Consider the following 57,671-nt stretch of genomic DNA (forward strand, 5'->3'; position numbering starts at 1 on the left):
GTCGCCGACTGCGACGGACACGCAGAGCTGGATCTTCTTGTCGGATTCGGTGTCGGTCTCACCGGTCTTGATGTTCTTGGTGCAGCCGGACTTCTTCACCGAGGTGCAGGTGAAGCAGATACCCATTCGGCAGCCGTTGGCCGGGGAGAGTCCCGCTGCCTCGGCCTGCTCTAGCAGCGTCTCGCCGTCGTTCTCCGAGGACACATCGCTGCCCGAGAACGTGGTGGTTCCGGTGACGTCGTCGCTGACGGTGGCGAACGAGGGCGTGAATTCCTCGAGGTGCAGCCGCTCGCCCAGGCCTGCGTCGTCGAAGAAGGACGTCACGCCCTTCATCAGTCCGGGAGGTCCGCACAGGAAGGTGTCGGCCTCGGCGAACCACGGGGCAACCGCATCGAGATGTTCCTGGCCGAAGAACCCGTACAGGTCGCCGCCGGTCTTCTGCTCCGTGTAGGCGAAGACGATGTTCACGTTCTCGTGCTCGGCGGCGATCTTCTCGAGATCCTTCTTGTACGCCACGTCGTTCTCGGTGAACGCGTAGTGCAGGAAGGTCAGGTCGCTGCTGTACCCCTCGTCCAGCAGCGACCTGAGCATGGACAGCACCGGCGTGATGCCGCTGCCACCGCTGATCAGCAACGTCTTTGCCGGGCGTGGTCGGGGAAGCTCGAACGTACCGTCGGCCTGCGAAAGGCTCACCACCAGTCCGACGTGTGCGTTCTTGTGCAGGTACTGCGACACCAATCCCTCGGGATGCGCCTTGATCGTCAGTTCGATCCGGCCGTCGTTGCGGTACTGCGAACAGGCCGGCGAGTAGCAGCGGGTGTGGCGAACGCCGTCGATGACGACTCCGACCTGAACGAATTGCCCGGCCTCGAAGCCCTTCCACTGGCGCGTGGGACGGATGGTGAGGGTCAACGAGTCTTCGGTGGACCGGTGTATCTCGGTCACTTCGCCGCGCAGGTCTCGAACGGTCGTCATGGGGTCGACGAGTTCGAGGTAGCGATCCAGCGCATGGGGTGTGGCCATGGCCTCGAACAGGGAAAGAAGCGAGAACTTGCGCGAACCCGAGGTCCGCGACGACCGTTCTTGAAGCGTCATTCCATCCTCCCTAACCGGATCGAAACCTACGACCCATTCAGTGAACGATTGTGCACTAACATGAGTGTGACAGAGCGACACCGGTACCTGTCAACGTTTATGTGACGGCCATTACAGACCCGAACGACAGTTCACCGGTGACGGGGAAGGAACCGGAAGGGGGATCACAGAATGCGCGCCCATAAACTGGACGTCGTGACAGAACCGGGGACCCGCGCCGAGCGCAAGGAGCGCACGCGTCAGGCCTTGATCGAGGGCACCCTCGATCTGCTGCGTGAGCGTTCGTTCGCCAGCGTCAGCCTGCGCGAGGTCGCCCGATCCGCCGGCATCGTCCCCACGGCGTTCTACCGCCACTTCGCGTCCATGGAGGACCTCGGCGTCGCTCTCGTCGAGGACAGCATGCGCATGCTGCGACAGATGCTGCGCGACGCCCGACGCACCCCGAGCGCCAGGACGGCCACGGAGTCCTTCGGCATCCTGGTTCGCCAGGTTCGTTCCCACGAAGAACAGTTTCGATTTCTCAGCCGCGAACGGTACGGCGGCGTCACCGAAGTGCGCCGCGCCTTCGCCACCGAGCTACGACTGTTCGTCAGCGAACTGACCATCGACCTCTCCCGTATGCCCGGCCTCGAGCAGTGGGACGTCGCCGACCTCGAGATGACCGCCGATCTGCTCGTCTCGACGATGCTCACCGCCGTGGTCGGTCTGTTGGAAATAGACAGACCGGGTAGTCAGAACGAGAAGGATCTGATCGACCGAACCGAGAAGCAGATCCGCATGATCATGCTCGGGATGAGCCGTTGGGAACCACGACGGGCTTGACCGTTCGAGAACGAGACGGCCGCGAAGGGATATTCATGACCGAGGTAAGTGTCGGCGAGTACGTGTTCGAGGTTGCGATGTCGGGACCGCCGGACGGTATTCCCGTCGTTGCGCTGCACGGCTTTCCACAGACCAACGCGTCGTGGTCGCGGGTGACCCCCGGATTGACGGCCGCGGGCTGCCGCGTCCTGGCCCCCAACCAGCGGGGCTACTCCCCCGGTGCCCGCCCGGTCGGCGTCGAGCACTACCGCATCGAGCGTCTCACCGAGGACGTCCTCGGTCTGCTCGACGCCTTCGACCTGACCTCGGCGCACCTGGTGGGTCACGACTGGGGCGCTGTGGTCGCTTGGCATGTCGCCGCCGAGCATCCCGACCGCGTGCGAAGCCTCACTGCCGCATCGGTTCCGCACTCTGCGGCGTTCAACTGGGCCATTCGCGAAGACCCGGATCAGCAACAGCGGTCGCAGTACTTCGGCTTGCTTCGCGAACCCGAGAAGGCCGAGCGAGTACTGACCGAGAACGGCGCACAGCGGTTGCGCGCCATGTTCGGTGCCGAAAGCCTCGACGACGAATACGTTCGGCATCTCGTCGTGCCCGGGGCGCTGACGGCCGCATCGAGTTGGTACGCAGCGATGACCAAGGAGTTCGCGAACCTGCCGTCGGTGACGGTTCCCACCACCTACGTCTGGAGCAATGGCGACACCGCTATCGGTCGAGCGGGAGCGGAGCGCTGCGTCGAGTTCGTCGACGCGCCGTACCGATTCGTCGAACTCGACGGCATTTCGCACTGGATCCCTGAGGAAGCACCAGGGGAACTGACCGCCGAGATTCTGGCCCGAATCGAGTCCGTCTAGACCTGTTGTGGTGCCCGCACCTTCAGCAGCGCCAGCAGCCCGGCCGCAAGGACGATGATCAACCCGGCGATACCCGCGCGGTCGGCGTCGAACAGCCACACGAACAGACCGAACAGCGACGGCGCGAGAAACGATGCCGCCCGACCCGTCGTCGCGAACAATCCGAAGAACTGACCTTCTCGTCCGGGTGGAGCGAGCCGGGCGAGGAACGTACGCGCGGAGGACTGGGCAGGTCCGACGAACAGGCACAGGATCAGCCCGAAGATCCAGAACATCGTCGGTCCCGACACGAACAGCAGCACGGTCCCGGCGGCGATCATGGACGTGAGCGAGAAGACGATGACCTTCTTCGGCCCGATTCTGTCGTCGAACCGTCCGGCGACGATGGCCCCGAGGCCGGCGATGACGTTGGCGGCGACGCCGAACAGCAGGACGTCGCCCGCACCGATGCCGTAGACGCTGACGGCGAGTACCGCTCCGAAGGTGAACACACCCGCCAGGCCGTCGCGGAACAATGCACTGGCTATCAGGTAGTGGACGGCGCGGCGGTCCGCGCTCCACAACTCGCGTACATCGCGAAAGAGAACGCGATAGGACTCCGCGAAGCCTGCCTCGGCAGCCTTGGGATCGGCGACGGCTCGTGGTACTTCGGGAACAGCAAGCAGCACTGGAATGGCCGAGACGGCGAACCACACGGCCGCGAGCAGCGCCACGAGCCTGATGTTCAGGCCGCCGTCGGTGCTCAGGCCCAGAACACCTCGGGTGTCACCGTCGCCGACTATGAATCCGACATAGCACAGCAGCAGCAGTACGATTCCGCCGAAATAGCCCATGGCCCAACCGAACCCGGATACTCGTCCGATGTTCGCCGGAGTGGAGACCTGCCGCAGCATCGAGTTGTACGGGATGCTGGCCAGCTCGAACATGATGGATCCGAGACCGAGCAGCAGCAGACCCAACCACAGATAGTGGTAGTCGTCTCGGACGAAGAACAGGCCGGCCATGGCGACGACCGTCAGCGCGGTCAACACCCCGAGCAGCCACTTGCGTTTGCCGCGCGCATCGAAATACTGCCCGCAGACCGGTGCGAGGAGCGCGATGACGACGCTGGACACGGCAATCGTCCAGCTGAACCAGGTCGTGGCCGAGATCGAACCGGGCAGGTCGTCGCCGACGGCGTCGGTGAGATACACCGAGAACACGAACGTGAGGATCACGGCGTTGAACGCGGCCGAGCCCCAGTCCCAGAACCCCCAGGCGGTGACCTGCTTACGCGTTGTGGCGACTCCGACGACGGCGGCCTCCGGCTGGGTTCCCATGGTTGCCAACAGTAGACCGCGGCTGCCCTCGTGTGCAGTGCACCTAGTTGCATAGTCACCACGTTGCATACATACTCTCGATTGTGGCTTTGGAACACGCGATTCTGGTTTCCCTCACCGAGCTCAGCGGCTCGGGATACGAGCTCGCCCGCAGGTTCGACAAGTCCATCGGATTCTTCTGGAGCGCGACGCACCAGCAGATCTATCGGACGCTGACGCGGATGGACGGGGCCGGATGGATCACCGGCGAGGCTGTCGTGCAGGACGGTCGGCCGGACAAGACGATCTATTCGGTGAGCGCTGCGGGCCGCGCCGAGCTCGATCGCTGGATCGCCGCGCCGACCGATCCCTCGCAGCTACGCGAGGAACTCGCCGTCAAGATTCGCGGTGCCGCCAACGGTGACATCGACGCTCTCAAGGTCGAAGTCGCCCGCCACCGCGATGTCCATGCCACCCGCCTCGACGTCTACCGATTGATCGAGAAGCAGGATTTTCCGGCCCCCGCTGCCCTCACCGGCACCGCGTTGCACCAATACCTGGTGCTGCGTGGCGGAATTCGCGTCGAAGAAGGATTCACCGAGTGGTGCACCGAGGTATTGGAGAAGCTGTGAAGACCGAGCAGACCGTTGGCCCGTACCCGATTCTGTTGTCGCCGTTGAACGTCGGCGCAACAAACCTGAAGAACCGCGTGATCATGGGCTCGATTCATACCGGCCTCGAAGACCGCGCCCGCGATACCGGCCGCTTGGCGGCCTACTTCGCCGAGCGTGCCCGCGGCGGAGTCGCCCTCATCATCACCGGCGGCTATGCCCCCAATCGCACCGGTTGGCTGTTGCCGTTCGGAGCCAAGCTGACCAATCGCATCGAAGCCCGTCGGCACCGACGAATCACCGCTGCCGTGCACCGGGAAGGTGGCAAGATCGCGCTGCAGATCCTCCACGCCGGCCGCTACTCGTATCAACCGTTCAGTGTGTCGGCATCCTCGATCAAGGCCCCCATCAACCCCTTTCGGCCTCGACGACTCACATCGCGGGGCGTCCGCTGGCAGATCCGCAACTTCGTACGTTGTGCTCGGCTCGCGCAGAGCGCCGGCTACGACGGGGTCGAAATCATGGGCGGCGAGGGCTACTTCATCAACCAGTTCCTCTCCGAGCGCACCAACAAACGACGCGACGAGTGGGGCGGTTCGGCGGAGAACCGGCGGCGCATGGCCGTGGAGATCGTGCGACAGACGAGGGCAGCGGTCGGCCCCGACTTCATCGTCGTGTTCCGGCTGTCGATGGCCGACCTCGTAGAAGAAGGCCAGAGCTGGAACGACATCGTCGCGCTGGCACAGGACGTCGAGGCAGCGGGGGCGAACATCATCAACACCGACATCGGCTGGCACGAGTCGCGGGTGCCGACCATCGTCACCTCGGTTCCGCGAGCAGCATTCGCGGACATCACCGGCAAGCTCGAGAAGCACGTGGCCATTCCCGTCGCCGCGTCCAATCGCATCAACATGCCCGAGATCGCCGAGAACATCCTCGCCCGCGGCGATGCGCAGTTGATAGCGATGGCCAGGCCGATGCTGGCCGATCCGTTCTGGGTCGAGAAGGCGGCCACCGACTCGGCGGACCGGATCAACACCTGCATCGCGTGCAATCAGGCCTGCCTCGACCACGCCTTCGTCCACAAGAAGGTCTCGTGCCTGGTCAATCCTCGTGCCGGACGTGAGATCGATCTACAGCTGCTGCCGACGAAGAAGACCAAGAAGGTCGCGGTCGTCGGAGCCGGGCCCGCAGGCCTCGCCGCCGCACTCAATCTCGCGGAGCGCGGACACGCCGTGAGCCTGTTCGAGGCGAGAAGCGAGATCGGCGGGCAGTTCGGTATCGCACGGTTGATCCCAGGCAAGGAGGAGTTCGCCGAAACGATCCGGTACTTCTCGAGCGCGCTTCGTAGCGCGGACGTCGCGGTGCACCTCGACACCAGGGTCACCGCCGCAGAGCTGATTGCGGGCGAGTTCGACGAGGTGGTGCTGGCCACCGGCGTCACTCCCCGGATTCCGAGCATTCCCGGCATCGAACACCCGTCGGTGCTGTCGTACGCGGAGCTGGTGCGCGACGGTAAGCCCGTCGGCGATCGAGTCGCGGTCATCGGTGCCGGCGGTATCGGTATCGATATCTCCGAGTTCCTCACCACCGACGCCTCCCCCACGTTGGATCTGAAGGAATGGAAGCAGGAGTGGGGCGTCACCGAGCCCGAGGCCGCACCCGGGGCGTTGACCACTCCCGTGCCGGCACCGTCCCCGCGGGAGGTGTATCTGCTGCAGCGAAAGGCCGGACGCATCGGCGCAGGGTTGGCGAAGACAACCGGGTGGGTGCATCGTGCCGCCCTCAAAGCGAAAGGTGTGCATCAGCTTTCGGGCGTGAACTACGAGAAGATCGATGACGCAGGGTTGCACATCTCCTTCGGGGAGAAGCGCGAACGTCCGCGTCTGCTCGAGGTCGACACCATCGTGATCTGTGCGGGCCAGGAATCGGTCCGCGACCTGGTCGACGATCTGAAGGCCGCGGGTACCACCACGCACATCATCGGCGGTGCAGACGTCGCGGCCGAGTTGGACGCCAAACGGGCGATCGAGCAAGGCACCCGGCTCGCGGCCACGATCTGATCTGTCCGCTAGCCTGTCTCACCGTGAGCCTGCCGAAGCCCAGCCCAGATGCCCGCGCCGTCGTCACCGGAGCCTCTTCCGGAATCGGTGAAGCCCTGGCCACCGAACTCGCCGCCCGCGGACATTCACTGATCGTGATGGCTCGACGCGGCGAGCTGCTCGAGGCGTTGGCTGCGAAACTCACGGCCGAGCACGGCGTTGCCGTCGAGGTACGTCAGTCGGACCTGTCGAATCGCGAGCAGCGACAGGCACTGGTCACCGAGTTGTCCGAGCGCGAGATCTCCATCCTGTGCAACAACGCAGGCATCGCAACGTTCGGACCGGTGGCCGGTCTGGACCCGGCGTACGAGCGCGATCAGGTCGAATTGAATGCCGTTGCGGTACACGACCTCACGTTGGCCGTCATGCCCGGCATGATCGGCCGCGGAGCCGGCGGCATCCTCATCACCGGTTCGGCTGCAGGCAACATGGCCATCCCCAACAATGCGACGTACGCGGCAACCAAGGCCTTCGTCAACACGTTCTCGGAGTCGTTGCGCGGTGAGCTCGCGGGCACCGGCGTCAACGTCACGCTGCTCGCTCCGGGCCCGGTCCGCACCGAGACACCCGACCCGGCCGAGGCCTCGATCGTCGACAAGATGGTTCCCGACTTTCTGTGGATCGACAGCGCCTACACCGCGAAGCTGTCCCTCGACGGCCTCGCGAAGAACAAGATGCGCGTCGTACCGGGCCTGCTGAGCAAGGGTATGTCCATCGCCGGGCAGTACAGCCCACGCAGCATCTCCGCACCGATCATCGGCAGCTTCTACAAGAAGCTCGGCAGCTAGCGCCTGCGACGGCGACCGGTTCCGAAGATGCTGCGCGAGATTTCTCGCCCGGCAGCCGAGGCGGCCGATCGCAGGAAGCTCTTGACGGCCGGGTTGCCCATGATGCGCTCCGCGGCCGACGGGCCTTCCGGCTCGCTCGGGGGTAGATCCGGCAGATCCGCAGGCAGGGGCGGGATGTCGAACTTCTCGGCCGGAGCGGGCACGTTCGCGACGCGAGCGTTCATCCGCTCGTAGGCCGACTCCCTGTCGACCGTCTCCCGGTACTTCGCAGACAGTGCGCTCGACGACGCGGCCGCTGCGATGGCGTCGTTGCCGATGGTGTCCATCAGGGAACGGGGCGGGCGAATCTTGGTCCAGGCCACGGGCGTCGGGGCACCCTTCTCCGAAAGCACCGTCACGATGGCCTCACCGGTGCCCAACGACGTCAGTGCCTTCTCGAGGTCGTACGCGTCGGTCTTGGGATATGTGCGCACCGTCTTGTTCAACGCCTTCTGATCGTCGGGCGTGAACGCGCGCAGGGCGTGCTGAATCCTTGCACCCAACTGGGAGAGAACGTCGTTGGGGACGTCGGTGGGCAGCTGCGTGCAGAAGAAGACGCCGACCCCCTTCGAGCGGATGAGCTTGACCGTCTGCTCCACCTGCTGCAGAAACGCTTTCGACGCGTCGGCGAACAGCAGATGCGCCTCGTCGAAGATGAAGACGAGCTTGGGCTTGTCCACATCGCCCACCTCGGGCAGCGTCTGGAACAGGTCGGCCAGCACCCACATCAGGAACGTGGAGAACATCACCGGCCGCGACGCCTGCGCTCCGAGCTCGAACAGTGTGATGACACCTCTGCCGTCCGCCCCGACGCGCAGTAGGTCCTCGGTCTCGAGCTCGGGCTCGCCGAAGAAGGTGTCGCCGCCGTCTGCTTCGAGGTTGACCAGCGCACGCAGAATGACGCCTGCTGTCGCTGAAGAGACTCCGCCGATGCCCTTCAGGTCGGCCTTACCCTCGTCACTGGTCAGGTGCATGATCACCGACCTCAGATCCTTCAGGTCGAGCAGGGCGAGCCCCTGGGAATCGGCCCAGTGAAAGATCAAGCCGAGGGTGGATTCTTGAGTGTTGTTCAGCCCCAACACCTTACTGAGCAGAATCGGTCCGAACGCGGTGATGGTGGCACGGACCGGTACTCCGATTCCGTCGGTGCCGAGGGAGAGGAACTCCACCGGATGGCCGGCAGGAGCCCAGTCCGGAATACCGGTGTCCGCTGCTCGGCTGCGTATCTTCTCGTTGTCTTCACCTGGCTTCGACAGGCCCGACAGGTCGCCTTTGACGTCAGCCATGACTACAGGAACCCCTGCGGCGCAGAGCTGTTCGGCAATGCCCTGCAGTGTCTTCGTCTTTCCGGTTCCGGTGGCTCCGGCAACGAGACCGTGTCTGTTCAATGTGGCCAACGGAATTCGGATACGGGCAGACGGATCGGTGACGCCGTCCAGCACAACAGTTCCCAATTCCAACGCGGCACCCTCCGAGGTGTACCCGGCAGCGATCTCGGCAGCCTTGCCGGTCGACGTCGGCGTCACCCCCTGTTCCGCAGCAAGCGCCTCGGCTTCGGCGGCATCGGCCGCGGCCAGCGCCTCGGCGGCCACCCGTGCCGCTTCGACGGCCGCGGCCTTGGCAGCCTTCGCCTTCTCTGCCGGACTGAGCGTGGGTGCCGGCTGCGTCGGGTCGACTGTCATGTCCGCGTCCTCCATGAACTGTGCTGATGCTGAACTGGCTCGATCGCCACCGCAAACCCTAGCTGCATCGCAGCTCGCACTAAGGTGGAGCGAGTGCAGGACAAACTCGTGTGGATCGATTGTGAAATGACCGGCTTGGACCTGAGCAAGGACAAGCTGATCGAAATTGCGGCGCTGGTGACCGACAGTGAGCTCAACATCCTCGGAGAGGGTGTAGACATCGTCATCCACGCCGACGACGATGCGTTGGCGAACATGCCTGCCGTCGTCACCGACATGCACGCCAAATCGGGCTTGACCGACGAAGTGCGCGCATCGACGGTGACGCTGGAGGAAGCCGAGCAGCGCGTACTGGCGTACATCAAGGAGCACGTCCCGGTGGCCGGGACCGTTCCGCTCGCGGGAAACTCCATCGGGACCGATCGTGGATTCATCTCTCGCGACATGACCGCGCTCGACACCTACCTCCACTACCGAATGATCGACGTCAGCTCGATCAAGGAACTTTCCCGACGGTGGTACCCGCGGATCTACTACGGACAGCCGGCCAAGGGCCTTGCGCACCGCGCCCTGGCGGATATCAAGGAGTCGATCAAAGAACTGCAGTACTACCGCCGGACGGCCTTCGTGGCTCCGCCGGGGCCGTCTACCAGCGACATCGCGGCCGTTGTTCAGGATCTCGACACGCAACCGGGGGCGGATTAGCAACCGCGGATTCAACCCGCTAGTATTGTCGACGCTGCTGATGGAGAGCCCGAAATGGTTCTGCGGACGCGTGCAATGGTGGGCGTAGTTCAGCTGGTAGAGCACCAGGTTGTGATCCTGGATGTCGCGGGTTCGAGTCCCGTCGCTCACCCCAATACGAACAAGGCCGGTCTCCTCGCGAGACCGGCCTTTTTCGTGCGCGCGTTGCGCGGCCTCAGAGTGCCTCGATTCCCCAGACACCCCCTCCGACCTCGAATTACGTTGTTGTAATTCAACTTTCAGGTTTCCTGTGGGGTTAATGTGACGTACGGTTACCAATGGCACTTTTGGGGAAGAAAAGTACCAATGTGATTCATGTGTTTTTTGCTACGTGAGTTCAGCGTGCCCCGAAGCGTCACCGAAACATGTTCTTACGTCCTGCTCGCACCCATCCGACGGTGCGCGTCGGGCGCAGACGAGGAGGCTTTTCGTGGGTCGCAGAATGCACAGAGTCATAGCGGGTTCGATCTTGTCGGCAGCACTGTGCATCGGCACAACCGGCTTGTTCAGCCCAGCGGTGGCCACCGCTCAACCCACGATCGAACTCCCCCAGATCCCGTTACCGCAGCCCGACGCGCAGCAACGGGCTGCGATTCTCGCCGCCGTGCTCGACGCCACCGGCGTCCTCATCAACCAGGTCGCAGCAATAGTCCTCGACAGCGATGTGCTCGCGGCACCCGAAGCACCGTCCACAGCGGACCTGCCCGAGATCGAACTACCGATCGCCCCGCCGACCGTCGGCCTCGGCGGAGCAGTGCTCCCGATCGATGCAGGCAAGTACCGCATCAGCTCGGGCTACGGCGGACGCAACAACCCCACCGGCAACGGATCCCAGTACCACCAGGGCGTCGACTTCGCGGCAGACAGCGGTACTCCCATCTACGCGGTGACCGGCGGAACTGTGGTTCAGGCCGGGGATGCAGGCGATGGATACGGCAAGCTCGTTCGAGTCAAGAGCGGCAACACCGAGACTTACTACGGCCATCAGTCCAGTACTGCGGTCGCGGTCGGCGACGAAGTGGCACCGGGCGACGTCCTGGGCGCAGTCGGCAACACCGGAAATTCGACCGGACCGCACCTGCACTTCGAAGTACGCAACAACGGTTCGAGCATCGAACCGGTGGCGTACCTGAAGACACTCGGTATCGATCCCTCGCTGTACCAGACTCGCGACCGAAGCTGACCGGAAGAATCGAGACCGATCAGACCGTGGTGGCGTTCCCCGCCTTCCACTCGTCCCAGGGGACATTCCAGTCGCCGAGGCCGTCGGTACCCGACAGCGTTCCGCCGACGGTGTTCTTCACGACGACGATATCGCCGCGCTTGGTGTTGTCGTAGACCCACTTCGCGTTGGTGGGACTCAGGTTCAGGCAACCGTGTGAAGCGTTGGAATAGCCCTGCTGCCCCACCGACCACGGTGCGGAGTGGAAGAAGATGCCGCTGTAGGACATTCGCGTCGCCCAGTCGACCGGAGTGCGGTATCCGCTCGACGAGTTCACCGGAACACCGTAGGTCGAGGAATCCATCACCAGGTGCTCGAAGCGGTCGCCGATGATGTAGACGCCGTTGTCGGTGGGTGTGCTGTCCTTGCCCATCGATGTCGGCATGGTGATGACGTCCTGGCCGTTGACGTTGAACGTCACCTGCTTGGTGTTGTCGTCGGCGGTGGCGATGACGGCGTCACCGATCGTGAACGACGTCGTGGCGTTCTCCTGACCGAAGATGTCGTCACCGAGATCGCGCCCGTACACGTTCACCGCAACGTCGACCGTGGTGCCCGGCGCCCAGTAGTTCTGCGGCCGCCAGCGAACTTCGGAGTTGTTGACCCAGTAGAACGCGCCCTCGACGGCAGGCGTCGTGGTGACGGTGATGGCGTTCTGCGCGGCGACCTTGTCGGTGATCGGTTCGTCGAACTGAACCGCGACCGGCTGACCGATTCCGACGATGGCACCGGGGTTCGGCAGCACGTACGGCTTGGTGAAGTTGCCGGGTTGACTGGTGGTGAAGCTCGACACCGTGCTCGACACTCCCCCGAGTCCGTACGCGTCGGCCTGGACGCGATACTCGCGGTCGTAGCCGAGCGGTTCGGTGTTGGTCCACGACAATCCGTCGGGCGAAATCGCGCCCGAGACGGGTTCTCCCTCGGGGTTGAGCATCGTCACCGAAGACAGCTTGCCGTCGGCGACCGAGACGGTCACCGGGTCGGCCGGCGAGAATCCGACGGCACCGTCGAGGACGCTCGAGGTCAGCTTCGGCTTCATCAGCTCGGTCATCGGATTGGAATCGATCGGCACCGACGGTTCGGAGATGTCCGACGCAGAACTACATCCCGACAGGACTGCTACCGAAGCAACCACTCCCACCGCGGCCAGTACGAATCCGCGATACACCCTCATGACACACACCACTTCCCACTTCGAACCCGACCCGGACAATTGTGCCAGCGGAGAATCTGCACACCCCACTCGACAGCCCGTTCGATGAGTAACGTTCGAGTACCAATCGCATACCAGGAAGTTCGTGTTACCTCACGTCCGTTTTTCATCAGCTCCCAGGCGGACTCACCGCACTTCGCAGGGCACGGTGAGGACAACGTCATATCCGGCTAACTGACGTGTAATGACGGCGCACCCTCGGCCGGGCACTGTGGAATCCATGGTCACCACGGTGAAGACACTCTGCGCGTACTGCGGCGTGGGATGCGGAATGGTGCTCGAGGTCGGCGGACCGTCCACGTCCGCCGTTACGACTTCGACCAGGCCTGTCGTCACCAAATCCGTCGGCGACAAGTCTCACCCGGCAAACTTCGGCCGGCTGTGCACCAAGGGGACCACCACCGCGGACATGCTCGCCGGGCCCGGACGGCTCGAGAAGGCCCGGATTCGGCAGCGCCGCGGTGGGGAACCGGAGAGCACGGACACCTCGGTGGCGATCGACGACACCGCTCGGCGGCTGCGCGCCATCATCGACGAACACGGCCCCGATGCGCTCGCACTGTACGTCTCGGGTCAGATGTCGATCGAGGCCCAGTACCTGTCGAACAAACTGGCCAAGGGATTCATCGGCACCAACCAGATCGAGTCCAATTCCCGACTGTGCATGGCGAGCGCGGGAACCGGATACAAGCAATCGCTGGGGGCCGACGGTCCGCCCGGGTCGTACCAGGACTTCGACCACGCCGACGTGTTCTTCGTCATCGGTTCCAACATGGCCGACTGTCACCCCATTCTGTTTCTGCGGATGATGGACCGCGTCAAAGCAGGCGCGAAGCTGATCGTCGTCGATCCGCGTCGCACTGCCACGGCGGACAAAGCCCACCTGCATCTGCAACTCGAGCCGGGTTCGGATCTGGCGTTGCTCAACGGTCTGCTCGCGCTCATCGCCGAGAACGGCGACATCGACCCCGAGTTCATCGCCGAGTTCACCGACGGGTGGGACGCGATGCCGGAGTTCCTCGGCGACTACACCCCGGAGAAGGTGTGCACCGCAACCGGTCTCGACGAGCAGGACCTGCGAGCCGCGGCCGCGATGATCGGCGGTGCAGAGAACTGGATGAGTTGCTGGACCATGGGCCTGAACCAGTCGACGCACGGAACCTGGAACACCAACGCGCTGTGCAACCTCCATCTGGCGACCGGCGCCATCTGCAAGACCGGCAGCGGCCCCTTCTCGCTGACCGGGCAACCGAACGCTATGGGCGGACGGGAAATGGGATACATGGGCCCCGGGCTGCCGGGACAGCGAGCGGTGGTCAACGACGCCGACCGAGAGTTCGTCGAGGATCGATGGCGCATTCCTCGCGGAACGCTGCGCACGGACGTCGGCGGCGGAACCATCGAGATGTTCTCCAAGCTCGCTGCCGGTGAGATCAAGGCCTGCTGGATCATCTGCACCAATCCCGTTGCCTCGGTGGCCAACAGAACGACGGTGATCGACGGACTCGAGCGCGCCGAGCTGGTCATCACCCAGGATGCGTTCGCCGATACCGAAACCAACGACTACGCCGACGTGATGCTGCCCGCCGCACTGTGGACGGAATCGCACGGAGTGATGGTCAATTCCGAGCGCAACCTCACGCTGTTCCAACCGGCGCTGGAGGCACCGGGCGGCGCGCTACCGGACTGGAAGATCATCGCCGACATGGCCTGCGCGCTGGGGTATGCCGAAGCCTTCACCTATGCGAGCGCCGAGGAGGTGTTCGAGGAGATCAAGCTTTTCTGGAATCCGAACACCGGCTACGACATTCGCGGGGTCACCTACGACCGGTTGCGTGAGAGTCCGATCCAGTGGCCGTGCCCACCCGATGCGACAACCACCCGGCACCCGATCCGCTACCTCAACGACGGGGTCAGCCAGACGCAACGGGTATCGGCGGACGGTTCGATCCCCGCGCTGTCCTTCCCCACCCCGAGCGGCCGGGCCCAGTTCTTCGCCAGGCCCGCCATGCTGCCTGCGGAGATGCCCGACGACGACTACCCGTTCCTGCTCAACACCGGTCGACTGCCCCACCAGTGGCACACCATGACCAAGACCGGCAAGGTCGCCAAGCTGAACAAGCTCGATTCCGGCCCGTTCGTCGAGGTGCACCCACTCGACGCCGATCGACTCGGCGTCCTCGACGGCGACAGCGTCGAAGTCGCATCCCGCCGAGGCCGAGCCGTCCTTCCCGCGGTCGTCACCGATCGAGTGCTTCCTGGCAGCTGTTTCGCACCCTTCCACTGGAGCGAAAAATTCGGCGAGTACCTGGCCATCAATGCCGTCACCAACGACGCCATCGATCCGTACTCCCAGCAACCCGAGTTCAAGGCGTGTGCGGTGACGCTCACGAAAGTTGCTGCAGCCCAGTCTCGGTCCCGCGCGGGCGACGACAGCACAAACGATCCGGTCGATGCACTCGCCACGATCGTCGGCCGCCCTGCGCGTCCTTCGGAACCACTGACCACCATCGAACAACGTTACGTCGCAGGCCTTCTCGAGGGTCTGGGCAGTGCGGCGGGTCGCAACGCCGCCGGAACACCCACCCTGCCGTCGCAGACTCCCCTGTCGCCCGAGACCCACGCTTGGCTCGACGGCGTGCTCGCGGGCCTGTTCTCGCGTAGGCCCGACATCGACGTCACCACTGCCGGCATCTCGGCAGCGGCCGTTCCGGGGGGACGCCCGGTACTGCTGCTCTGGGCCTCGCAAACCGGGACCGCCGAGGAGTACGCCCTGTCCTGCCTCTCCCATCTCCGGGAAGCAGGCCTGACGATCATCGAACACTCGATGGATACGTTCACCGTCGATCGATTGCCGGCCGACGCCGATGTGCTGATCGTCAGCAGTACCACGGGTGACGGCGAAGCACCCGACAACGGTGCGACGTTCTGGGACAGTCTCGTCGCCGAGACCACGGCGAAGCTCCCGGGAATCCGCTATGCCGTACTGGCTTTCGGCGACTCCAGCTACGCAGACTTCTGTGGCCACGGTCGCAGGATCGACGAGCGCCTCACCGAGTTGGGTGCCCTGCGACTTCTCGATCGGGTCGACTGCGAACCCGACTACGAGAACGAGGCGGCGGCGTGGCTCGATGCCGTGGTCGATCGACTCGCGCGCGGTGACGGCACCACCCCCGCCGAAGCACGGGTGGAGTCCGTCGAACGCTCGGCTCCGCGGACCCGAGCCCAGCCGGAGCGGTACAGCAAGAAGTCGCCGTTGGTGACCACTCTCGTACGCAATCGCCTGCTGACCGCACGCGGGTCCGTCAAGGATGTCCGCCAGTTCGGATTCCATCTGCCCGACGGGACCCTCGAGTACGAGGTCGGCGACGCGCTCGGAGTGTGGCCGCGCAACAGCGATGCCTTGGTCGACGAGTGGCTCGAGGCCACCGGCCTGGACCATGACGCCTCTGTCGACCTCTCCGGATACGGCTCGATGTCGTTGCGCACGGCGCTGAGCCGTCACCTCGAAATCGCCCGTGCCACCACGGATCTGCTGAAGTTCGTCCACCGACGTACCGCGGACGACGACCTGGAGGCGATGCTGCACCCCGACAACAAGCACGCGCTGGCCGACTGGATGTGGGGTCGCCAGTCCACCGATGTGCTTGCTGCACATCCGGTTCGAGCCTCGGTGGAGGACTGGTTGGGAGTTCTCAAGCCGTTGCAGCCGCGGCTGTACTCGATTTCGTCGAGCCCGAAGGAGAACCCGAACGAGGTACAGGTGACGGTCTCCGCGGTCCGCTACAACGTGCACGGAGTTCCCCGGCGCGGCGTGTGCTCGACGTACCTGGCCGACCATGCGTCGAATGAGGAGGTGGGGATATTCGTGCAGAAGACCTCGCACTTCAGGCCGCCCGACGATCCCGACACCCCGATGATCATGGTGGGCCCGGGTACCGGCGTCGCCCCGTTTCGCGCCTTCCTGCACGAGCGGCGCGCACTCGGGCACACCGGCCACAATTGGCTGTTCTTCGGTGAACAGCACGCCGACACGGACTTCTACTATCGGGACGAGCTGACGGCGATGCTGAGCGACGGTTCGCTGAACCGCCTGGACGTCGCCTTCTCACGCGATCAGAAGGACAAGGTCTACGTCCAGGACCGGATGCGTGAGCACGGGGCGGAGCTGTGGAACTGGATTCACCGCGGTGCCCACTTCTACGTGTGCGGCGATGCGTCCAGAATGGCCAAGGACGTCGATGCCGCACTGAAAGGCGTGGTGGCACAACACGGCAAGCTCGCGCCCAGTAGTGCCGAGGCCTATGTGAAAGCCCTTGCTGCCGAGAAGCGGTACGTTCGCGACGTCTACTGAGTCGGTGGGACCGTGCGGGTCAGGAATTCGATCTGGTCTGCCACCACCCGCTCGAACGCGTCGCCCAGGTAGATCTCGAAATGACCGGCGTCGTAGGTCTTGATCTCTGCATGCGGTGCCGTCCGTGCGTAGCGCAGGGTGGCCTTGGCAGGCGCGACCGAGTCGGTCTCGCAGACGACGAACAGGATGGGGCAGCGAACGTCCTTCGCCCGACGCCCGGGCCGGTGCCGCACGATGTGCAGCGCGACTCTGGCGGCGACTCGGTTGTGGAACGTCTCGTCGGCGTCCGGCGCGAGCGCCAGATAGCCGTCGTAGCTGTCGGGTGAGGTCATCAGCGCGGTCGTCCCTGGTCGCCCGGCCGTGTTCACCATCAGCGGCGGTCGTCCGATCACCGATCCCGCCAGGTCACCCAGTGCCCGGCCGGACAGCTTCACCGACGTCCAGGTGTTCGACGCGAGTCCCGACGCAATCCCGTCGGTGAACGGGCACTGCGAGATCACGGCCGCGACCTGCTGGTCTCGGGCGGCAGCGACGATGACGTGACCACCGCCGAAAGACGAGCCCCACAACACGATTCGGGAGTTGTCCACATCCGTACGCGAGCGGGCGTGGGCGATGGCCGATGCCCAGTCCTGCAGCTGTGCTGTGATGTCGAGCAGCTGTCGGGGCTCGCCTCCACTGGCCCCGAAGTAGCGATAGTCGAACACCAGGCAGGCATACCCTGCAGCCCGGAAGCGCTCTGCATAGGCGTCGAGCCGCATTTCCCGAGTTCCGCCGAGGCCATGTCCCATGACGATCACCGGAGCGGGACCGGAACCTGTCGGGAGATAGAGCCACGCCGCGCAGGCGTCTCCGTGAGAATCGAACGTGACATCGATGCGATCTGGGCTCGAGCCCCCCGGCTGCGAATTCATGCGCAGACAGTAGCCCATCCCGGCCGACGGTGGAACAGGTCGACTACCGACCGGAATGCTCCGCGGCATAGGCGTCGACGCGTCCATAGGCGATCTTGGGCGTCCAGTCTCGGCGTACCAACCCGAAGTTCTGTTCGGTGTCTGCGGTGTTCGAGCCGGCGTCGCGGAGGCTGTAGACGTAGGCCGGCCCCAGCCAGTCGCTGCCGAGGACAGCATCGAGCACGATCCCTATGCTGTCCGACTGCACCTGTTCGCTGACACTGTTGGGGGCCGTGCCGGTGGGGGCTCCGAACTCGGTGATCCAAATCTGTTTGCCGCTGTCACCGCCGGCAACCATGGTGTCTCGCATGGACCACATCTTCATGGCGGTGTTCCACGACGCCGTGTCCGGGTCGTTGGGTAGGTACGGCCACGTATACGGGTGAACGTTGAAGGCGTCGAAGTACCTGTTCGATCCTTGCGCGTACATCTTCGACAGGAACGTCGTACCCGCGATGTTGCCGTTCGCGTCCTCGGCGGGGGCCATCCCGCCGGCGAGCACGGTGGAATCGGGTTGCACCTGCTTGATCACCGTATAGGTCGCTCTGAGCAGCGCCGAGTACGCCGCCACATCGGGAACGGGCTTGAAGAACGTCACGATGTTCGGCTCGTTCCACACCTCCCAGATCTTGATTCGGCTCTTATACCGCTGAACCACGGTCTTGGCGAACGCCGCAAAGGTGGATGGGTTCGCAGGTCGTGAGTGCGAATCGTCGACGGCACCGGCCACTCGTGCCCATCTCGGGGTGTACGCGATGATGCCGTGCACGCACATCCCTTGTGCGACAACGGCATCGATCACTTGGTCGGTGCGGCTCCAATCGAATCTGCCCCGTGTCGACTCGATGGCAGACCAATCGATGTCGAGACGCACCGCGAAAGATCCGGCGTCACGGGCAAGAGTGAGCTCCCGATCCAGATCCGCAGGAGACAGCGCACCGATCGTCGCTCCGGGTGAGACTCCGATCCGCATGGCATCCGATTGCCGCGAACATCCTGGATCTCCTGCGGGTGCCTGCTGCGTTCGCAGAGCAGATGCAGTTGCGGGTACCGCCCCGGCCGCGAACGACAACAGCACGACCAACAGTGCTGCACTCGCTCGTCGCGTCGGATTCATTCTCATCGGCAGATGCTAGCAACGACCGGGAACGCGATATCGGTGTATCGCCATTACCCCGTTGTTTCCTGCTTTGTCTCACCGAACCCGAATAACTCACGACAGGCGCGAGAATGCAAAATGCACCGCCCGAGCGTCGGTACGAGAACTCGGCCTGTACTACCATCTGCACAATGACGACAGGATTTCCCGGTTTCGACGACCGCCTGAACGAGCTGCTCGCCAGGCAGGCGGAGAAATCCGGTCTTTCCACCGACGAATTCGTTCGCGGTGCGGTGGTCGACCGGCTCGTACGGGAACTGTCCGAGGATCAGGAATCCGAAGTGGGCGCATTGCTTCGCGCTCTGCAGGAGGGTTCGGAGAAAGGCGTCGGCCCCGCCGAGGTCACGCGAGCGTTCGGCACCCCGATCGACGATCCCGACAGGCTGGCCGCCGTCGCTCGAACTGGACTGATGGACACCGGATCCGACGCGGGATACGACCGGATCGTCACCATGGTGGCCGATGCACTGAACGCCCCGTCGGCTGCGTTCTCTCTTCTCGACGACAAGCGTCAGTACTTCAAGAGCGCCCTCGGGCTTCCCGCGGAACTCGGCGGCGCGCAGGAGGTGCCCCTCGACGGGTCCATCTGCCGCTATGCGATCGATCTCGGTCAACCCTTGGTGGTCGAGGACGCTCGACTCAACGACATCCTCAAGGATCACCCCTCCGTACAGGGCAACCTTCTCGTCTCATACCTCGGAGTTCCGCTCACCGACGACGCCGGGCACTCCGTGGGCACCCTGTGTGTATGGGATCAGCAGCCGCGCCAGTGGACGACCGGCCACGTACAGATACTGCAAGATCTGGCGTGGATAATTCGCGAGCGTGTTTTCGAATAAGAGGGCTTTTACCCGACGAAAATAAGCATTTTCAACCCACAACCGACTTCAGGTCTTTTTCGATATGTCGACCGGGTAGTCCCTTTCGTGCCGGTATACATTGAATGGGATTTATAGGACCAACCGATCCGAACTAGTCACCGGAAGTAGCTGTGCCGAAGACACTGGATTCACCGCGCACTCGCCCGCAGGCTGCCGAGGCCGACACCGTTGCCGCCCGTCGCCCCCTTGTCGATCGTCTTCGAGTCGATCCCCTCAACACCGTGATCACCGTCGCGGTGGATGTGCTTGCTGCAGCCGTCGCGTTGATCGGAGCCTTGCTCTGGTATTCGGGCAGTCTCACCGATACCGGCTGGCTCCCATGGCTGTTCCTGCCGCTGCTGATCGTAATCCTTGCCGGCAAGTCGATGTACCGACGCGGCCTTCGGCGTAACTTCCTCGACGAGATCGGTCCGGCCGAAACTGCTGTCGCCTTCGCGTCGCTCGCGCTGTTGGTCGCAATGTTTCTGGCCGACACAGACTATCGGCCCAGCACAGTCGTACTACGCCTGTGGTTGCTGGCCTGCATCACGGTCGCGCTCGCCCGCTTGATCCGCGTCGTCGTCCAGCGCACGCTTCGCACCAAGTTCGGATCTGCCGCGCCGACCATCGTGCTGGGCAACGATCCCATTGCGCACCAACTGGTTTCGAGGACACGCCAGTTCCCCGAGTACGGTCTCGCACCGGTCGGCTACATCGGTGCGGCACCGGTCGCAGACGTCTCCCCGGCCGGCGAGGTGCCCGATCTCCCGCACCTGGGGCTCCCGAGCGGTTTCGAGGCAGTTGCACGGAGAACCGGAGCGGAGGAGCTGATAGTCGCATTCGCACCGACCGAGGACCGAGAGCTGCTCGGTGCCATCAGGACTGCCCACCGACTCGGAATGCGCGTGTGGGTGGTACCCAGGCTGTACGACGCCGTGGGCGTCAACACTCGCGTCGAGCACATCGGCGGTCTGCCGTTGATGGTGCTTCCGCACGTGAACCCCAAGGGGTGGCAATTCGCCCTCAAGGGACTTCTCGATCGAGTCCTGACCGCATTCGGACTCCTCCTGCTCTCCCCCGTCTTCCTGACGCTGATGCTGCTCGTACGCCTGAGCTCCCCCGGCCCGATCTTCTTCAAGCAGGAGCGAATCGGCCGCGACGGACTGCCGTTCGATTGCCTGAAGTTCCGCTCCATGCGACCGCCGCGGGCGTCCGACGCCGAATTCGAGCGCAAGGCCGGTGACGCACCCGGCGGTGTCGAAGGTGTGGATCGACGAACGCGCATCGGAAAGATCATGCGCCAGACCTCGATGGACGAACTTCCACAGTTGCTCAACGTACTTCGCGGCGACATGAGTTTGGTCGGTCCGCGCCCCGAGCGTCCCGAGTACGTCGACCTGTTCGAGATGCAGATCCGTCGGTACGGAGAGAGACACCGCGTCAAGGCCGGTGTGACGGGATGGGCTCAGGTTCACGGCCTTCGCGGCCAGACGTCCATCGCGGACCGCGCCGAATGGGACAACTACTACATCGAGAACTGGTCCGTGTGGCTCGATGTCAAGATCCTGTTCCTCACAGTCCTGGCCGTGCTGAAGCGCGCCGAGGACTGATCGTGATCTACGCCGAACGCGGCCACGTTCGGGTCACCCCGTGATCACGTACGTAGCACTCGCTTTCGGTGCGGCGGTGGTGCTTGCGCTGGGCTGCGCGGTGGCGTCGGCGATCTACCGCCGCCCGCAGCGCGGAGTGCTGTTGCTCGCTGCACTCGTTCCGCTGCACGGCCTTCTGGTTCTGGTGCCTCTGCCCGGCGTGGTGTCCGGCTGGAAGGAAGGCCTCGTCGTGTTCACGGTTCTGTGTGCGTGGCTACGCCGACCCCGGCACGTCCGTGGCTCGACACCTCGGGTGTTCGTGCCGTGGTGGCCCGCGGCCGTCGTCTACGTCGTGTTCGGCACCGTGTCGGCCTTCGCCACGTTCGGGATCGTCGGTGTGTTCGGCATCAAGGTGACCTTCTTCTACATCCTGCTGGTGGTCGTCATGTGGCTTGCGCCCTTCGACGCCGAGGACCGCGACCACCTCGTCTCCGTTCTCATGGGTATGGGTGTGTTCACCTCGGTGGTGGGCATTGCGCAACTCGTGGCAGGACCCGCAGCACTGGTGGCGCTGGGGTACGAATACGACACGCAGGTCCGGACCTCGGGTGGATTGCTCCGTACGTTCAGCACGTTCAACTTGCCGTTCCCGTTCGGGCTGTACGTGATGTTGGCGTTGCTCGTCGGTGGTGCGGTCGCGCTGGCCGACCCACGCCGTCGTCGAAACATGTTGTTCCTGTGCGCGACTCCGATGATGGTGGTCGCCATGTCCAGCTCGATCGTGCGAGGAGCAATTCTGGGGCTCGCGGTCGGAGCCATCTACTTGATCGCTGTGCGCTTCCGCTACCTCGCCGCGCCGCTCGCGCTTGCTGCGGTCGCGGTTGCGGTTGCCATTCCCTTCGTACCCAAGGTCACCTCGGTCTTCTTCTCGTCGAGCAGCCTGGGCCAACGCGGCGACGGCTGGGCCAACATCATTGCCAGTATCCTGATCCATCCGTTCGGGACGGGCCTGGGATCGAGTGGTTCGGCGGCGGACCGTATCTCCACCGCCGAGGGTGCCGCGTTCACGGAATCGGGACTCTCGACCAACTACCAGCCCGACAACTATTACGTGAAGGCCCTGCTCGAACTGGGGCCGATCGGGCTCTGGGCGGTGGTGGCACTGCTGGTGACGTCGTTGCTGTGGTGCACGCGCCTCGCACGTGCACTGCGAGGTGACGACGGCGCGCTTGCCCTCGGCGTCGGCGCGTCGATCGTCGCAGCCATGTTCGCCAGTCTCGTCTCCACATATTTCGAGATCTTTCCGATCGATGTCTATTTCTGGCTCTTGTTAGGAGTGGTGGGATGCGCAGCAGCGCAACACGAATCGTCTTCGGGGCGCTCGCCCTCCGGCCGGGCGGAAGCGGAGTACAGACCTACATTCGCGAGCTCCTGAACGAACTACCGGACTGTCTGACCGATGCCGATCTCGCCGCGGTGGTGCAGCGCGACGCCGTCGGCGAGCTCCCGCCCTCGGTTCGCGCTGTGAAGCGGCCGGTCGCCGGCGGTGCTGTTCGCGCGCTGCTCGGTGCCCTCCCCGTCGGAGACTGCGACGTGGTGCACGGCCTCGATGTCGACCTCCCACTGTTCACCAAGGCCTTCACCGTTGCGACAGTGCACGACCTTTCGGTGATCGACATGCCGTCGGCCTCCAGCAGATTTCGCGCACTGGGTGAACAGAGACTGGTGCGGCGTGCCCTCCGCCGTGCCGATCTGCTCATCGCGGTCTCGCAGTTCACCGCCGATCGAATCAAGGCTGTCAGCGGGCGCGACGCCACCGTGGTCGGACTGGCACCGGCAGCGTGGGCGACCGTGCCGACCGCAGGCCGAATAGACGGTGTTCGGTCCAAGTACGACTTACCGGAACGTTTCGTGATGCAGGTCGGAACGGTGGAGCCGCGCAAGAACGTTCAGCTGGTGGCCGACGCGGCCGAGAGTCTCGGCATCCCTTGCCTGCTGGCCGGAGCCGGCTCGACCGGCCGCGACGCGCCACACAACTCCCGGGGTCTCGGGTACGTCGATGTCGAGGATCTGCCCGCTCTCTATGCTGCCGCGACCGTCACCGCTTACGCCTCTCGCTACGAGGGCTATGGGCTACCACCGGTCGAGGCCATGGCCTCGGGCGGTGCGGTGGTCGCCAGTGCCGTCGGTGCACTCCCGGACGTCGTAGGCGACGGTGCCGTACTCGTCGGATCGGAGAACGTGGACGACTGGGTGCAGGCGATGAAACCCATGGTGTTCGACGCGGACGCGCGCGCGGCTCTCGTCGCCTCGGCGGCCGTTGCCACCCGTGAGATCAGCTGGCGTCGAACAGCGGAGCTCACCGCCGAGGCGTATCGCGCTGCGGGCGTGACCTGATGGCCGAGGAGCTCGCGCTGGACGGCACCGAGCAGCCCCCGGACTACCGCGCTGTCGCAGCGGATCCGAAGGCCGCGGCCAAAGCGACGATTGCCGTTCTGATCAGCAGAGTCGTCATCGCGGCGCTGGGCTGGGTGGGCAGCGTCATCGTCGCGAGATCCCTCGGACCCGATGACTGGGGCCAGTTCAGCTTCGTCTTCGCACTGCTCGGCTTGATGTCCGTCGTGACCGATCTCGGAGTCGGACGCGTCGTGCTGGCGAAGTTGATGGACGACGACCCCGACGAGATCGGTCGAACTGCGTCGTCGTTTCTGGCTCTGCGTACCGTACTCGGATTGGTGGGGTACGTGCTGGCCGTGGCATACGTTCTCCTGCTGCAGTATCCGAGCGAGGTGGTCCTGGCGACGGTGGTGGGCGGACTGGTGGTCGTGTTCGCGACGCCGGGGCACGCCTTGAGCGTGCTCTTCCAGAGCCGTCACCGTCTGGTACTCGTGGCCGTTGCCGAAAGCGCCGGTCAGGCAATCCAATTGGCGTTGACCGTGCTAGCTGCCGTGCTGGCCCCCACCCTGTTGATCTTCGTCCTCCCCGCCGTGGCCAACGAAGTGTTCAAGCTGATCACCAAGGGTTTCGGCATCGGCAACCGTTCCATCGGCCTGCGACCGTCGAAGCACATCGAAATTCGCCGCTGGGGGCCCTACCTGAAGGAGGCCGTGCCACTCGCGATCGGCTTCGCCCTCACCATTGCCATGCTCAAGATCGACATGTTGATGCTCAGCCTGCTCGACACCTTCGAGGCCGTGGGACTGTATTCCATCGGCTACAAGTTCTCGGACATGATCGACACCTTCGTGTTGGCTGCGGTGGCCCCGATCAGCACCCTGCTCGTCGCGTCGTGGCCCCATGACACCACAGCATTTCGCGCACGCTCACGTTCGGCCGCACTGCTGTTCGCGCTCTTCGGTGCAATGGCTGTCGCGGCGTTCGTACCTTCGGCGGAGCCGTTGATCGGCCTGCTCTACGGCGACAGCTTCGTCGACGGAGCTCATGCAGCCCGTCTGCTGGTGATCGGCGCAGCGCTCATGTCGTTGGTGATGCTGGGTATCTTCCTGCTCGCCTCGGCCGGAATGCAGCGTCACTACCCCTTGGTGGCGATGGTCGGTCTGGTCCTGAACATCGGGTTGAACCTCGTTCTGATCCCGCGGATGTCGTACGACGGAGCTGCAGTGTCCACCGTCGTGACGATCGGAACCACCCTCGTCCTGTTGTGGATCGTGATCGCGAGGAGCATGCCCGTCTCCAGACTGTTTCCGCTGCAATCCATTTCGGTGATCTTCGTCATCACCGCGGGCACGACGGTCGGCGGCTGGTTCCTGGTGCAGCACTATCCCGGCGTGTGGCTGCTCGTGTCCGTTGCGGCGGCCCTGACGGTCGCGGCCTTGCTGTATGCGTTCGTCGCGATCGGACTCGTCGAGTCACCGTTTCCGGGATCAGCCGAGAAAGGACGACACCGTGCACGCACCCAGTGAGGACTACGGAACGAACGGACATATCGCCCGATTCGAGCCCCACCCGGCGGAGTCGAAGTTCGGTTTCGCAATCATTACGGACCGATGCACATGTTATTCCAATGTTGTTGACATACAGTTCCATTCACGAACGGCACGGCTACGCGAACAGCGCGCTCACCCCGCTATCATCGAGACCGTTGGCTCCACTGAACACCGAAGCGGTACGTCCGCTCGCATCGACGACGGAAAGGTACGCGGTTGATGTCCGTCCACGATGCCGTCCACCGGGGCGACGTGCCCCCACCGATCGACCTCGCGGGCCACATGCGTGAACTGGGCCGAGCTCTTCTCCCTGCCGTGATCATTGCCGCCCTGGTCGGTGCGGGCGTGTTCTACCTCAGAAGCGAACTCACCGAGAAGCAGTACGCCGCGTCGATCGTCACCGAGATCGAACCTGTCCAAACCCTCGTTCCCGGTGACGCGTTCATCGAACAGATGCGCGCACCGTTCATCGAATTGGCCACCGATCGCGTAGTGCTCGATCAAGTTCTCTCACAGGTCGACGCCGGGATGGACGCCGCGGAACTCGCCTCGAGCGTAGAGCTCTCACCCGGTACCTCACCGGCGCTCTTGACCGTGACGGTGACGACCCGATCTCCCGAATTGGCAGCAGATCTGGCCGAAACGCTGGTGTCGACCATGGCCACTACCTCCTCTGCCAATGCGATCCGTGACTCGCAGGAGCGAACGGACGAGGGACAGTCCGCCATCGACGCGCAACAGTCGCGGGTGGACGCTCTCCCCGCCGACGATCCGAGTCGGCCTGCCGCTCTGTCCGAGCTCGCCGAACTACGCACCCGGCAGAGCGAACTCGAGGCCACTGCGAGCGGAGATCGACTGGTGGTGCTGTCGAACCCCGAGCAGAGCACCACTCCGGTCTCACCGAAACCGGTCTCGGAGGCACTGGTCGCAGCACTCGCCGCTCTGATCGTCGCGGCCGAACTAATCGTGCTGCTCCGAGGCCGATTCGGCCGCAGGCCCTCTCGCTCCTGGGCCCGCCGAGTCTCGCGCAAATACGGTGCACACTTCGACCCCGCGACCGGCGACACGATGCCACCCGCTGTTGCGTCACGAATCGCCGCCCTCGAACGCGGCGACCGACCCGCGTCCAGGGGTGCACGACACGCTGCTCCCAAAGGCGAGAGCGTCGTTCTGCTGTTGGTCGGGGAAGGTGCGGACTTCGAGTCGACTCGCGGGCCGGGCCCGACAGCCGGACATCACAGAGCCACCGCCGAATTCGGCCTGTCGGAACAGTGGTGGCACTACACCGACGTCGGCGACGTCGAGACCGTCGTGGTGCTGGTGTCGAAACGTGGACGGGACAAGAAAGCCGCAACCACGGCGCTGCGGCGGCTGAACGACTTCGACATTCCCGTACACCTGGTACTGCAGAACAAGAACTCGACCCGACGAGTGGAACAGACCGCGCAGACGATCGCGCCGGAAGGCCAACGCGATGCCAGCTGACAGAATTGCCGTCGTACACGAAAGATTCACCGAGATCGCCGGTTCCGAGCATGTCGTCGAACAACTCGCACTGCACTGGCCCGCGGCCGAGGTGTTCGCGCCCATCGCCAGGCAGTCCGGGGTTCCGGCGGGAATCAGCCATGGGCCGCACACGTCCGGCCTCGATCGGGTGTACAAGGCGTTGGGCCAACGGTCGTACGCGCCCGTTCTTCCGATGATGCCGTTGGCCTTTCGCCGCATGCCGCTCCGCGGTTTCGATGCTGTTGTGGTGAGCCACCACGCATTCGCGACCCAGGCCGTGTTCGCCACGGACTCCCCGGTGATCGCCTACGTGCACAGCCCCGCACGGTGGGCCTGGGACCCCGAACTCCGCGCAGGCGAAGGCGGCGGCCGAGCCGGAGCGGCCATACTGACGGCGCTGTCCGCCGTTGCCCGTCGGTGCGAAATCGCTGCCGCACCGAAACTGACCACGGTGGTGGCCAACTCGTCTGCAGTCGCACGTCGGATCGACGACTGGTGGGGTCGAGACGACGCCGTGGTGGTCCATCCTCCCGTCGACACCGAGGGCTTCACTCCGGATCCGTCCGTCGAGCGGGAGAACTTCTTCCTGCTCGCGGGGCGTCTGGTTCCCTACAAGCGGCCGGACATCGCGGTACGCGCTGCCGCCGAGGCCGACGTTCCCCTCGTGGTCGCAGGAGACGGTCGTGCCATGAACGCCTGCCGGGAACTGGCCGGACCGAAAACGACCTTCCTCGGACGGGTTTCACACGAGAAGCTCCTCGAACTGCACAGAACGACGCGTGCATTGCTGATGCCGGGAGTAGAGGACTTCGGCATCGTCCCCGTCGAGTCGATGGCGACCGGGACACCGGTCATCGCCTTGGGAGACGGTGGCGCCATGGACTCCGTGGTTCCCGGTAGGACCGGCCTGCATGTGAGCCCTGGCTCGGACGAAGAAGTCGTCGCCGGGTTCGCCGAGGCCATGCGCTCGTTGGATCCCGCCGACTACGATCGCGTCGCCATTCGCACGTGGGCGGAGGGCTTCTCACGAGCCAACTTCCGCAGTCGAATGCAGGAGATCGTCGATGCCGTCCGCTGAGCGCAGGTACCGCTCGACTGCGCTGGACCGCGTCTTCGCCGACACCCGGATAGTGACCGCGGTCGGTCCCGTTCGTGGCCTCGACATCGAGCGCACGCGACACACCCTCACCGCCGCCGAACACGTCGATGCGTCACCGCACATCGCGCTGGAACCACGCTCGGATGCTCGACGATGGCGATACCGCACCGGCATCGCCGGCGATAATGTCACCTCCGATACCGGTCCCACCGACGATCTGGGACAGATGCTCACCGACATTCGATCGAGGAACGGCGCGCGCGGTCCACTCGACGTGGTCGTGTTCGACGAGCATCTCGCCATCGACTACTCGCACGGAATCGGTGACGGTCAGATCGGCGTGATGATGTTGGCGGCGTTCTGCGACGATGCCGACGGGTCTCTGGTTCCCGGACTCGCCGCAGGCTTACCTCCGAGCACGACATGGAAAGCCCTGTGGCGTCACTATTCTCGAAGTCCGAAGACATTGGCGGACTTCTGGACACTGCGCTCGCGCCATCGGACCGAACGGGACACCTCCGGTCCACGTCGCCGGATCGAGAACTGGGAAGCCGGAAAAGTCAGCCGAGCCGGGTACATGAGCAGAGCCCGAGTCGACGAGCTCAAGCACTGGACGGCCGAGAACCTGCCCGGAGCGACCGCCGCGTCGGTATCCATTGCCCTCTGGAGCGCCGCGCTACGAGCAGAATCCGTCGACGTCGACGATCACATCATGGTGTTGTTCAACAGCAGACGCTACCTCGACCCGGCCCAGCAGAGTGCGCACGGAAATTTCGCCGTGGGCATTCCACTTCACCTCCCAGCCGACACGACACCCGTCGCAATCACCACAACGATGCGTGAGGTGATCGAATCCGGTTGGCCCATCGCAGTACTGGGCATGTCGCAACTTCGCGATGTGGCGTCACGCATTCGGTCTTCGGCACAGTCGCAGGAAAAGAATTCGGTCGTCGAGGTACCCGAGACCTTGCGGTTGGCCGTGAGCGACCTCGGGAGAGTGCGGGTGTTCGACCACCTCGACTGGGTCGACGACGGCAGGCCCCCGCAAATGGCCGCGTCGCTCGAACCGGACGGTCCGGACGGCTGCACGATGCTCATCGCCGAAATCGCCGGTGGGCGTACCTATACGGCCTCGTTCTGCAGCAAGATGGTCGAGGTCGCCGTCATGGATGCAGCGCTACGCAGAATGTGTGAAGACCCAGTGGCACTCCTCCGCGATGCGCACTGATCCGCCGGAACCACCTTTGCCGCACAGACGGGCCGACACATGACCGACGAGTCGACAGTTCTCTTCCTTGCACACACCGGCCAGGTGTCGGGTGCCGAGAAGGTGCTGCTGGATTTGATCGACGAGGCCACCCGTCGCGGCCATGCCACCGTGATCGCCTGCCCTGCAGGCCCATTGGCAGATCGTCTACCCGACACGACGCGGCACGTCCGCATCGACGAGCTCGGATTGGGTGGACAACGTGGTGCCGCTCGCGGTGTCGCGGCGATCCGGATGATCGCTCATTGGGTCGGTGCGGCACGCGCGGTGCGCACGATTGCCCGCGCACCGGGCACCGCCACTGTCGTCAACTCACTGTTCGCGCTCCCTGTGGCACGGTTTGCGCGACCCGCCCGCGGGGCGTCGTGGCTCGTACACGACACGATGACGTCTCTCAAGCAGCGCGTGGTGGTCCGGTTCGCCCGCCCGGCCGTTCGCGTCGCAGTCTCGGTGTCCGAGGCCACCGCAGTACCTCTTCGTAGAGCCGGCCTCCCTGTGGTGGTGTCACACAACGGAGTGCCGTGGCCGGTTCCGCGGTTCGGCGGTGCGCTGCACTCTCCGCCGGTCGTGGGGATGCTGGCGTTGTTGACGCCGTGGAAGGGACATCGCGTTCTGCTCGACGCCGTCGCCACACTTCCCGATGTCCGGGTCGAACTGGCCGGGGGTAGCTTCCCCGGCGATCGCGACTACGTCGACGAACTCCATGCGCGCGCCGCCGAACCGGATCTCGCCGGCCGTGTCGAGTTTCTCGGGCACATCGACGCCGAGTCCGCTCTACGCAGATGGGACATCGTCGTCTCGGCAAGTACGTCTCCGGAAGCCGGCCCGTTGTCGGTCCTGGAAGCGATGTCGCACGGGCTGCCGGTGATAGGAACCGACCACGGCGGTACACACGAGTTTCTCGCCGACGGTGCCGGGGTTCTGGTCGAGCCGGGTAACTCCGCGGCGCTCGCCGCTGCTGTGTCGGCCGTCATCGACGACGACGACCGACGACGCCTACTCGGCGAGACTGCCAGATACCGGGTGGCCAGCCGACACGACATCGGCGACACGCTGCCGGAGCTGCTGCATCGATTGACCAGCTGAGCGCACCCCACCGGCGGCTCCAACTCGGTGATATTCGAACATCGACGAGCACGGCTGTGTTTCAATCGTGTCCCGACTGGAACGAGGGGGCACTGTGACTCGCGCACTGACGAGGTCGAACGAGCATTACCAATGGGGCATGGGCGTGATGACGTCACTCGCTGTCACCACCCTCGTCAAGCGAATCGTCTCGGCCGCCGCTCTGGCCATGGCCGTCGTGGTCACCCTCGAGCTCGCGTTCGGTTACGGCGCGACCACACCCATCCCCTCGATCGTCCAGTGGACCTGCATGATCGCCGCCTACATCATGGGCGCGTTCTGGTGGTTCGGTCCGTGGCCGACGCTGGGGCAAGCGTTCGCCTTCGTCATCATCGCCGATCTGGCGATTTTCGGTGCCACCATCACCGCGAACTTCGCGCCGGAAGTCACCCTCGGCAAGTGCACTTTTCTCATCCCGATGGGAATGCTGGCCGGATTCTTCTTCGACAAGTGGCGACTGGCTGCTCACATCGCCGCGTGCCTGCTGGGAACGTCCATCGTCGCGGTGTACATAGTGCTGGAGCGGGACGTCGACACCTTCGTCGCGGTGGTTCTGTGGGCCCCGATCGTCGTGACACTGACCGGTTTCGTGTTGATGTTGCAACTGACGACACAGTCGATTCGAACGGAATTCGAGTAGTACCCAACAGGTTCCGTCAGAACGTCAGCAGGACTTTGCTCGACCGGGACGCATCGGCGACGAGTGCGAACGCATCGAGCGCCTGCACGACTGGGTAGTCCGCTGTGATGACGGGTGCAACATCGAGCGAACCGTCGGCGGACGAACAGGAGATTCACCGTGCGCACATTTCCCCTCCCCCACATCGGGACGGACGTCTCGAGCATCGTGCTGGGGTTCATGCGCATCACCGATCTCGACGACGACCGGATACGGCGGTTGGTGTACACCGCCCTCGACGTCGGCGTCACGGTGTTCGACCATGCGGACATCTACGGCGGAGCCCCGCATACGTGCGAGAAGCGATTCGGTGACGCAGTGACACTGACCCCGTCGCAGCGCGAGAGCATCGCCATTCAGAGCAAGGTCGGTATTCGCGAGGGCTGGTTCGACTTCTCCGAGGATCACATCGTCACGACGGTCGAAGGGTCACTCCGCGCACTCGGTATCGATCACCTGGACACACTTCTTCTGCACCGCCCGGACACCCTTGTCGAACCGGAGGAAGTCGCGGCGGCCTTCGACCGGTTGCACGCGTCGGGCAAGGTGCTGGGCTTCGGCGTTTCCAATCACACTCCTGGCCAGATCGAATTGCTGAAAACTGCTGTCACTCAACCTGTTCTCTTCGATCAAGTACAGCTGAGCATCGTGCATTCGCCCTTGATCGCGGCCGGCCTGACCGCCAACATGAGCACCGAGGACCAATCGATCGACCGCGACAACGGGTTGCTGGACTACGCGAGAACGCACGGCATCACCCTGCAGGCGTGGTCGCCGTTCCAGAGCGGTACGTCCTCCGGCGTCTTCGTCGGTGACCGCGAGAATTACGCCGACCTCAATGTCGCGTTGGACGAGATCGCCGATGCACACGGCACCACCCCGTCCGCGGTGGCGACGGCGTGGATCACCCGACACCCGGCGAACATCCAGGTAGTGCTCGGCACCACGAATCCCGATCGTGTGGCCGACGCCGCCCGCGGTTCGGAGATCCGCCTGACCAGGCAGGAGTGGTACCGACTGTTCCGGACTGCCGGCCACACACTGCCGTGAACGATGCTCAGGCGCGTCACATCTGCCGTTACCTCATCGTTATCGACTAGCTATCACTCCGTGATGAACAGGCCTCGATACGGTGACGTTGCGCTGTCAGGATTACCGCACGGCATGCAACGGAACCTGTAGCCCTCGGGTTCTACCCAGTGCATGTCGGTCGTTAGGCCATCCGAACTGAGAGGTTCGCATCGTGACTGTCACCGACCACCTCGATTCCCGCTTCGCACCCGTCGGGCGCGGCAACGCTCACTACTCGATGTCCACCGAGCTCTACTCACCTCACCTGACCGTCGTCCGCGTCACGGGTGATCTCGATCTGAGGTCTCGCTCCGTTCTCGCGCAGGTGCTCGACGACGCCCTGGCCACGAAAACGGTTGTGCTGCTTGACTTGTCGGATGTCACCTTCATGTACTCGGGCGCTGGGTACGTGGTTCTCGACGCAGCCGCGCACAGTGCAGGACGTCTCGAGGTCTTCGCGCCGACGCGGCCCGCTCGTCGCGTGCTAGAGGCCTTGGGCGCGGCCACCATCGTGGCGGATCCGCGCGCTGCCTGACCGCTAGAGGTTTACGGGCCGCCCGATTCGGAAAACCCCGGATGGACAGCGACTCCCGACGGCAAGTTCTGCCGCGAGCCGCCTCCACTGGACCGAAGCGGCTCGTTCGACTTGCCGCGTGGAGCATCTCACGCACACCGAGGCAAGGATCGACAATGTCCGACCAGTTCAGCAAAGCCGACCCGACCACCGCTTTTCCACTGCCAGATCGGGCCGAGCAGGGTCGCCTCGTCCACCCGGGCCTGACACGCGACATGGTCACTGCACCCGATCACGGCGAGAATTCATACCGCGGATCGGATCGACTGCACGGCCGCAAGGCATTGATCACCGGCGGCGATTCGGGCATCGGCCGTGCTGTTGCACTTGCGTTCGCCCGCGAGGGTGCCGACGTCGTCATCGCACACCTCGAATCCGAAGGTCCCGACGCGCAGGCCACCGTCGACCTCATCGAGGGAGCAGGCCGCGCGGGTAGAGCCATCGCCTGCGATCTCACCGACGAGTCACAGTGCGTGAAGCTGGTCGACACCGCATCCGAGGTACTCGGCGGTCTCGACATCGTCGTCAACAACGCCGCATTCCAGATGGCTCAGATGGGCGGGATCGCCGACATCACCACCGAGCAGTTCGATCGGGTGCTCAAGACCAACCTGTACGCCTTGTTCTGGATCTCGAAACGCGCCGCCGAAATCATGGACGCAGGATCGACGATCATCAACACGACTTCGATTCAGGCGTCGAATCCGTCTCCGGAATTGATGGACTACGCGACCACCAAAGCGGGAATCGTCGCCTTCACCAAGGGCCTCGCCGGCGATCTTGCAGAGCGCGGCATTCGCGTCAATGCTGTTGCACCCGGCCCGATCTGGACGCCGCTCATTCCCGCGACGATGCCAGCCGAGAAGTACGAGAAGTTCGGTGAGACCGTTCCGCTCGGACGAGCCGGCCAGCCGGCGGAGTTGGCTCCGTCCTATGTGTTCCTGGCATCGAACGAATCGAGCTACATCACCGGCGAGACCATCGCCGTCACCGGCGGAACGCCATTCAACTGATCGTGTCGCCGTTCTCCGATCCGCGCCACGCGAGAAGCACGCCGTCTCCTTCGGGGCGTCGCCACGGCAGAAACAGCGCGACGGTCAGCGCACATGCCATAGCGGCCCCGACGGTGACGAACGACGCGAGCTGAAAGCCTTCGAGTGAGGCCGCCTTCATCGCGTAGACGAGGTCGGCCTTCTGCGACGCGAAGATCGGATTGGTGGGCGCTTTCACGATCTCGATGACGCTGACGACAGTTTCGCGAGCAAACGCTTTTTGGTACGGCTCCATGATCGCGTCGGGTATCGCGTCGATCTTCGGACCGACCTGCGCGGTGTAGATCGACGCGACGATCGATCCGAGCACCGCAACTCCGAGGGTTCCGCCGACCTCGCGGGTGGTGTCGTTCACCGCCGAGCCCGCCCCTGCTTCGTCGAGCGTCACCGAGGACATGATCGACTCGGTGGCAGGGCCCTGCACGATCGCCAGGCCGAGGCCCATCAGAATCATCGACACGAGAACCGGCCCCAGATAAGGCGTTTCGACCTTCACCTGACCTGCGATGAACATGCCGATACTCATCACCACGAGCCCGAAGACGATCACGGCCGTGGTTCCGATGCGTTGCGCGATGATCGTGGCCAGCGGTGCACCGATTGCGATGGATATCGCGAAAGGCAGCGAGTGCACCCCGAACTGCAGCGGAGTCAGCTCCATCACTCCCTGGAAGTACTGGGTGATCATGAAGAGGAAGCCGAACATACTGAAGTACGCCACAGCAATGGCCAATGCGGGCAGTGAGAATCTCCGGTTTCGGAACAGATTCAGGTCCAACACCGGAGACGGTGTTCGCAGCTCCCACCAGACGAATGCAACGACGGCTGCCGAGCCGGCCGCGTACGCACCGATGCTGATGGCAGACAGCCAACCGTTGTGCGGCGCTTCGATGATCGCCCAGACCAGCACGGTGATGCCGGCCAGCGACAATGCGATACCGACGGGGTCGTACTTGCCGACATGCTCCGCTTTCGATTCCGGAACACAGGCCAGTGCGGCCACCAGAACGAGCAGTGCCACAGGAACATTGATCCAGAACACCGAGTGCCACGAGAAGTGCTCGAGCAGAAATCCGCCCGCGGTGGGGCCGATGGCGATGGCGAACCCGGCCATGGCCGTCCAGGCCGCGATGGCCAGCGCCCGCTCCTTGGCGTCGGTGAAGATGTTGATGATCAGGGCAAGGGTCGCCGGGAAGACCGCAGCCGCACACACGCCCATTGCCGCTCGGGCCGCGACCACCTGCCCCAGATCGGCAGCGACAGCACCGCCGATCGACATCACCGCGATACCGGCAAGCCCGACGACCATGACCTTCTTGCGGCCGTAGCGATCACCGAGGTGCCCGAATGCCAGCAGCAGCCCCGCGAACGTCAGCGTGTAGGCGTCGACCACCCATTGAAGCCCGCTGATGTCGGCACGGAGCTGCAGTCCCATGGAAGGCAGTGCAACGTTGACGACGGTGTTGTCCAGCACGACGAGCAACTCGGCCACACAGATCACGAGCAGTGCGAGGTATCGCCGACGAAACTGCGGCTTGCCTGTTCGATGACGCGAGGTAGTAAGTGACGACATGACACTCCCCTTCGGCTATGACGTTCGGCATAGTTCCGATGAGGAAGTTAGCTGTTACTCGTAGTTATAGCAATACCAATGGCCGCATCACTGCCTGCGTCAGCGGCCGGCCGACACCTCCACGACCGCCTCGAGCAGGGCCAGCAGCTCCTGCTCCGTCCGATCGAGTGCGGTGATCGATCGCTGCGCCTTGGCCACGATCAACGCGCCTTCGATGGCCGCGATCGCAAAGGTGGCCAACGCGTGAGATCGCTCGCGGGCGACACCACGCTGCCACAGCGACGCTGCGATGGTGTCTTCCCAGGAGGAGAACGACTCACCCGCCGCCGTCACGGCACCGGGAGCATTGAGCCCCTCGAGCGCGGCGGGAGCGACCGGACACCCCGCTACGAAGTCGGTGGCCAGCAATTCTCCGCGAAACCCTTCGATGATGGCCCGGACGGTGGCAGCGGGGCCTGCCGCGGTGAGGCCGGCCGAGATCATCGCACCCATGGTGGCTCCCGCAGTGCGCGTCGCCTCTTCCACGAGCTGGGGCTTGCCGCGCGGAAAGTGGTGGTAGATCGAGCCACGGGGCGCGCCCGCGTGATCGATGACGTCGGCCAGCGACGTCGCTTCCACGCCGCGTCTGCGAAACAGATACGCAGCGCTGCGCAGCATGTCGTCCCGAGCGCTGCTTCGACTCGCCATCCGAACCTCCCGTGAGAACATCACTATCGTTGACGTGACGTCGCGTTACATCTACAGTCACCCTGTAGCTATGCTGTTGAGCATAGCTGGAACAGCAGTCCCGAGACCGGAGAAACGCCATGTCCCTCGACACCGACGTGATCGATCTGCACAGCCCGCTCACTCTCGCCTGCGGGCAGATCCTGCCGAATCGGGTGATGAAGGCCGCTCTCAGCGAAGGACTGTCCACCGCCGAGCACGGCCCGGACTCCCGCCTGGAAACGCTGTACCGCCAGTGGGGCGCGGGCGGCTACGGCCTGGTGGTGACCGGCAACGTGATGGTCGACCGGTCCCATCTCGGCGAACCGGGCAATGTCGTCATCGAGGACGACCGCGACCGCGATGCGCTGGCCCGTTGGGCGAAGGCAACATCCGACGGCGGTGCCCCCATCTGGATGCAGCTCAATCACCCCGGTCGGCAGGCCAACCCGCTCGTCACCCGCTCCAAGCCCGTTGCACCGTCTGCCATCGCCCCCAATATCCCGGGAATTCCTGCACCTCGGGCATTGAGCGAGAACGAGATTCACGAGATCATCGGACGATTCGCCACCGCAGCGGCCGTGGCCGAGACGGCCGGCTTCGACGGCGTCCAGATTCACGGGGCGCACGGCTACCTGGTGTCGCAGTTCCTGTCGCCTCTGTCCAATCGGCGCGACGACACCTGGGGCGGCGACCTAGACGGACGGATGCGATTCGTCCTCGAAGTGGTCCGCGCAATCAGAGCAGCGGTGTCTCCGAGTTTTGCGGTGGGAATCAAACTGAATTCGGCGGACTTCCAGCGCGGCGGGTTCAGCGAGGAAGAATCGCGCATCACCGTCGAGCATCTCGTTCGAGAATCGATCGATCTGATCGAAATAAGCGGTGGCAGTTACGAATCACCCGCAATGATGGGTACCGCGAGCACCCGCGATCGTGAGGCGTAATTCCTGGAGTACGCGCGAACGGTGCGCGACGCGGCTGGAGCGGTGCCACTTGCGGTCACCGGGGGCTTCCGCACCCGCTCGGTGATGAGTTCGGCAGTGCGATCGGGCGAGTGCGACATGGTCGGCCTGGGCCGTCCGACTGCCCTCGCCCCGGCCGTCGCGAGCTCGCTGGTCGACGGCACGCTGGATCGGGTCGAATCTCCTCGCGTGGCCCTGCGCGTCCCGTCGATGGCCGGCGCGTTCAAGCAGATCAACGGCGCTCTCGATCTGCAATGGCACACCGACCAACTGCAGCTCATCGGAGCTGGGCAGCAACCGAATTCGAGCCGTCCGGCATGGAAGACTGCGGCAACGATGATGCAGCGCAACGGCTGGGACGCGTTCCGCAACCGCCGAAGCGCCGCTCGGACCGACACCTCCGCTGCAGTGGCAAAATTCCGCCGCGAGCGCTGGATCGGCAAGCACATTGCGAATCCGATCGTCAATGGACTCACATCGATCGGTGTCCGAACCTCTCTGGTCACCGATATCGAGACCGTCGGCCGCAAGTCCGGCCTACGTCGGCAGGTACCGGTGTCGGCAGTGTTCGACGACACCGGAGCCTGGCTGATCTCCCAGCACGGAACCCGATCCGGCTGGGGAGCGAACATCACCGACGAACCCAGGATCCGACTACGTGCGGGCACCCGATGGCTAACCGGCACAGCGACTTTCGTGCCCGACGACGACGTCGCCCTCCGAGCGCGAACCTTCTCGAACAATCCGGTTCTCGGACGTTTGATCGAAGCCGGCTTCCGCGCGTTGCAGACCGACCCGATCTCGGTTCGGGTGGAGTTCGACGTCTGACCTGGATGTTGCCCAAAAATTAGGTTTGCTTTACTTAAGTTGTGAAGACGCTCCCCCACTTGTCGGTCACCCTCGGCGCGGTCCTTGTCGCAACCCTGGTCTCGTCCTGCGGTGCCGGCACAGAACCGGCGGCGACGAACTCGGCGACGCATTCGGTCACCACGCAGTTCGGCACCGTCGCGGTACCCGATCGAATCGAGTCGGTCGTCGTGATCGACGGCCGACGCGACCTCGACATCGCCCTCGCGTTCGATTTGCCCATCGTCGGGATTCCGGTGGAAACCGAGGCCCCGCCCGAAATTCCCGGCCCGCTGACCGAGCCCACGGGGATCCTGCTCGCAGCCGGAGTGCCCGAGCTGTATCCGCGGAACACCGTCGACCTCGAAGCCATTGCACGCGTCGATCCTGACCTGATCATCGGCCGCGACGAGGTGGTCGAAGAAATCTACGACCAGCTGAGTGCGATCGCGCCGGTGTTGCCGGTCGGCTCCACCGGCACCGGGGTCAGCTGGCAGCAGGATGTCGCATCGATCGGTGCAGCACTGAATCGCCAGGACGAAGCACGAGCAATAGTCGACGAATACACCACGCGCGTGGATGAACTCACGACGCAGTACGCCGCTGAGATTGCCAATACCGCCGTCCTGCCGGTCAGCACATCGGAGAACGGCGGGATCTCGATCGGACGTGACCGGGTGACGTCCATCGCGCTCGAGGATGTGGGAGCCCGCTTCGGATCCGCCTGGACCGCCGCCACTCCGGAAATCGACTACGGACCGGAGAACGTCACCGCCGCATCCGACGCCGTGGCGATTATTGCCGCAATCACGTCGGTGGAGGATCTGCAGGCGATGAACGCCAATCCGCTCTGGACCGGATTACCGGCTGTGCGCAACGACCGCATCGTCAGGACGGACAAGTTCACCAACGACGGCGGACCACTGACCGCGCTGTGGACCCTCGAGTTGGTGGAGAAGCTCTACGACCCGAGTTGATCACCGACCTTCGACGAACAAAGTCCTACTCGACGGCAGCCACGCCGGAGTCGCATAATCAGTCGATGGAACCGACACCCACGGGCACGCTGCGCAGCAGCGACAGCGGCTTCGCTCTGGAATTGACCAGGACCATCGCCGCTCCGCGCGAGGACGTGTGGGCCAGCCTCACCGAATCGCCTCGAACGGCGCTGTGGTTCGGGCCGTGGGAGCGTATCTCGGACAACACCGTTCGCGTCACGATGCGCTTCGAGGAGGGCGAGCCGGCCTCGGACATGGCCGTCGAAGCATGCGAGCGGCCCAGCCGACTGGCCGTGCGAACGATCGACGAGATGCAGTGGCAGCTCGAGGTTCGCCTCGACGAGAAGGATGGGTCGACGGTCCTGATCCTGGTACACAATTGCGAGAGCACCCAAGGCCTGGGCGATATCGGCCCGGGGTGGGAGTACTACCTGGACATGCTCGTCGCGTCCAGAGACGGCACTCCGTTGCCGAGCTTCGACGACTACTACCCATCACAACAGCAGTACTACGCATCACTGCGCCCGAATTGAGTCAGTGGTTGCGAAGCTCGTCGATCAGCTCGTCCTTCTTCAGCTTCGAGTAGCCCTCGAGGCCCAATTCTTTGGCTCGGTCTGTCAATTCGTCGACCGTCCAGTCCTCGTAGGATCCGGACTCTCCGCCCTTCTTTCCGACCTGCCCCCTCCCCTTGTTCGCGGCCGCGTTGGAGATGCGAGCAGCCTTCTCCTTGGAGTTGCCTTCCTCGCGGAGCTTCTCGTACAAGCCCTGGTCCTTCAACTGCGGCTGGTCCTCGGTCTCGTTCTTCTTCGACGGCATCGGAACTCCCATAGCTGGACTACTTCGATGTTGTGAGCGCTACCCGGTCTGCGCGACGACTAATCTCGCTCCCCGAGGCACGCGAGTTGGTGTGCATCGAGCGTCATCGGGTATGCGACCGGGATGAAATCCGATCGATCGCAACCAGCGGACCGGGATGCACCCGACGACCGCGACAACACCGAGGCGGAAGGTGAGCCGCTCTCGGTCGGTGTGGTCAGCGATGACGGATTTGCGTCGACGGTCGCGTCTGCCATCGTCGCCAAGTTGCCCGATCACGCGATGATCGACGGGGAGCGCCGCGAGATACGCGTATCAGGGGCATCGGTTCCACTTCCGCCTACCGCGACAGGTGCGGCCCCGCTGGGACAGTGGCTTGCATCCGTGAAAGCAGATGCCAATTACGACATCGTGTTGTGTGTGTCGGAGGTACCTCGCCGCCAGGGTTCACGCCCGGTGATCGCCGAGACCCGGGACGGCACGACCGGAGCGCTGTACGTACCCTCCTTCGGCACCCTGGCGGTGCGGCGACGCGCTGTCGCGGCTGCGTTGGCCGTACTGCACGAGTTGATCGAAGCCGACGACTCGTCTCGTCTTCCGAGGAGGTACTTCAAGTCCCGTTGGGCGTCCAGTGACTCCGGCGAGGGTGACGAAGTGCTGCTGACGTCGAGCATCTTCGGCCGAACCAGGTTGGTGTCGGGGATGATTCGATGTAATCGACCGTGGCGATTGGTGCCGACTCTGTCGAGTGCGCTTGCTGCAGCCAGTGCCGCCTCCGCCTTCGGCGTGTTCTACGCGAGCATCTGGCAGATGGCGGCATCGATGAGTCTGGGTCGACTGGCGATGATCGGAGTCACGGCTGTGATCGCCATGACGGTGTGGGTGATTCTTCCCAACGGCCTGTGGGAGAAGCGGACGTTCCGCCGCTCCACGGTCGATCGTTGGATGTACAACGCAGCCACCGTGGGAACGGTCATCACCGGCGCGCTGTGCATGTACGCGCTGCTGTTCGCGGTGGTACTCGGCTCGGCGGCGGTCGTGATTTCACCGGAGTTCCTGACCGAGCAGATCGGTCGTCCGGCGTCGATGGGCGACTACTTCTCCCTCGCCTGGCTGGCCGCGTCGCTCGGTACGGTTGCCGGCGCGGTGGGTTCGTCGGTCGCCGATCGTGAGGACATACTCGATGCCACCTACGGTCACCGTGAACTGATTCGTCGGCAGTCGGCCACGTCGTCGTCGTGACGCTCCTTCGGACCTCTCCCGTTGTGAGTGAGAACAAGAAAAGCTGGGTACGTTCGGTACATGCCATATCTGGATCGCGTTGACGACGTATTCGTGTTGAGTCTCGGCAATCGAGGGGTCGACGACACCGAGAACCGCATCGGTCCGAACTGGATTGCCGAAATGAACGCGCTTCTGGACGAGGTCGAGGCGTCCTCAGGACCGGCCGCATTGGTGACCACCGCAACGGGCAAGTACTTCTCCACGGGCGTCGACCTGTCGTGGGGGGCCGAGAACCTCGATCAGATCAACCGGTTCATCGGCACGGTACAGGAGCTGTTGGTGCGCTTTCTGACCTTCCCGATGCAGACCGTCGCAGCCATGCAGGGGCACACCTACGGCGGTGCTGCATTCTTCGTGATGGCACACGACCACCGCATCATGCGATCGGATCGCGGATTCCTGTGCTTCCCCGGCGTCAACATCGGCGCGACCTACAGCCCGGGAACCGTCGACATGGTGCGGGCGAGATTGGCTCCGCATGCCTTCCACGAGGCGCTGACGACCGGGCGTCGCTACGGCGGTGGCGACGCCATGGCGCTCGGACTGGTGGACGCGGTGTCGACTGCGGAGCGTCTGCGCGACGACGCCCTCGCCCGCGCAGCCGCGTTGGTCGGTACGCGCGGTGATGTTCTGGGCGACATCAAACGCACCATGTACGCGAGTGAGATTCGCTCGCTGCTGACGCCTGTCGCAGGCGTCGACGAGATGGAATGGGTCTCGAACTAGGCGGTGCTGTCAGTGCACCACCAGGACCGGACATTCGGCGTGATGCACCAGGTTCTGGCTCACCGATCCCAAAATCGCTGCGGTGAAACGGTTTCGACCGCGACTGCCCACTACCAACACCCGGGACGTCGCGGAGATCGACCGGAGTTCGTGTGCCGCCGAAGCACCGACGGACACTGCCCGAACCGGCACCGACGGATACTTGTCCCGGTAGGTATCAACGTTGGCCTGCAACCACTGTCGTTCTGCCTCACGAAGGTGCTGCCAGTCGACCGGCGTGCCGTAGTCGAGTTGGTCGGTTTCGTGCACGGCACCCACGTGGACGGCGAGTAGCTCTGCACCGAGAATTTTCGCCAGTTCGAATGCTGCCGACAGTGCGCGCTTCGACGGTTCGGATCCATCCACCCCCACCGCGACGGGGGCCGGCACGCCCCCGGAATCGCCACGTTCGTGCCACACGAGCACGGGGCAGGTCGCGGCATTGACAATTGCCGTCGTCGAGTACCCGAAGACGATGTCGCGCAACGGACCCGACTCGCACGCGCCCACGACGAGCATCGCCGAGTCCGCAGACAGCGCCTTCGCCATCCGCGCAGCCGACAGCTCGGACACCTCCGATTCCACTGTCACCTGGGGATCGACCCCGTGCACGACGTCTACGGCGCGGGCGAGTACGCCTTCGCTCTCCTGCCGCAGCCGCGTCGGGAAGTCGGTGGTGTCGAGCTCGGCGGCGACCGCTGTACTCCACTCGTCTTTCGGTGCACCGTGAACGAGGTGCACCGATGTCGATGCCGCTCGAGCGAAGTGCGCCGCCCACTCGGCCACCCCCTTGTCCGTGGGTGAACCGTCGACCACGACCGCTAGCGGTCCGTCGAATGTGGTTGCCGCGATCGTGTGGTCCATCGTTCCTCCGTTGGCCGAAGACGGTTTCTGCGTCGTCTTCTACGATCGCCGCTTCCTCGGCACACCACTAGGGCATTTGGCCACCGGTGTGACGGGTAGTTCGGGCTTGTGAACTACGCCCGAGCCACCAGAGGTGCAACTTCGGTGCCGAGGAGTTCGATCCCGCGCAGCAGGTCGCTGTGGGCGAGCCGCGGATTGGTCATCTGCAGCGACAATCGGTCCACGCCGCCCAGTTGTTCGCTCACTCGCATAATCTTGTCGGCCACCGTCTTCGGATCTCCCATGAAGAACGCACCGTTGGGACCGGAGGTGGCGTCGAACTGCTGGCGGCTGGGCCGAGCGAAGCCACGCTCCCGAGAGATCTTGGTGAACATCTCGTTCCAGCCGGGGTAGATAGTGTCTGCTGCGGCCGTGGTGGTCTCGGCGACGAAGCCGAACACGTGCAGGCCCACCTTCAGCTGCTCCGGCGGATGTCCCGCCTGCGCTCCGGCGCGACGGTACAGATCGACGAGCGGGGCGAACTGGCGCGGCTCTCCGCCGATGATGGCAATCATCAGGGGCAGCCCCAGAAGCCCTGCGCGAGCGAAGGATTCGGGCGTCCCACCGACGCCGACCCAGATCGGCAACGGATCCTGCAGCGGACGCGGGTAGATACCCTGACGGTTCAGTGCCGGGCGGTGTCGACCCGACCAGGTGACCTCGACGTTGTCGCGGATCTGGAGCAGAAGGTCGAGTTTCTCGGCGAAGAGCGAGTCGTAATCGGCCAGATCCAGGCCGAACAGTGGGAACGACTCGGTGAACGATCCGCGGCCCACGACCAGGTCGATCCGGCCCTTGGAGATCAGATCGAGGGTGGCGAACTCTTGGAACACCCGGACCGGATCGTCTGCGCTGAGTACCTTGACCGCGCTGCCGAGTCGGATGTTCTCGGTGCGCGCGGCTGCGGCGGCCAAAATTATCGACGGGGCCGAGTCGTAGTACTCGCTGCGATGATGCTCGCCGATGCCGAACGAGTACAGCCCGACCTGATCCGCGAGGGCGATCTCCTCCAGCAGATGGCCCATTCGCTCCTCGGGAGCGATCACCCGGTTGTCGGTCGGATCGGTCACGGAAGAGACGAAGCTGTCTACGCCCAGATGCATGGTGGGGCCTTTCGATTCGGGATGGTCGCCTCCATCAGCATCGATGAAGATTCGATTATTCCGATGCACGGGACACAGGGCGCGGGCTACTCCCCCCAGCGCTTCAACTCGCCGGCCGCGTAGTACATCTGCTGCGACGCGCCGAAACGAACGAGCAACTGCTGCTTCTCCTCGTAGAACCAGACCACGGTTCCGTACATACCTGCCATGGGCCCGCTCAGCGGTGTGACTCCGTCGCCTACCTCGAATCCGTCCATCCCTGCACCGTACCGATCGAGGGTGCCGAAATCGGACGCCCACCGTTCGGCTTATCGCCGTCCGCGCTTGTTTGCGCGCCGTTCCTCCAGCTTTCGCTTGCCGTAACCCCATGTGATGCGGCCCAGACCCTCGAAGAGTCGGCTGGAAAGACTCCTGCGGCCGCTCATGCGGTGACCTCGTTCTCAGCGCTGTTCATATTGGCTTGATCCTTTCTCGTAGGCAGCAGGGCATTTCGGTACGAACGTGTACCTGCTAGCTGCGCCTTATGAGTCGAATCGAGCAGGAGCAAACACACATCGGTCACGCGTGATCTACATCACTGGCAATGTGCCGGGCATCGAGTTACGCCCGCGCGACCAGTCGGTCGATCCACTCGAGCGACTCTGGATAGGCAGCGACGTTCGAGGCCGTGTGGTCGAACGCAGGTATCAGATCGGTTCCGAAATCGAACTCGCGGACGGTGATGTCCACGGCACCTGCAGCGCGCCAACGCTGCGCCAGGAGTCGACTCTGCTCGATGTCGACGGAGCTGTCGTTCACGCCGTGCACGATCATCACGGGCAGATCGGGTGCCGTGAAGCCGATGGTGTTCGCGGCCGTCAGAGACCCCAGCACGGGACCCGTCATCGATGCGCCCAGCGACTCGCCGTCGGCAGTCAAGTCCTCGGATCGAAATGATCCGTACGCAAGCGCGTCGGTCGTACAGAAATCCTGCGCCGCATCCAGAGCTGCCCGACCGCGTTCGTTGAACAGGGCGCGGATCCGGTCGGCCCGCTCGGGGTGCGCTCCGATCATGCCGTCGATCGTGTACAGCATCGTCGCGGCCCACGCGGAACCGTCCTGGCCATCGACGCGGACCACCGGATCGGTCGGCGCGGCACCGACGAAGGCACCGACCACCGACAAGTCGGGCGCGTACGTGGAGGCGAGCTCCGCAGCGGCGGCCGACGCGACCCCGCCGGCCGAGTATCCGTAGAGCACGATCGGCGCGTCGGTTCGGCTCGCCGCGGCCCGAGCCGAGTCCAGCAGTGCACGCGCGCTGGCGACTCTACCCAGGAACTCGTATTCGCCGGGGGTTCCTAGCCCCTGGTAATCCGTCGTGACCACCTGATAGCCCTGTGCCAGTAGCGGCAGTAATGCCGGCATCGTGGTTGTCAGCCCCAGCTCGGACGAACCCGAGCAGCGATCGGCTGTCCCGTAGCTGCCCGGCGCATAAGCGATCACGGGCCGTGTCCCAGGACCCCGCCACGCGAGGGCGGGTGTGATCAGAAGGCCCGACACGGCAACAGCCCGCTCCCGGGGGTCGGCCGATCGGTACAGGATGCGCTCGGTGCGTGAGCCCAGAACGTCGAGCTGTCGCACAGGCTCTCGACGCAGGATGTCCCCGGGCACGAAGGCCTCGAGGTCGGCGACAGGAGCAGTGTAGAAATCTGCGCTGCCGGGAGCGGCCGAGGCGGGTGCGACCGTCAGCGCGCAGGACGCGACAAGCACGGACATGGCCAAGGTGACGGAAGGGAATCTCATCTCGCGAGCAAGTATGCGGCTCCGGGTGACGATCCGCATCACGCCACGGCCGATACGGCGGCTGTGCGACGCCGATCGCCCCCTATGACTCCTTCTTGATCCACGTCGGAATGAGCCTGCGTACCTCAGGTGCGGCGGCCAGCAGTGGAGCCACTTCGCGTTCGTACGCAAGATAAGTGGGATGCCGGAGAAACTCGAGCGCGTCCTCGGCGGTTCTGTAGTGCTGAAACGCTGTGATGCCATCCGGATCGTCGGAATCGAGGCCGTAGTAGTAGGCGAGATGCCCGGAATTGTCGAGTACGGCCGGTGCCATGCGCTTTTCCCACAGAGCCCGAACGGCGTCGCGTTGATTCGGCAGGGTCTTGTGCGAGACGACGACGGTGACGCCGGGTACCGCCTCTGGTCCAACTGGCATGACGTAAGTCCTTTCGACCGAAGCATCCGATGTCCGCCGATCATGCACCACGGTTCGGACATTCGACGGTCGACTACCACGACGGTGACTGGACGGCCTCCTCGCAGACGTAGCCAACGCGAGATCGACGCATACTTCGACAACGTCGGCGGATTCCCTTGCTTCTCGAATCAATTGCGCTGCGGTGCCGGATCCTTCTTCTTCATCCCCTGCCCAGTGGCGACAGTCGATCCGGTAGCTACAGAAGGCGGAAGGAACGCCGCGAGCGCCAGTGCAATGATCGCTGCAAGCGCGGCCAGAGCCATGATGACCCGGAACCCCTCCTGTGCAGGCAATTCGGTCGATTCGAGCGTGATGGTCATCTGCGCGAGTATCACGCCTGCGACAGCGCTGGCCATCGAGGTGCCGAGCGAACGCATCAAAGCATTGAGGCCGTTCGCGGCAGCGGACTCCGACGGCGGTACGGCTCCCATGATCAGGGCGGGCATCGCGCCGTACGCCATTCCTATTCCGGCGCCGATGATGCACGAGATCGCGACGAGATGCCAGACAGCGCTCATCGTGACGACGCCGAAGATGTACCCGGCCGCGACGACAACCGCGGCGATCATCAGCGTCGTCTTGGGACCGCGGGTGGTCGTAATTCGCGACGACAGCGGTGCGATCAACATCATGACGATTCCCGACGGTGCCATCACCAGCCCGGTGACCAGCATCGACCGGCCGAGACCGAAACCTGTCTCGGTCGGCATCTGAAGGACCTGCGGGAACACCAAAGTCATTGCGAACATCGAGAATCCGAACACGACCGAGGCGAGGTTGGTCAACAAGACCTGACGACGGGAGGACACACGCAGGTCGACGAGTGGCTGTCTGGTGCGCAGTTCCCACCAACCCCAGAAGAAAAGCGAAACCCCTGCAAGGGCTATCAATCCCAGCGTTGTCGAACTGCTCCAGCCCCACACAGATCCCTTGGAGATGGCGAGTAGCAACGCGACGAGCGCGACAGCGAGGCCGACAGCTCCGACCGCGTCGAACACTCCCCCTGTTCGCACCTCGGATTCTGGAACCGTGACAACGACCAAGCCGGCCACTACGAGCCCGAGCCCCGCCGAGATCCAGAAGAGGATGTGCCAGTCGGCGTATTGGGCGATCAGAGCGGCAGCGGGCAAGCCGAGTGCACCACCTACCCCGAGTGATGCACCCATGGTGGCGGTTGCACCCGCGACTTTCTCACGCGGGAGAACGTCGCGAATGATGCTGAGCCCCAGGGGAATGACACCTGCTGCTAGGCCTTGTAGGGCGCGGCCGATGATCAGAGGGATCAGTGATTCGCTGAGAGCACCGGTAATCGATCCAGCGATCAAGAGTGCGAGGCTGATGAGAAGCATCAGACGTTTGCCGAACATGTCGCCGAGTCGGCCGACGACGGGCACCGCAACGGCACCGGCGAGGAGGGTAGCGGTGACGGACCATGCGGTGTCAGCAGCTGACGCGTCGAGCAGGGCAGGAAGTTGCGGAATCAGCGGAATGATCAACGTCTGCATCAACGAGACGACGATTCCGGTGAGGGCAAGCACGGCGACCACCAGGCTGGTATCGACTGTCCGTGTACGGCTGGCCTCGGATGTTGGTGTCGACATGCTGTGGTCCTCCATAGGGCTTGTTGCGGAAATGGGTGAAGGGTGCGCGCCGTGTGCACGCAGATAAGAGACCATCCGGCGCTCGACGTGACAGTGCGGGTTCGAGCCGCTATCGCTTCGCGGCCTCTGTTCGACGTCCGGTGGACGTCGAACAGAGGGATGGTCTGCGACCTCACTGATTCAGGTATCGAGAACCTGAATTGGTTTCACACCGAGGTGTTCAGGAGCGTTGTCGAAGTGGACCGGCAGCGGACCCACCTCGACCAGCGAATCTGTCGGTCGGTGAGCGGCCGTGCCGCCAACTCCGCACAACACTCGCCGTGTGTACCAACCGAAGGGGGAAAGTTGAGCGCATCGACTATCGACCTTTGTGGCGGCAAGGACCATGGATCGAAACCTGTTGGCGGACCGATGGACTCTGCGAGTGCGGCGAGGGCCGCTCGTGGCGACGGCACGTGCCATCAGCTCAGAACGCGGCCTACGAATGCGTCGACGTTGTCTCGGAGCGTCGCGGTGCGGCTCTCGACGTCGAAGTCTTCCTTGAACTGTCGCCCCAGCGCGGGGGTCTTCTTTTTACGTGCATAGAGCGAGCAGGCGAGATCCGAGCAGATGTACGTCCCGACGGAGTTGCCGCGCCGCCCTGATTCCCCGGCTTTCGCTGCGGCCATCAGGGATACTCCGCCGTTGGCGTGTGTGGTGAGGCAGATGCTGCACATCTGCGCCTTACGTGGACCACCGGCCTTGAAGCGCATCGCTATACCGAGCAGCCGATCTTTTTGCGGTACAACAAGATAGGATTTGCCCAATAGCTTGGGGTCGATCCAGCCGAGGAAATCCATATCGTCCCACGGAACCGACTCGAGTGCGGCAGGGAGAGTGAGCCGGGTGGCGTCGCCCTTGGTCGAGTTGATGAACGACGTTCTGATGTCGGGGCCGGACAAGCGTTTCATTGTTTCTGCCTCCACTGCTGTAGGAGAGTGTCGATTCCGTCGAGGATGCGTGTCCACGACTGCTGCGAGTCCGGACTACTGTGGCTGAATGCGCCGGATGCATCCAGAGTGGCGTATCCATGAAAGATGCTGCCCAACAATCTGATCGCATGGACCCGATCGGTTTCGTCGAGGTCGTATCCCCGCAGAATTGCCGTCATCATCGCCGAATGGCGTACGCCGGCACTGTTGATCGCAGTCTCGTGATCGAGTGGGAATTGGGTTGCCGTGTACCGGCCGGGATACTCACGCGAGTAGTCGAGGTACACATTCGCCACAGCGATCAACGCATCCTTGCCGGCCCGGCCCGCCAACGCTTCCGAAACCCGGTCGGCGAGTTCGTCCAGCGCCAACAATGCGATGCCGACGTTCAACTCGTGCGCGCTCTTCAGATGCGAATACAAACTGGCAACCTTGACGTCGAAACGCCGTGCGACCTCGCTCGCAGTCACCCGATCGAAACCGACTTCGTCGGCCAGATCCGCTCCAGCGCGAACGATGCGATCGACGTTCGATCCAGCGCGTGCCATGTCGGCCTCCTAGTCGGTTGAGGAGAACCGTACAGCTACCTAACACCTTTAGGCAACTGCCTAATTACATTCGGTGCCAGGTGGCGAGCTCATGGAAGACTTCACCACCGCTGCACGTCTCGCATGACAACCATATTGGGCGCTGGGAACCCTTGTCCGCACAAAGTTCGGTATGCACGTCAGCCGACCGCAGCCGCAGGCTCGGTGAGTTGCGTTCCTGCTGCGGCTCGTTCGCGTAGTGCGGTGACGTAAAGGAACAGGGTGAGGACACTCGTTGCACACTCTGAACAATCATCCAGCTCGCTTGTGTTGCCCCAGTGGCCGCCAAGTCACCTACCGGCCATTCTCACTACGAATGGTGTCATCTTCATTGTGTCACTACGAGATTGGGGACGGAGTGGGATTCGGAAAGGCGTAGGGTGCGCCCATGAGCATGACAGCAACACCCATCACCCCCGATTTGCTGCGCGGCGCCCTCGACCACGAACGCACCTCCGACGGGTTGGTGCCGCATCGGCTCCCGGCATGGGCACGTGAACGCCTTCCCGACGTGCAATTCTCGTTGGCACAGGCACATCCGTCCGGTGTTCGTCTGATGTTTCGTACGGCCGCCGCTCACATCGAACTCGCCGTACTCCCCACCAAACGGGTGTATCTCGGATTACCTGCACGGCCCGACGGCGCATACGACATGGTGGTGAACGGGGAATTCCGCGAACGGGCCGTCGCGATCGGGGGCGACACGATCACGATCGATGTGAGCACAGGAGCCGAAGAGTTTCAGCCCGGAAGCCCCAGCACCATAGCGTTCGAACCCGGCGATATAAGCGTCGAGAAGAGCATTCAGATCTGGCTGCCGCACAACGAAAGAGTCACCCTGATCGGACTGTCCACCGACGCTCCGGTGGAACCGGACCCTGCACCCCCGAGAACATGGCTGCACTACGGAAGCTCGATCAGCCAAGGTTCCAACGCATCAGGACCGAGCGCGACGTTCCCGGCTCTCGCGGCGTCGACCCTCGGTCTCGATCTGGTGAACCTGGGATTCGCGGGAAGCGCCCTCCTCGATCCGTTCGTCGCACGCGTCGTACGCGACACAGCGGCCGATCTCATCAGCCTCGAAATCGGCATCAACCTTGTCAACACCGATGCCATGAGCCTTCGCGCCTTCGTCCCTGCGGTAGAGGGTTTCCTGGACACGATCCGTGACGGACATCCAACTACTCCTGTTGTCGTCGTATCGCCGCTCTACTGTGCAATCCACGAGAACATCCCAGGCCCAGGCGCTTTCGATCCCGTAGCGCTCGCGGTCGGCGAAGTCCGTTTCATAGCGACCGGAAGTCCTGGCGCAGGGAAGCTGACTCTGACCGTTGTCCGGAGCGCGCTGGCAGAGGTTGTCCGACGACGTTCGACAACGGACCCCAACTTGTACTACCTCGACGGACTCGACCTGTACGGCGAGGACGACTTCGCCGATCTGCCGCTGCCCGACGGACTGCATCCCGATGCCGAATCTCACCTCAGGATCGGAACACGTTTCGGCGCAGCCATATCCGCGATCTTACCCTCAGAGCCTGGAGAGGGAATCGATGCAGTTCTACCGAACGGGTTCGAGCTACGTCAATCCCGCCCTTAGATTTGCCGACTTCCTCTGCAGGGTTCCTTCGGCCGTGAATTGTTGCCGCTCCACGCCAGTGCATGACGACGCCCGGTGCCCAGTGACCGGAGTCATCGATGCGGCAAACTCATTGTCAGGACTGCCCTTTCCTACCGCGTCTACCCGAGCCGACAAACTGCAGGCATTCGGCAGCTCAGGCAATGCACATTCATCCGGACATACGAGATTTCCTTGACATTTCGTCTACAGTTGCGCTGGCGCACAAAATTTTTTCGAACCTGAGGTGACGCGACATCATGGCCAAGATTGTGTCGATCGAGTTTGTCGATGATATGGACGGGTCCCGCATCGCCGACGAATCAGGGGAGACAGTTGAATTCTCAGTCTCCGGGGTCGACTACGTCATCGATCTCAAGAGCTCGAACGCGACCGAGTTCCACCGGAAACTCGATCGCTACATCAAATACGCCACCCGAGTGGGCGGTCGCAGACGCAAAACGTTCTCGGCCGGCGCACGGACCCCTACACCGACGATCGTTGTAGAAATCGAACCGGGTCGGGGCAAGGCGGTTCGGCAATGGGCAGCCGCTGGCGGGTACGACATCAGCCGCCGCGGCCGAATCTCGTCGGAAATCAAAGAGGCATACAAAGCAGCCCACTGATGTCTCGCTCGGGGATCCCGTAGCTGCGCTGACGACCTGCGCTGTTCAACGGATTGTGTTTGGTTGTCACAGCTCGCGGTGACCGCCCACGACGGTGTCGACCAGTCGGGCCGCGAGATCCTTGATCCGGGTGTTTTCGCGTTGCGACTGTTCCGACAGCGCGGCGAACGCAGCGTCCGGGGATATTGCCCGCACCGCCATCAGAATTCCCTTGGCCTGGTCGATGGTAGAACGGGTCAGCATGGCAGTGCGCAGTCCCTCGACCTCGGACAGAGCTTCAACTAGCAGCCTGGAGTTGTATACCGTCGTTTGCGCCGCGGTCACGAACATCATCACCAGCACTTCGTCGATATCGTTGAACCCGTGCTCGTCGAAGCTGTACAGGTTGAGTGAGCCGGCGTGCTCGGAATCGACTGCCAGTGGTGCGGACAGGTAGCTTCGCACCCCGACATCAGCTGCCTCGGAAGCGAACTTCGGCCAGCGAGTCCAGGCGTCGCCGACACGAACGCACACGATCCGGCCGGTTCGCGCTGCCTCCAAGCCTGGACCTTCGTCCGTCAGATATTGATCGGATTCGATGGCCACGACCCGAGAATCGGTGCACGCGACCGTCGCCGGACCTCGTGATCGATTGTGCAGGAGGGTCACCCCGACCATGTCCGTACCCGGAACGACTGCCGCTACCCGCTCGCACAGGCCCTGTAGGAGGCTCTCGATGGAGCTGTGCGAGAGCAGCAGTTCCCGGAACGTCTCGACCGACTCGAGGGCGCTGTCGGGATAGTAGCGCGGCGGGACTATCGGCTGTAGCAGCGTTCGAGTCGGTGCCGACACTGCAGCCGACACCTCGGCATCGAACTTTGTGGCCGCTGCCGATTCCAGTGCAATTCCAGAAGGGTCGATCATGGGAAACGGGTCCCTGACTGTGCAACGTTCACACTTGTTGACGTGCGCGAGAAACTCAGCAACTACGACCCCCGACGGGCACAGGTGACCGTACGCGCATCACCGAAGCAACGTGCGTTCGCCTCCTACCGACAGGTTCCTGCACGCCGAGAGCACCGCCGGGAACGAAACGAGAATAGTGCCATGGACAGCAGGAGGCGGAGGCGAGTCAGATCCAGCCGAACCTGCGTGCCTTCAACGCAGCCTCGTATCGGTTGGACGCACCCAGTTTGCCCATCGCTGCCGACAGGTAATTGCGAGTCGTCCCGGTCGACAAATGTGCGCGAACAGCGATTTCGTCGATCGATGCACCGTCGATGGCGTACTCCAGCACATCCGCTTCGCGGCCGGTCAGGACGGTGTCACCGGTGCTGATCGCCTCCGCCGCCAGTTGCGGATCGACGTGGCGTCCGCCCGCCGCAATCGTATGGATCACCTCGGCCAGCGTTGCCGACGAAATGGTCTTCGGTAGAAATCCTCGCACTCCGGCTGTGAGAGCACGCTTGAGATATCCGGGCCGACCATGGCTGGTGACGATCACGATGCCGGCCTTGGGAGTGATCGCCAGCAGCTCGATTGCCGTGTCGATCCCGTCGATTCCCGGCATCTGCAGATCGATCACAGCGACGGCAGCGCTCTCCCCACGGTCGACGCGACGCCGCCAGATCGCAATCAGATCTTCGCCCGACTCGACGTCGGCGATCACGTCGATGTCCGTTTCGAGATCGAGCATGGCCGCCATTGCCGTTCGCACCAGGTTCTCGTCGTCGGCCAGCAGTACCGGTATCACGTTGTTTCCCAATGGACTTCGAGCAGGAATTCGTTCCGATTCGAGGTCGTGTCCAGACCGGCATCGACCGACGTCAGCCGTTCGGTCAGCCCACGGAGGCCCGTCTGCTGGGCGTGATCCCGCGGCGTCTGGGCTGACGCGAGAACTCCGTTGTTACGCAGTGACATTCCAGCCTTCCCGAGAGTCATCGTCGCCGAGGTCGCCGTGGAGTGCTTCACGATGTTCGTCGTCCCTTCTCGCACTACCCAGGCGGATACCTCATGGAAGCGCGCCGGGACGTTCGACGGGTCGCCCTCGATGTCGAGCAGGCATCCTGCCGCCGCGAGCAACGAGCGAGCGCCGGCCACTTCTCCGTCCAGGTTGATGTCACGGTACCCCCGAACGAGTGCTCGCATCCGGTTCATGGACTCGACCGCTACGGTTTTGACCTCGTCCATCTCGATGCGAGCACGGTCGTGTGCGCCGGCTTTGGCCAATGTGGAGGCGAGTTCACTTTTCACCGCGATGGCCGAGAAACTGCGCCCAACGACGTCGTGGAGGTCACGAGCAAAACGAAGTCGTTCTTCCGCTACCTGTAACCGCGCCTCGACAGTCTTTGCGCGCTCGAGCTCTTCCACTATCCGGAGCCCCCACCGCGTCAGAAGGGTGCTGGAGAACAGGACACCCGAGATCAGACCGGTAAGCGCCATCATTTGCACCGCCTTGCCGGTAGTTGCTCCGAAGACCGCTCCGGTGGCGACACTCATCCCAAGGACGACCCACCACCGATACCGAATGAACGGGACTATCGACTGCGCTGCGAAGAGCGTCGCCGCGAAACCCGTTGCGCGAACGGCAGCTACGCCCGACGTGTCGGTGGCCAGCTCTGCTGCAATGGCGCAGGATGCCCACACCACAGCCAGGGCTACCGCTCCTACCGGCAATCCCCAGCGTCGCAGCGCGGGGTTCGACCCGGCGAACAGATCGGCCCGGCTGAGCAAGGCGGCAAGCGAGGCAAGCCCTGACATCACGACCGTCGCCGACGCCCAAGGGGCGCCGGCGGCGGTGATGCCCGCGAAAACCGTGACCGACGCGATAGCCGCCAGGAGCGTGACCTGTGCGTAGAGCCGGTACTTGGCCGGCTCCGACAACTCACGCCACCCGATGGCCATCTGTGTCATCCTCGGTCGTCCCAACGAAAGCTTGTCTTGACAATCCAGAGCGTCAGCAGGGTCCACAGCCCCAGAGTGGCGAGCGGCTGGCCCACCTCGGCGAAAGTTCCCATGAAGTTCGCGGCAACCGCTCCCTCGGGGGCTGTTGCCGGCAGCCCTGCCGAGCCCAGCGAGATCAGGTCGGACAACGCGGCGAACGGTGTCCAATCGACCACAGAACCGAGACGATCGGGCAGTAGAGTCCGGATGGAATCCTGACCGACCATCGCGATGATCATCACCGGCAGTGACGTGATCTGGGCAGCCTCGGCGTTCTTGGTGACCGCGCTGGTCGCCAGTGCCAGCAGCGAGAACACGATTATTCCGCCGAGCAGCGCGAGAACGAGGACGATGGCATTGACGGGGACCGGCGAGCCGGCTCCGTAGATCACCCCTCCTACGATGACGGCACCGATGAGGGTGAGTAACGCCCCTGGCACAGCGGGTGCCACCTGAATCTGCCAGTCGGCAGCCTCGCCCGTTCGTAGCCGCTTCAGTACGCCCTCACCGCGCCGGGTCGTGACCATCGAGAGAACCGAGTAGTACATCACGAACAGCAGCGCCATCAGGGCGAACATTTCCAGTCCGGTGGTGGCCACACCGACGGTAGCCCCGGAGTTGTTGCGCGCGATGAAGAAGGTCGCGAGGGGAATCGCCACCGGAAACAGAGTGCCCATGACGACGAGAGTCTTGTTGCGGATGAACTGTCGATATTCAGCGACGGCCAGGGAGGACAGCGGGCGCCGGCCGAACCCCACGGAGGGCGGCGCGGTGGTCGTGGTGGTCATGATGCTCCGATCAATTCGGGGGTGGACGTCGGCGACGCGGAATGGTCGGCGGCAATGTCGAGGAATACGGATTCGAGTGATGCGGCTCGCGCTTCGAGACCGGTCAGCTGAACGCCGTGGGCACCGGCCCAGGCCAGCAGCTCGGACAGATGTCGTTGCAAGTGGTGGGTGTAGACCGTGACCCTCGCCCCGGCGTCGACGGTCGCGCCGTCCCACGACGGCAACATCAAACCGGGGTGATCGAAGACGATCCGGGCAGGATGCTCGTCGACGATGTTCCGAAGCGTTCCGCGGCGCGCGATCTCACCCTTGTGCATGATCGCGATAGTGTCGGCGAGGGCTTCGGCCTCATCGAGGTAGTGCGTCGTGAGAAGGATTGTCACGCCGGATGCTTTGAGTCCGGCCAGCAACTTCCATGTGGCTCGGCGACTTTCGGGATCGAGGCCCGTGGTCGGCTCGTCCAGAAACAGCAACCGCGGCTGGCCGAGCAAAGCGCATGCGAGGTCGACTCGACGCTTCTCGCCGCCCGACAGCGATCCCACCCGAACATCAGCCCGGTCCGTGAGGTCGACCTGCGCCAGGACCGCTGCCGTTGTGGTGGGATTGCTGCAGGTACCGCGCCACATCTCCAGCGTCTCGGCGATCGTCAACTCGGCCGGCAATCCGCCGGACTGCAACATGATGCCGATCTGCGGACGGACCTTCTTGCGCTCCAACCGAGGATCGTGTCCGAAGACTTCCACCTCCCCCGACGTCGGTGCCAGCAGGCCTTCCAACAGGTCGAAGGTCGAGGTCTTGCCTGCCCCGTTCGTACCGAGTAGCGCGAAGACCTCCCCCTCTGCGACGTCGATGTCGATGCCCTTCACTGCCTCGAATGCGTCGTCTCCCGTTCCGTACACCCGACGCAACCCGCGGGCCGCGATCACCGCGCTCATCGCTGGCCCCACTTGCGGGTTCCGACGATCCAACGGACTGCGAAGATTGCCACACCGGCTCCGGCCGCGACCGCGGAGACGATGACTCCGGGCTGCAGCACACCCAACACGATGCCCAACGCAACGACCGCGCCGATCGCAGCAACAGCCTCCCGGCCACGAGTGGGGGCGGGACCGAGACGCATTCCGTCTGCGATGAAGGTGCCGAGAGTGATTCCCTGCGAGCTTGTTTCGCGACGATCGGGAGGAGTGTGCGGATGGTTCATTCCTGTTCTGTTCATGACTAGAAGCCTGTCCGAACGGAGCAGCGGCCACCAGTGCACCCGAACATCGAAACACACCGCTATCTGCACGTCCGAACCATGACCGATGTCATCGACCGGCCATTTTCTCTGGATAGCAATGCGATTCCCGCAGTGCACACAGCCCGCTAGATAGGCGTGGTGTGCGCCTCCGCGAATTGCCACGACACACGCGAGGCATCTATGCCCGCAGCGTCGGTGAACAAGCCCGTGCCGGGACCGGGCCAGACATGACCCATACCTTCGACGAGGTAGGACTCGATGGCCGACGGCCGCCCGCCCTCGTCGCCGTAGCGGGTGTACGTGTACGGATACTTGTCTTGTCCTTCGACCCGAGCGGATTCGATCATCGACGCCGGTTCACCCAGTGCGTCACCGATCGCCAGCCACTGCGCAGTCAACCGTTCGGCCATGACCGGCCGTACGACGTCGTCACGGTCCCCCTGAACCACCAGCAGCGGAACATATCTCGCGCGATCACCCATTTCGGCAACGGCCAGGCTTGCGGTGTAATCAGGGGTGACACGGTCCAGATCGTGCTGGGCCTTGTCGTAGCTGTACTCGCCCCCGGCCGTCGACGTCACCGTCGCGAACACATCGGGATATGTCACGGCCATCGCGACAGCAAGACCCGCGCCCGACGACGCACCGGACACGTGCACATTCGACCGGTCACCGTTGTACTTCGCGATCACCGATTCCGTCACTCCTGCAATCAATGCCGGTTCCCCACTGCCCCGACGTTGATGGGCCGGTTCGATTGCATTCCAACACAGTTGAGGGCTTCGGTCGAAGGTCTGCGTCGGGTAGACGACAATGAAGTCCTCCTCGTTCGCGACGACGTCGAACCGGGTCGTGTCCTTCATCGAATTGATCCCGTACCCCGTCATGCCACAACCGTGAAGGGCAACCATGATCGGTGTCGGCGAGGACGGATCGTAACCGGTCGGAAGATGCACCTGATAGTCGAGCACACCTGCGTCGCCGACGAACTGACCGTATTCGTCACGGTCACCGGACCACGCCCCTGCTGTCGCCGCAGTCAGGGTCGAGCTCCCCAGCGTCGCTGCGAGAGCAACGACCAGAAAGCCCTTTCCCGCAAACGACTTCACGTTCACGTCGCCATCTCTGTCGAGAGGATGTGCTGCGCAAGCCAGGCGAGAACCGTCTGCATACTTTCAGGGTCGAGATGCGTGCCCGGCTCGTTGTATCCGCTCCCTGGCGACGCGGCGATGTCCGCAGGCGTGCGCAGGTCTTCTTTGAACACATGATTCGCATTGGCCGGGAAGGCGAAGGTCACGTTCGCCATCCCAGCGGCGACCTCTTCGAGAGGAACGCCATCGGCGTGCATATCGATCTGGACGTCTTTGGCGCCGATCAGCACCAGCGCAGGGATCTGCACCTTCCCGAGCGAATCGGCCGCAG

The 57,671-nt window shown here is 63.8% G+C and carries 52 protein-coding genes, 1 tRNA gene and 1 pseudogene (2 of these 54 running past the window's edge); 29 read left to right on the forward strand and 25 right to left on the reverse strand.

The window, feature by feature from the left end; genetic code table 11:
* Window positions 1-1,095, reverse strand: the 5' portion of a protein-coding gene (locus tag MTX35_RS06090; RefSeq protein WP_243594102.1) for a ferredoxin reductase. The gene continues 18 nt to the left of window position 1, outside the view; the window shows 1,095 of its 1,113 coding nt (coding positions 1-1,095); the start codon lies at window positions 1,093-1,095; the stop codon falls past the left edge of the window.
* Between the two features lie 171 nt (window positions 1,096-1,266).
* On the opposite strand from MTX35_RS06090, the gene MTX35_RS06095 reads away from it, so the two are divergent.
* Together MTX35_RS06095 and MTX35_RS06100 are read left to right on the forward strand one after the other, a co-directional pair.
* Window positions 1,267-1,917, forward strand: coding sequence for a TetR family transcriptional regulator (locus tag MTX35_RS06095; protein WP_243594103.1), 651 nt, complete (start codon window positions 1,267-1,269; stop codon window positions 1,915-1,917).
* A gap of 35 nt (window positions 1,918-1,952) precedes the next feature.
* A complete protein-coding gene (locus MTX35_RS06100) occupies window positions 1,953-2,771 on the forward strand; it encodes an alpha/beta fold hydrolase (RefSeq protein WP_243594104.1) in 819 nt (272 codons plus the stop codon).
* Here the strand turns inward: MTX35_RS06100 and MTX35_RS06105 are convergent.
* Entirely contained in the window at window positions 2,768-4,090 is a 1,323-nt protein-coding gene (locus MTX35_RS06105) for an MFS transporter (RefSeq protein ID WP_243594105.1), read from the reverse strand. The genes MTX35_RS06100 and MTX35_RS06105 overlap by 4 nt on opposite strands.
* Before the next feature lie 83 nt (window positions 4,091-4,173).
* Here MTX35_RS06105 and MTX35_RS06110 point away from each other — a divergent pair, with 83 nt between their 5' ends.
* Genes MTX35_RS06110 through cmrA form a run of 3 tightly spaced genes read left to right on the forward strand, consistent with a single transcriptional unit; the run spans window position 4,174 to window position 7,570 of the window.
* Window positions 4,174-4,701 (forward strand): PadR family transcriptional regulator, encoded by a 528-nt coding sequence (locus tag MTX35_RS06110; protein ID WP_243594106.1) that lies wholly within the window; start codon window positions 4,174-4,176, stop codon window positions 4,699-4,701.
* A complete protein-coding gene (locus MTX35_RS06115) occupies window positions 4,698-6,743 on the forward strand; it encodes a 2,4-dienoyl-CoA reductase FMN-binding domain-containing protein (RefSeq protein ID WP_243594107.1) in 2,046 nt (681 codons plus the stop codon). The genes MTX35_RS06110 and MTX35_RS06115 overlap by 4 nt, the downstream gene beginning before the upstream one ends.
* Before the next feature lie 23 nt (window positions 6,744-6,766).
* The gene (gene cmrA, locus MTX35_RS06120) at window positions 6,767-7,570 is read left to right on the forward strand and encodes a mycolate reductase (protein ID WP_243594108.1); all 804 of its coding nucleotides are present in this window, start codon (window positions 6,767-6,769) and stop codon (window positions 7,568-7,570) included.
* Here the strand turns inward: cmrA and MTX35_RS06125 are convergent.
* Window positions 7,567-9,291 carry a helicase HerA-like domain-containing protein gene (locus tag MTX35_RS06125; RefSeq protein ID WP_243594109.1) on the reverse strand — a complete coding sequence of 575 codons (1,725 nt, stop codon included), beginning with the start codon at window positions 9,289-9,291 and terminating at the stop codon, window positions 7,567-7,569. The two genes, cmrA and MTX35_RS06125, sit on opposite strands and share 4 nt — an antisense overlap.
* A 93-nt stretch (window positions 9,292-9,384) precedes the next feature.
* Here MTX35_RS06125 and orn point away from each other — a divergent pair, with 93 nt between their 5' ends.
* The 3 genes from orn to MTX35_RS06140 all read left to right on the forward strand — a co-directional run bounded on the left by orn (window position 9,385) and on the right by MTX35_RS06140 (window position 11,218).
* Window positions 9,385-9,996 (forward strand): oligoribonuclease, encoded by a 612-nt coding sequence (gene orn, locus MTX35_RS06130; protein WP_080730668.1) that lies wholly within the window; start codon window positions 9,385-9,387, stop codon window positions 9,994-9,996.
* A gap of 78 nt (window positions 9,997-10,074) precedes the next feature.
* Window positions 10,075-10,150 (forward strand) — tRNA-His (locus MTX35_RS06135).
* A gap of 354 nt (window positions 10,151-10,504) precedes the next feature.
* Complete coding sequence (locus MTX35_RS06140) at window positions 10,505-11,218, forward strand: M23 family metallopeptidase (RefSeq protein ID WP_243594110.1); 714 nt, start codon at window positions 10,505-10,507, stop codon at window positions 11,216-11,218.
* Between the two features lie 19 nt (window positions 11,219-11,237).
* Here the strand turns inward: MTX35_RS06140 and MTX35_RS06145 are convergent, their stop codons facing one another.
* Complete coding sequence (locus tag MTX35_RS06145) at window positions 11,238-12,431, reverse strand: Ig-like domain-containing protein (protein ID WP_243594111.1); 1,194 nt, start codon at window positions 12,429-12,431, stop codon at window positions 11,238-11,240.
* Between the two features lie 259 nt (window positions 12,432-12,690).
* Here MTX35_RS06145 and MTX35_RS06150 point away from each other — a divergent pair, with 259 nt between their 5' ends.
* Window positions 12,691-16,824 carry a bifunctional nitrate reductase/sulfite reductase flavoprotein subunit alpha gene (locus tag MTX35_RS06150; protein WP_243594112.1) on the forward strand — a complete coding sequence of 1,378 codons (4,134 nt, stop codon included), beginning with the start codon at window positions 12,691-12,693 and terminating at the stop codon, window positions 16,822-16,824.
* Here MTX35_RS06150 and MTX35_RS06155 read toward each other — a convergent pair.
* Complete coding sequence (locus MTX35_RS06155) at window positions 16,818-17,738, reverse strand: alpha/beta hydrolase (RefSeq protein ID WP_243594113.1); 921 nt, start codon at window positions 17,736-17,738, stop codon at window positions 16,818-16,820. The genes MTX35_RS06150 and MTX35_RS06155 overlap by 7 nt on opposite strands.
* 43 nt (window positions 17,739-17,781) lie before the next feature.
* A complete protein-coding gene (locus MTX35_RS06160) occupies window positions 17,782-18,900 on the reverse strand; it encodes an endo-1,4-beta-xylanase (protein WP_243594114.1) in 1,119 nt (372 codons plus the stop codon).
* 167 nt (window positions 18,901-19,067) lie between these two features.
* Between MTX35_RS06160 and MTX35_RS06165 the strand changes: the two genes are divergently transcribed.
* From MTX35_RS06165 to MTX35_RS06225, 13 genes are all read left to right on the forward strand, one after another.
* Window positions 19,068-19,775: a GAF domain-containing protein gene (locus MTX35_RS06165; RefSeq protein WP_243594115.1), complete on the forward strand. Its 708-nt coding sequence runs from the start codon at window positions 19,068-19,070 to the stop codon at window positions 19,773-19,775.
* A 152-nt stretch (window positions 19,776-19,927) separates the two neighbouring features.
* Window positions 19,928-21,406, forward strand: a complete 1,479-nt coding sequence (locus MTX35_RS06170; protein ID WP_243594116.1) for a sugar transferase — start codon at window positions 19,928-19,930, stop codon at window positions 21,404-21,406.
* Window positions 21,407-21,446: 40 nt separating this feature from the next.
* Window positions 21,447-22,820: an O-antigen ligase gene (locus tag MTX35_RS06175; RefSeq protein ID WP_243594117.1), complete on the forward strand. Its 1,374-nt coding sequence runs from the start codon at window positions 21,447-21,449 to the stop codon at window positions 22,818-22,820.
* On the forward strand, window positions 22,730-23,782 hold the full coding sequence (locus MTX35_RS06180) for a glycosyltransferase family 1 protein (RefSeq protein WP_243594118.1): 1,053 nt from the start codon (window positions 22,730-22,732) through the stop codon (window positions 23,780-23,782). The genes MTX35_RS06175 and MTX35_RS06180 overlap by 91 nt, the downstream gene beginning before the upstream one ends.
* Entirely contained in the window at window positions 23,782-25,308 is a 1,527-nt protein-coding gene (locus tag MTX35_RS06185; protein ID WP_243594119.1) for a flippase, read from the forward strand. The genes MTX35_RS06180 and MTX35_RS06185 overlap by 1 nt, the downstream gene beginning before the upstream one ends.
* Window positions 25,309-25,551: 243 nt before the next feature.
* Complete coding sequence (locus MTX35_RS06190) at window positions 25,552-26,817, forward strand: hypothetical protein (protein WP_243594120.1); 1,266 nt, start codon at window positions 25,552-25,554, stop codon at window positions 26,815-26,817.
* Complete coding sequence (locus tag MTX35_RS06195) at window positions 26,807-27,916, forward strand: glycosyltransferase (protein ID WP_243594121.1); 1,110 nt, start codon at window positions 26,807-26,809, stop codon at window positions 27,914-27,916. The genes MTX35_RS06190 and MTX35_RS06195 overlap by 11 nt, the downstream gene beginning before the upstream one ends.
* The gene (locus MTX35_RS06200; RefSeq protein WP_243594122.1) at window positions 27,903-29,165 is read left to right on the forward strand and encodes a hypothetical protein; all 1,263 of its coding nucleotides are present in this window, start codon (window positions 27,903-27,905) and stop codon (window positions 29,163-29,165) included. Before MTX35_RS06195 ends, MTX35_RS06200 begins: the two co-directional genes overlap by 14 nt.
* Window positions 29,166-29,204: 39 nt before the next feature.
* The gene (locus MTX35_RS06205; protein ID WP_243594123.1) at window positions 29,205-30,290 is read left to right on the forward strand and encodes a glycosyltransferase family 4 protein; all 1,086 of its coding nucleotides are present in this window, start codon (window positions 29,205-29,207) and stop codon (window positions 30,288-30,290) included.
* 94 nt (window positions 30,291-30,384) lie between these two features.
* On the forward strand, window positions 30,385-30,969 hold the full coding sequence (locus MTX35_RS06210; protein WP_243594124.1) for a giguanylate cyclase: 585 nt from the start codon (window positions 30,385-30,387) through the stop codon (window positions 30,967-30,969).
* A 159-nt stretch (window positions 30,970-31,128) separates the two neighbouring features.
* Window positions 31,129-32,058, forward strand: a complete 930-nt coding sequence (locus MTX35_RS06215) for an aldo/keto reductase family oxidoreductase (RefSeq protein ID WP_243594125.1) — start codon at window positions 31,129-31,131, stop codon at window positions 32,056-32,058.
* 193 nt (window positions 32,059-32,251) lie between these two features.
* Window positions 32,252-32,614, forward strand: a complete 363-nt coding sequence (locus tag MTX35_RS06220; RefSeq protein WP_243594126.1) for an STAS domain-containing protein — start codon at window positions 32,252-32,254, stop codon at window positions 32,612-32,614.
* A gap of 155 nt (window positions 32,615-32,769) precedes the next feature.
* Entirely contained in the window at window positions 32,770-33,666 is an 897-nt protein-coding gene (locus tag MTX35_RS06225) for an SDR family oxidoreductase (protein WP_243594127.1), read from the forward strand.
* On the opposite strand, the gene MTX35_RS06230 is transcribed toward MTX35_RS06225, so the two are convergent.
* Both MTX35_RS06230 and MTX35_RS06235 read right to left on the reverse strand, forming a co-directional pair.
* A complete protein-coding gene (locus tag MTX35_RS06230) occupies window positions 33,659-35,278 on the reverse strand; it encodes an MFS transporter (RefSeq protein WP_243594128.1) in 1,620 nt (539 codons plus the stop codon). The two genes, MTX35_RS06225 and MTX35_RS06230, sit on opposite strands and share 8 nt — an antisense overlap.
* A gap of 99 nt (window positions 35,279-35,377) precedes the next feature.
* The gene (locus MTX35_RS06235; protein WP_243594129.1) at window positions 35,378-35,965 is read right to left on the reverse strand and encodes a TetR/AcrR family transcriptional regulator; all 588 of its coding nucleotides are present in this window, start codon (window positions 35,963-35,965) and stop codon (window positions 35,378-35,380) included.
* Between the two features lie 119 nt (window positions 35,966-36,084).
* On the opposite strand from MTX35_RS06235, the pseudogene MTX35_RS25640 reads away from it, so the two are divergent.
* The 3 genes and pseudogenes from MTX35_RS25640 (at window position 36,085) to MTX35_RS06255 (ending at window position 39,322) form a co-directional block, all read left to right on the forward strand.
* Window positions 36,085-37,773: pseudogene (locus MTX35_RS25640) on the forward strand (nitroreductase family deazaflavin-dependent oxidoreductase).
* Between the two features lie 41 nt (window positions 37,774-37,814).
* On the forward strand, window positions 37,815-38,768 hold the full coding sequence (locus tag MTX35_RS06250; RefSeq protein ID WP_243594131.1) for an ABC transporter substrate-binding protein: 954 nt from the start codon (window positions 37,815-37,817) through the stop codon (window positions 38,766-38,768).
* A 65-nt stretch (window positions 38,769-38,833) separates the two neighbouring features.
* A complete protein-coding gene (locus MTX35_RS06255) occupies window positions 38,834-39,322 on the forward strand; it encodes an SRPBCC domain-containing protein (protein WP_243594132.1) in 489 nt (162 codons plus the stop codon).
* 1 nt (window position 39,323) lies between these two features.
* On the opposite strand, the gene MTX35_RS06260 is transcribed toward MTX35_RS06255, so the two are convergent.
* Window positions 39,324-39,605, reverse strand: coding sequence for a Rho termination factor N-terminal domain-containing protein (locus tag MTX35_RS06260; RefSeq protein ID WP_243594133.1), 282 nt, complete (start codon window positions 39,603-39,605; stop codon window positions 39,324-39,326).
* Window positions 39,606-39,728: 123 nt separating this feature from the next.
* On the opposite strand from MTX35_RS06260, the gene MTX35_RS06265 reads away from it, so the two are divergent.
* Entirely contained in the window at window positions 39,729-40,847 is a 1,119-nt protein-coding gene (locus tag MTX35_RS06265; RefSeq protein WP_243594134.1) for a hypothetical protein, read from the forward strand.
* A gap of 60 nt (window positions 40,848-40,907) precedes the next feature.
* On the forward strand, window positions 40,908-41,615 hold the full coding sequence (locus MTX35_RS06270; RefSeq protein ID WP_243594135.1) for an enoyl-CoA hydratase/isomerase family protein: 708 nt from the start codon (window positions 40,908-40,910) through the stop codon (window positions 41,613-41,615).
* 9 nt (window positions 41,616-41,624) lie between these two features.
* On the opposite strand, the gene MTX35_RS06275 is transcribed toward MTX35_RS06270, so the two are convergent.
* The 8 genes from MTX35_RS06275 to MTX35_RS06310 all read right to left on the reverse strand — a co-directional run bounded on the left by MTX35_RS06275 (window position 41,625) and on the right by MTX35_RS06310 (window position 49,019).
* Window positions 41,625-42,518 (reverse strand): universal stress protein, encoded by an 894-nt coding sequence (locus tag MTX35_RS06275; protein ID WP_243594136.1) that lies wholly within the window; start codon window positions 42,516-42,518, stop codon window positions 41,625-41,627.
* Between the two features lie 113 nt (window positions 42,519-42,631).
* Window positions 42,632-43,660 (reverse strand): LLM class flavin-dependent oxidoreductase, encoded by a 1,029-nt coding sequence (locus MTX35_RS06280; protein WP_279393220.1) that lies wholly within the window; start codon window positions 43,658-43,660, stop codon window positions 42,632-42,634.
* Window positions 43,661-43,746: 86 nt separating this feature from the next.
* Window positions 43,747-43,917 (reverse strand): hypothetical protein, encoded by a 171-nt coding sequence (locus MTX35_RS06285; RefSeq protein ID WP_243594138.1) that lies wholly within the window; start codon window positions 43,915-43,917, stop codon window positions 43,747-43,749.
* Between the two features lie 343 nt (window positions 43,918-44,260).
* Window positions 44,261-45,442 carry a lipase family protein gene (locus MTX35_RS06290; protein WP_243594139.1) on the reverse strand — a complete coding sequence of 394 codons (1,182 nt, stop codon included), beginning with the start codon at window positions 45,440-45,442 and terminating at the stop codon, window positions 44,261-44,263.
* Window positions 45,443-45,524: 82 nt separating this feature from the next.
* Entirely contained in the window at window positions 45,525-45,857 is a 333-nt protein-coding gene (locus MTX35_RS06295; protein ID WP_243594140.1) for a putative quinol monooxygenase, read from the reverse strand.
* Between the two features lie 170 nt (window positions 45,858-46,027).
* The gene (locus tag MTX35_RS06300; RefSeq protein WP_243594141.1) at window positions 46,028-47,500 is read right to left on the reverse strand and encodes an MFS transporter; all 1,473 of its coding nucleotides are present in this window, start codon (window positions 47,498-47,500) and stop codon (window positions 46,028-46,030) included.
* A gap of 461 nt (window positions 47,501-47,961) precedes the next feature.
* Window positions 47,962-48,450, reverse strand: coding sequence for an FBP domain-containing protein (locus MTX35_RS06305; protein ID WP_243594142.1), 489 nt, complete (start codon window positions 48,448-48,450; stop codon window positions 47,962-47,964).
* Window positions 48,447-49,019, reverse strand: coding sequence for a TetR/AcrR family transcriptional regulator (locus tag MTX35_RS06310; protein ID WP_243594143.1), 573 nt, complete (start codon window positions 49,017-49,019; stop codon window positions 48,447-48,449). Before MTX35_RS06310 ends, MTX35_RS06305 begins: the two co-directional genes overlap by 4 nt.
* Before the next feature lie 427 nt (window positions 49,020-49,446).
* Between MTX35_RS06310 and MTX35_RS06315 the strand changes: the two genes are divergently transcribed.
* Both MTX35_RS06315 and MTX35_RS06320 read left to right on the forward strand, forming a co-directional pair.
* Window positions 49,447-50,655: an SGNH/GDSL hydrolase family protein gene (locus tag MTX35_RS06315; RefSeq protein ID WP_308198107.1), complete on the forward strand. Its 1,209-nt coding sequence runs from the start codon at window positions 49,447-49,449 to the stop codon at window positions 50,653-50,655.
* 278 nt (window positions 50,656-50,933) lie between these two features.
* Window positions 50,934-51,299 (forward strand): Lsr2 family protein, encoded by a 366-nt coding sequence (locus MTX35_RS06320; protein ID WP_243594144.1) that lies wholly within the window; start codon window positions 50,934-50,936, stop codon window positions 51,297-51,299.
* Between the two features lie 66 nt (window positions 51,300-51,365).
* Here the strand turns inward: MTX35_RS06320 and MTX35_RS06325 are convergent, their stop codons facing one another.
* The 8 genes from MTX35_RS06325 to MTX35_RS06360 form a co-directional block, all read right to left on the reverse strand.
* On the reverse strand, window positions 51,366-52,202 hold the full coding sequence (locus MTX35_RS06325; RefSeq protein ID WP_243594145.1) for a GAF and ANTAR domain-containing protein: 837 nt from the start codon (window positions 52,200-52,202) through the stop codon (window positions 51,366-51,368).
* 208 nt (window positions 52,203-52,410) lie between these two features.
* Window positions 52,411-53,031, reverse strand: a complete 621-nt coding sequence (locus tag MTX35_RS06330; RefSeq protein WP_243594146.1) for a DNA-binding response regulator — start codon at window positions 53,029-53,031, stop codon at window positions 52,411-52,413.
* Window positions 53,028-54,182, reverse strand: a complete 1,155-nt coding sequence (locus MTX35_RS06335) for a sensor histidine kinase (RefSeq protein WP_243594147.1) — start codon at window positions 54,180-54,182, stop codon at window positions 53,028-53,030. The genes MTX35_RS06330 and MTX35_RS06335 overlap by 4 nt, the downstream gene beginning before the upstream one ends.
* 5 nt (window positions 54,183-54,187) lie before the next feature.
* A complete protein-coding gene (locus MTX35_RS06340) occupies window positions 54,188-55,009 on the reverse strand; it encodes an ABC transporter permease (RefSeq protein ID WP_243594148.1) in 822 nt (273 codons plus the stop codon).
* A complete protein-coding gene (locus MTX35_RS06345) occupies window positions 55,006-55,944 on the reverse strand; it encodes an ABC transporter ATP-binding protein (RefSeq protein ID WP_243594149.1) in 939 nt (312 codons plus the stop codon). Before MTX35_RS06345 ends, MTX35_RS06340 begins: the two co-directional genes overlap by 4 nt.
* A complete protein-coding gene (locus MTX35_RS06350) occupies window positions 55,941-56,225 on the reverse strand; it encodes a hypothetical protein (protein ID WP_243594150.1) in 285 nt (94 codons plus the stop codon). Before MTX35_RS06350 ends, MTX35_RS06345 begins: the two co-directional genes overlap by 4 nt.
* A 149-nt stretch (window positions 56,226-56,374) precedes the next feature.
* Window positions 56,375-57,364, reverse strand: a complete 990-nt coding sequence (locus MTX35_RS06355) for a PHB depolymerase family esterase (RefSeq protein ID WP_243594151.1) — start codon at window positions 57,362-57,364, stop codon at window positions 56,375-56,377.
* Window positions 57,361-57,671, reverse strand: the 3' end of a protein-coding gene (locus MTX35_RS06360) for an alpha/beta hydrolase (protein ID WP_243594152.1). Its footprint extends 685 nt past the window's final position; 311 of the gene's 996 nt are visible here — the last part of the coding sequence; its start codon lies beyond the right edge, outside the window — the gene reads right to left on this strand; it ends in the stop codon at window positions 57,361-57,363. Before MTX35_RS06360 ends, MTX35_RS06355 begins: the two co-directional genes overlap by 4 nt.

Source organism: Rhodococcus sp. ARC_M12, from assembly GCF_022810385.1.
Lineage (GTDB): Bacteria > Actinomycetota > Actinomycetes > Mycobacteriales > Mycobacteriaceae > Rhodococcoides > Rhodococcoides navarretei.

Coding starts and splice junctions, on each gene's coding strand:
- MTX35_RS06225 (WP_243594127.1), top strand. CDS start 32,770: ATGTCCGACCAGTTCAGCAAAGCCGACCCGACCACCGCTTTTCCACTG.
- MTX35_RS06095 (WP_243594103.1), top strand. CDS start 1,267: ATGCGCGCCCATAAACTGGACGTCGTGACAGAACCGGGGACCCGCGCC.
- MTX35_RS06200 (WP_243594122.1), top strand. CDS start 27,903: ATGCCGTCCGCTGAGCGCAGGTACCGCTCGACTGCGCTGGACCGCGTC.
- MTX35_RS06230 (WP_243594128.1), bottom strand. CDS start 35,278: ATGTCGTCACTTACTACCTCGCGTCATCGAACAGGCAAGCCGCAGTTT.
- MTX35_RS06325 (WP_243594145.1), bottom strand. CDS start 52,202: ATGATCGACCCTTCTGGAATTGCACTGGAATCGGCAGCGGCCACAAAG.
- MTX35_RS06305 (WP_243594142.1), bottom strand. CDS start 48,450: ATGAAACGCTTGTCCGGCCCCGACATCAGAACGTCGTTCATCAACTCG.
- MTX35_RS06150 (WP_243594112.1), top strand. CDS start 12,691: ATGGTCACCACGGTGAAGACACTCTGCGCGTACTGCGGCGTGGGATGC.
- MTX35_RS06190 (WP_243594120.1), top strand. CDS start 25,552: ATGTCCGTCCACGATGCCGTCCACCGGGGCGACGTGCCCCCACCGATC.
- MTX35_RS06295 (WP_243594140.1), bottom strand. CDS start 45,857: ATGCCAGTTGGACCAGAGGCGGTACCCGGCGTCACCGTCGTCGTCTCG.
- MTX35_RS06335 (WP_243594147.1), bottom strand. CDS start 54,182: ATGGCCATCGGGTGGCGTGAGTTGTCGGAGCCGGCCAAGTACCGGCTC.
- MTX35_RS06165 (WP_243594115.1), top strand. CDS start 19,068: ATGACGACAGGATTTCCCGGTTTCGACGACCGCCTGAACGAGCTGCTC.
- MTX35_RS06100 (WP_243594104.1), top strand. CDS start 1,953: ATGACCGAGGTAAGTGTCGGCGAGTACGTGTTCGAGGTTGCGATGTCG.
- MTX35_RS06155 (WP_243594113.1), bottom strand. CDS start 17,738: ATGAATTCGCAGCCGGGGGGCTCGAGCCCAGATCGCATCGATGTCACG.
- MTX35_RS06290 (WP_243594139.1), bottom strand. CDS start 45,442: ATGAGATTCCCTTCCGTCACCTTGGCCATGTCCGTGCTTGTCGCGTCC.
- MTX35_RS06260 (WP_243594133.1), bottom strand. CDS start 39,605: ATGCCGTCGAAGAAGAACGAGACCGAGGACCAGCCGCAGTTGAAGGAC.
- MTX35_RS06275 (WP_243594136.1), bottom strand. CDS start 42,518: ATGGACCACACGATCGCGGCAACCACATTCGACGGACCGCTAGCGGTC.
- MTX35_RS06195 (WP_243594121.1), top strand. CDS start 26,807: ATGCCAGCTGACAGAATTGCCGTCGTACACGAAAGATTCACCGAGATC.
- MTX35_RS06265 (WP_243594134.1), top strand. CDS start 39,729: ATGAAATCCGATCGATCGCAACCAGCGGACCGGGATGCACCCGACGAC.
- MTX35_RS06280 (WP_279393220.1), bottom strand. CDS start 43,660: ATGCATCTGGGCGTAGACAGCTTCGTCTCTTCCGTGACCGATCCGACC.
- MTX35_RS06185 (WP_243594119.1), top strand. CDS start 23,782: ATGGCCGAGGAGCTCGCGCTGGACGGCACCGAGCAGCCCCCGGACTAC.
- MTX35_RS06235 (WP_243594129.1), bottom strand. CDS start 35,965: ATGGCGAGTCGAAGCAGCGCTCGGGACGACATGCTGCGCAGCGCTGCG.
- MTX35_RS06160 (WP_243594114.1), bottom strand. CDS start 18,900: ATGAGAATGAATCCGACGCGACGAGCGAGTGCAGCACTGTTGGTCGTG.
- MTX35_RS06255 (WP_243594132.1), top strand. CDS start 38,834: ATGGAACCGACACCCACGGGCACGCTGCGCAGCAGCGACAGCGGCTTC.
- MTX35_RS06345 (WP_243594149.1), bottom strand. CDS start 55,944: ATGAGCGCGGTGATCGCGGCCCGCGGGTTGCGTCGGGTGTACGGAACG.
- MTX35_RS06105 (WP_243594105.1), bottom strand. CDS start 4,090: ATGGGAACCCAGCCGGAGGCCGCCGTCGTCGGAGTCGCCACAACGCGT.
- MTX35_RS06315 (WP_308198107.1), top strand. CDS start 49,447: ATGAGCATGACAGCAACACCCATCACCCCCGATTTGCTGCGCGGCGCC.
- MTX35_RS06145 (WP_243594111.1), bottom strand. CDS start 12,431: ATGAGGGTGTATCGCGGATTCGTACTGGCCGCGGTGGGAGTGGTTGCT.
- MTX35_RS06300 (WP_243594141.1), bottom strand. CDS start 47,500: ATGTCGACACCAACATCCGAGGCCAGCCGTACACGGACAGTCGATACC.
- MTX35_RS06320 (WP_243594144.1), top strand. CDS start 50,934: ATGGCCAAGATTGTGTCGATCGAGTTTGTCGATGATATGGACGGGTCC.
- MTX35_RS06310 (WP_243594143.1), bottom strand. CDS start 49,019: ATGGCACGCGCTGGATCGAACGTCGATCGCATCGTTCGCGCTGGAGCG.
- MTX35_RS06270 (WP_243594135.1), top strand. CDS start 40,908: ATGCCATATCTGGATCGCGTTGACGACGTATTCGTGTTGAGTCTCGGC.
- MTX35_RS06340 (WP_243594148.1), bottom strand. CDS start 55,009: ATGACCACCACGACCACCGCGCCGCCCTCCGTGGGGTTCGGCCGGCGC.
- MTX35_RS06180 (WP_243594118.1), top strand. CDS start 22,730: ATGCGCAGCAGCGCAACACGAATCGTCTTCGGGGCGCTCGCCCTCCGG.
- MTX35_RS06205 (WP_243594123.1), top strand. CDS start 29,205: ATGACCGACGAGTCGACAGTTCTCTTCCTTGCACACACCGGCCAGGTG.
- MTX35_RS06285 (WP_243594138.1), bottom strand. CDS start 43,917: ATGGACGGATTCGAGGTAGGCGACGGAGTCACACCGCTGAGCGGGCCC.
- MTX35_RS06350 (WP_243594150.1), bottom strand. CDS start 56,225: ATGAACAGAACAGGAATGAACCATCCGCACACTCCTCCCGATCGTCGC.
- MTX35_RS06125 (WP_243594109.1), bottom strand. CDS start 9,291: ATGACAGTCGACCCGACGCAGCCGGCACCCACGCTCAGTCCGGCAGAG.